This is a genomic window from Mesobacillus maritimus, from assembly GCF_023715205.1.
Lineage (GTDB): Bacteria > Bacillota > Bacilli > Bacillales > Cytobacillaceae > Mesobacillus_B > Mesobacillus_B maritimus_C.
Genome location: NZ_JAMBNR010000018.1, coordinates 1 through 57,671, shown reverse-complemented (window position 1 = coordinate 57,671; position 57,671 = coordinate 1). Strand labels below are relative to the sequence as shown.

Here is a 57,671-nt window from a genome sequence, read left to right as displayed (position 1 = left end):
TCCGTCCAAATTTCAGTTGCCAGTCACGAGTGCATTTTTAATGAAGCTTGAAGATGTGAAAGAGCTTTACGAAGTTCGTAAAATTTTAGAAATCGGCACGGCGGCTCAAGCCGCTTGTGTCAGGGAAGAAGAAGATTTGCTTGCGCTTGAAAAAGCACTGATTGTGATGGAGCATGCAGATGGAAATGAAGAGCTGGCGTCAACAGCGGACCTCGATTTTCACCTGGCCATTGCCAATGCGACACATAATAAGTTGCTGATGAATTTGATGAGCAGTGTGTCAGCACTAATTTCCGAGACGATTCAAGAAACGCGGAAAGTGCTGTTGTATTCGGAGCACCAAGTCGAAGATTTAAAAATCGAGCATAGACGAATTTTTGAAGCGATTAAAAAGAAACAGCCGGACGAAGCCCGGCAAGCGATGTTGAATCATTTGCAAAATGTTCAAGACCGACTTTTTAAATATGTCGAGTAAGGCTGTTTTCGGAAAGGTTGTTGTTAAAATCCCAAAGCCGATTTTAACACAATAGTACCCATTTCGTATGTTTAATAAAGTTTGCACGCTCTTTTCTCATAAATGAAGCAATTTACCGCTCTTTCAGTCGATTTTTTGTGTTCAAAAGCAACAAAGCTTGAGAAAAGAGCCATTTTTAAAAAGAGGTGAACAAACATGAAAGTTTCCTTATTTAGTACCTGTTTGAGCGATATTCTGTTTGCCGATGTGGCGAAAAATACGCTGGAAATTTTAGAACGAGTTGGTTGTGAAGTCGATTATCCGATGGAACAAACTTGTTGTGGACAACCTGCTTATAACAGTGGATATTTGCAAGAAGCGAAACAATCGATGAAGCAAATGATGAAGGCTTTTAAGCACTCTGAATATGTCGTTGGTCCATCTGGGTCTTGCGTTGGGATGTTGAAAGAATATCCGAAGATTTTTGCTGATGACCCTGAGTGGGCAGAAGAAGCAAAGCGTTTTGCAGCGAAATGTTACGAGATTACCGAGTTCCTTGTTGATGTGATGGGGGTTACCGATGTGGGCTCGACTTTTAAAGGAAAAGTGACGTTCCATTCCTCTTGTCATATGAAACGAATTCTTGGCGTAAAAGAACAGCCTAAGATGTTGTTGCGCAATGTGAAAGGTGTAGAGTTGGTTGACTTGCCAATGGAAGAAGACTGCTGTGGTTTCGGTGGGACGTTCTCGGTGAAAAACCCCGTGATTTCGCAGGAGATGGTGAGTGAAAAGTCGCGCCATGTGGCAGAAACAGAGGCCGAATATTTAGTCGGCGCAGATATGGGCTGTTTGATGAATATCGGTGGCAGAATGCGTCGTGAAGGAAAAAACGTAAAGGTTGTTCATATTACAGAAATTTTGAACACTCACTAAGACTGGAGGGGAAGAAATGAGTATCAAACTTGGTGAAGTGCCATATAAAGACCGGGTACAAACCGGAATTGAAGATGATTTTATGCGGCAAGCTGTTTCGTCCGCGCAAGGAAGATTCCGCAATGGCCGCTTAACGCAGGCAGCAGAGCTTGGAAACTGGGAAGATTGGCGCGAATTAGGGTCTGAGATTCGTACACATACACTACAAAACTTGGATTATTATTTGCAGCAGTTGAGTGACAATGTCGCTCGCCGTGGCGGTCACGTGTTCTTTGCAGAAACAGCAGAAGAAGCGAACCAGTATGTGAAAAACATCATTAAAAAGAAGCAAGCGAAGAAAGTTGTAAAAGCGAAATCGATGGTGACCGAGGAAATCGGTTTAAACAAAGCGCTTGAAGAAGTCGGTGCGGAAGTTGTCGAATCTGACCTTGGGGAATGGATTTTGCAATTGGACGAAGACCCACCATCCCATATTGTTACACCTGCTTTGCATAAAAACAGACAACAAATCCGCGAAACGTTTGCGAAGAAAAAAGGCTATACCGGTTCGGACACGCCAGAAGAAATGGCCGCTTTTGCGCGGGAGCAATTGCGCCAAGACTTTTTAGCAGCCGATGTTGGGGTTACCGGCTGTAACTTTGCGATTGCCGAGTCTGGTGCGGTGACATTGGTTACGAATGAAGGAAATGCTGAAATGGTAACGAGTCTTCCGGATACCGTCATTTCTGTAATGGGAATGGAGCGGATTGTTCCGACTTGGGAAGAGATGGAAGTTCTCGTCGGATTGTTAACGCGTGCTGCGGTAGGCCAGAAGCTAACAAGTTATATTACGGCGATTACGGGCGCTCGTTTGGAAGGGGAAATCGACGGACCGGAAGAATTCCACCTTGTTGTGGTTGATAATGGTCGCTCGAAGATTCTCGGAACTGAGTTTCAATCTGCGCTCCATTGTATTCGGTGTGCAGCCTGTATTAACGCTTGTCCAGTATATCGCCATATTGGTGGCCATGCGTATAACTCAATTTATCCTGGTCCAATTGGTGCAGTCATCACGCCATTGTTGGAAGGATACGATGATCATAAAGAGCTTCCGTATGCATCGACATTGTGTGCTGCCTGTACCGAAGCTTGCCCAGTTAAAATTCCATTGCATGAACATTTGATTCGTCATCGTCAAATTATTGTCGAGCAAGAGAAGAAAGCTCCAACGGCTGAAAAATTGATGATGAAAGGTTTTGCCAAGTGGTCCTCTAGTCCTGGCATCTATAATCTTAGCGCGAAAATGGCCAAGCCTGCGCTTGGACCATGGACAAAAGACGGCATGATTGAAAATGGTCCTGGACCATTAAAAGATTGGACGGATGCACGTGATTTTTATGCGCCTCAAGGTCAATCGTTCCGCGCTTGGTTTAAGCAAAGACAGAAAGATGGTGAAACTTCATGACAATCGAAAATCGTGAAGAGTTTTTAAATAAGTTGGCGTCTCGTCTTGGACGGGAACGCCGAACCGAAGGAGTAGAACGTCCGCAGTGGAGTGTCACTCCGCAAGAAGAAGTTTTTAAAGGCATGAATCAGGACGAGTTGGCGGAAGTGCTGGAAAAACATTGTCAAGTGATTCATACCACTTTTAAACGAACTGACCGTGCGGGGTTAACCAAAGTGTTACAAGAAACGATTGAAGGCTACGAAGGCAAGTTAATCGTTACGTCGAATGACCCGCGTCATCAGGAGTTTGGCGTAGCGGAGTTTTTTGAGGAAGCTCGTGAGCAGTTGGATGTTCATGTGTGGGATCCTGCGGCTGGCAAGGAAAATCAACGAATTGCTGAACAGGCGGATGTTGGGCTTGTGTACAGTGACATTACGTTGGCGGAGTCTGGGACGGTAACATTGTTTAATAATAAAAACAATGGCCGCTCCATCAGCTTGCTGCCGAAAACATTTATTGCGGTCATTCCAAAAAGCACACTCGTGCCACGAATGACCCAAGCCGCCCAACAAATACACCGAGCCCAAGCCCAAGGCGAAGACTGCGCATCCTACGTCAGCTTCATCTCCGGCCCAAGCAACAGCGCCGACATCGAAATGAACCTCATCGTCGGCGTCCACGGCCCAATCAAAGCCACTTATATCTTGGTTGATTAAAGGGGACGTGTCCTGGGGGTGTCGAAAAAGTCCCTGTGACACCCCGAGTTTTGTCGAAAAGGTCCCTGTGACGCCCCGAGATATGTCGAAAGAGTCACAGGGACGCCCCGAGATATGTCGAAAGACCACGGCAATAGCCGTGGTCTTTTTGATGAAATAAAATAGGAGCTGCCATGCGTGTACTAGCTTGTTCGATAAGCAGTGCGCTCGTGTCCATTATGAATTTATTTCGTCGACATCTTTGCTCAAAATGCTCTCGAGCGCTTGTTTCACGTTTCCGTAGTGGCTAGTACCAGTTAGGTTAATGCCGTTATGAACGGCAACCTTCGCTAAATCTGGACGAATGCCAGTGGACAGGATGTTGATTCCCATAAGACAGATCATCTCTTCGATTTGGTGGAGATAGTGTACAACTTCGACATCAAGCGACAGTAATCCAGAAAAGTCCATAATGACGTAATCGACTTTTAACTCGGCAATTCTCGGTATCACTTTTTCCTTGATATACGTTGCACGATATGGATTGAGCACACCGATTAATGGCAATACAACAATCCCATCTTTTACGGGAACGATTGGAGCAGACAATTCCGCCAATTCTTTGTCTGTTTCTTCTTGCTGTTGGTCAGATAGGCGCTCAAATGCGAGAATCGTTTCATTCAGACTGATATCAAGCATAGTATTAATGACTTTAATCATGAACGCATTTTCTTCAAGCGTCAGTTCAAACTTTACACTCAGATCGGTTAAAAGGTCAGTCAGAATTTCTCGCGTCGGAGGATACCGAACGAGGATTCGTGAAATCTTTCCCTCCACCGATAATGCCCGCTCAGAGTTCTGTTTGCTCCACTCAATCAACGAATCCGGCACATCCTGAACATCCCGATTCAAGAGCATTTCCCCAAACGACTTCAGAAAATCCACATACATCTGAGCAGTCTGCTCCTTCTCTGAATCTGGGAGAACCAACTCCATTCTCGCAATCACCAAATCTACAATTTTCTGCGCAAGAACCTCAGCATTCTCCATACAATAATTCGAAACCTTAATCATCGATGCCATAAAGCCCACCTCTTTTGTAGTTCATAGCTAAATTATAGCCCAAGAGTTACCGAAAAGTCACAATGACACTGGGTTTTGTCGAAAAAGTCACAGGGACGCCCCGGAATTTGTCGAGACATATAGGACAATAGCCAGGGGAGAAGGGGAATCTTGTTGGTTGATGTCTAGTAAATAGTCTTATATTCACATAGTTGAGTTGTGGGGGCTTGTGATAATATTCATTTGTTAATAGAGTTACAAAAATGAATAAAGGAGGAGGTTTTATGAGGAAGAAAAGGTTCGTCCTCTTTGTTGTGGCTGTTTTGATGTTTGTCGTTGGACTCAATCCCGCGATGAAAGATTCACCAGTGGAAGCTCAGAGCGCTGGAAAGTCTGGTCATTGGGTTGGAGCTTGGTCTGCTAGTCTGCTAGCAGCACATGAAGGTGGCTTATCACAAGAAGGTTTTGAAAATCAAACCGTCAGAATGATTGTTCATCCCAATGCAACTGGTTCAATGGTTCGAATCCGCTTTTCCAATGTTTTTGGTACCCAGCCGCTGACATTTGAGAAAGTGACCGTAGCAGACACCAAAACGGAAGCAGAAGTCATTCCCGGTACTGTTCAAAACGTAACATTCTCCGGAAACGAGGAGGTTACGATTCCTGCTGGGGAGGAACTTTTCAGCGATCCCGTTGAATTTGAGGTAAAAGACGGGAAGGATTTAACGGTTAGTGTATATCTAGCCAATGAAAGTGGCCCAGCGACATGGCACCCGATCTCTAGTCAAACAACCTATATTTCTGAACAAGGTGATTTTACGGATAACACTAATGGAAGCGCATTCAACCAAACGGTTGATTCATGGTTCTGGCTTTCAGGAGTCGATGTTTTGACAGATTCCAATAAAAAGTCACGTGTCATTGTGGCGCTGGGAGACTCGATTACCGATGGATATTTATCAACACCGAATGAAAATCGCCGCTGGACGGATGTTTTAAACAGTCGTCTTGATTCTGAGATAAAAAACCAACAGTTTTCGGTTCTTAATGCAGCGATAACAGGAAATCGAATTCTTTCCGACTCGCCAATTTTCGGTGTGAAGGCACTTGACCGTCTTGAACGAGATGTATTTTCGCAAACAGGAGTTACGGATTTAATTCTTTTAGAAGGTATAAATGATATCGGACATATGCCGCATGTCTTTGACGCAGACAAAATCATTGCCGGAATCCAAGAGATTGCCGAGAAAGCTCATGAACGTGGGATCCGCATCTATGTTGGAACACTGACGCCATTTAATGCTTACGACCCTGGCGTTTATTTTACAGAAGAAGGCGAGCAGACTCGTCAGGAAGTGAATGAGTGGATCCGGAATAACACGATTGTGGATGGCGTCATTGACTTTGATCAAATTCTAGCGGACCCGAATCAGCTGGATAAAATTTTACCGGAATATGATAGTGGGGATCATTTGCATCCGAATGATGCAGGCTTAAAAGCAATGGCCGACCATCTCGACTTGTCCATTTTCCAAAAGCCATTGAGCAGGGGAGCAAAGGTTAATCCGTAATGAACACTAGTTTAGGTACACTTTGTTCGTCTGCTAATCAAACAAAGTGTACCATGTCTAGCAAACTTACCATTTTAAAAATAAAAAGGGGATGTACTAATGAAAAAAATCATTGGCTTGGTGTTGGTTTTCGCATTAGCAGTAGCTGCTAGTTTCGGTCAAACTGCTCCAGCAGAAGCGAAAAAACCAGCAAATATTGAAATTCCTGTGTTGTTGTACCATGTTGTCAAACCAAATCCAGATCCCTATAACCCGTATCAGTTCAGTCTTGCTGAATTTGAAAAGCATATGAGTTATTTAAAAGAAAATGGCTATCGAACGTTAACCATCAAGCAGTATTTCAACATTTTAGATAAAAAAGCAGCGATGCCGAAGAAACCGATTTTGTTAACTTTTGATGATAACTCGGATGATTTTGATGATTATGTGATGCCGGTTCTTGAAAAGCACGGTATGAAAGCTACACAGTTTACCGTTTCTGACTGGGTAGATGGCAGCTGGAATATGACATCAGAAGAGATTCTTTCGATTATGGAACGAGGAATCGATATTCAAAATCATTCTGTCACTCATCCTGCGTTAGCGGATTTAAGCAAGGATGCGCAATACGCAGAAATCAATGACGCAACAAGTGCACTAAAAGAATTAACAGGCAAAACAACAAACGTGTTTGCTTATCCATACGGAAGTTACAACGTTGACACCATCGCAGTCCTAGAACAATTAGGCTTCAAAGGCGCCTTCAAAGTCGGCGGCGGCCTCAGCACAGACAAAAGCAACCGCTACGAACTCCCACGCATCATGATCCTTCAAAACCACACATTAAACGATTTTGTAAGAATGATCGAAACAGGGGAGTAAGCAAAAGTCACAGGGACGCCCCGGGTTTTGTCGAAAAAGTCACAGGGACGCCCCGGGTTTTGTCGAAAAAGTCACAGGGACGCCCCGTATTTTGTCGAAACAAACAAAAAAACCTTCCACCGACGATCTCAGTCAGTGGAGGGTTTTTAAATTCTTACAGTAGGGGAAAGGTACTATTCTGTCTTACTTTGCAACTGGTTCTTCTACACGTGCTCGAGCCTCTACAGCTTTTGGCTCTTGTTTTTTCATATCAAGTACCATGCGACCTTGGATGGTGCCTTGTTCCATTTCTTCGAAGATGTCGTTGATTTCATGCAAGCATCTTGTTTGGACGATTGGAACGACTTTGCCTTCGGCTCCAAATTGGAACGCTTCTTCCAAGTCTTTGCGTGTGCCAACAAGAGAACCGACGATTTGGATCCCATCCAATACCGTTTTCACAATCTCCAAATCCATTGTTTCAGGTGGGAGACCAACCGCAACAACTTTCGATGCTGCGCGTACAGAGTTGACCGCTTGGTTAAAGGCCACTTTCGAAACTGCTGTTACCACTGCTGCATGTGCGCCGCCAACTTGAGCTTGAATCCACTCGCCAGCATCGCCATCCGTTAGTGGGTTACAAACTAAATCCGCGCCCACTTCTTTTGCCAATTGCAATTTATCATCATTAATATCAACCGCAATGACTTTCGCATTAAATACATTTTTCGCATATTGGATCGCCAAGTTGCCTAAGCCGCCGCAGCCATAGATTGCAATCCACTGCCCAGGTTTAATATCTGAAACTTTAATCGCTTTATAACAAGTCACACCGGCACATGTAATGCTGCTTGCTTGCGCAGGATCAAGACCTTCCGGAACTTTCACCGCGTAGTCCGCAACGACGATACATTGCTCGGCCATCGCACCATCAACGGTGAACCCAGCATTTTTCACATTGCGGCAGAACGTTTCTCTTCCGGTTAAACAATATTCACATGTTCCGCATCCTTGGTAAAACCACGCAATACTCACGCGATCGCCCACTTTTAAGCTTGTCACATCATCGGCAATTTCACGGACAATTCCAATGCCTTCATGCCCTGGAATGATCCCAGGAACAGGACCGAAATCCCCTTTGGCAACATGCAAATCGGTGTGACACACGCCACAATATTCAACATCTACCAAAGCCTGTCCAGATGCTAATTTCGGAAGTTCCTTTTCAATAATCTCAACTTTCCCTGGGTTTGTAGCACTTACAACTGCAGCTTTCATCGCAAAAGACCTCCAATATGTTGATTGACTAAATGAACTACAGTGTAAATTTTAGTCTTTTTTAACTTTTGTTCAATCCTTCACAAATACAATTCATAAATGTGTAAAAACTTTAAGGCTAATTTATGAACAAAATAGTACGGATAAGTAATTTTCAAAAATTTTTAAAAACACTTAGTTTATAGAATAGACAAACAATATAGGCGGTGGTACACTCTTGATGTAGGTAGAATTTCATATCAAAAGGGGGCTTTACTCATATGAAAAGAAGTAAAAGTTTACTAGCTTTGCTGATTGTGTTCTTCGTTATGATGTTAGCAGCTTGTGGTCAAGACGCTGGAAATGGAAGCGCTGACAAAACATCAGGAACAGAAAATGAAGGCGGCAGTGAGGATACACTTCGCATTGGGTTGTCTGTATCTGATTTAACATTAGAGCGTTGGCAGCATGACCGTGACTTTTTCGTTTCAAAAGCAGAAGAACTAGGAGCAGAAGTTTTAGTTCAATCTGCCAATGGCGATGAAGCAAAGCAATTATCACAAATTCAAAACATGTTATCCCAAGACATTGATGCACTTGTCATCATTGCAATCAACTCCGATGCGTTATCAACCGTTGTTGACCAAGCAAAAGCGGAAGGAATTCCTGTATTAGCGTATGACCGTTTGATTAACGGGACAGATATCGATGCCTACGTCTCTTTTGACAATGTACGTGTCGGCGAAATGCAAGCAGAATACTTAGTTGAGCAAGTTCCTTCAGGGAAGTACTTCTTAATGGGTGGGTCCCCAACAGATAATAACGCAAAAATGTTTAGAGAAGGGCAAATGAACATCATTCAACCACTTGTGGATAGTGGAGATATTGAAATCGTCGGCGACCAGTGGGCAAAAGGCTGGGATGCGAACGAAGCGTTAAAAATTATGGAAAACGCGTTAACAGCGAATAAAAATGATATTGATGCGGTTGTCGCTTCAAACGACAGCACAGCAGGTGGAGCGATCCAAGCTTTAGAAGCGCAAAGTTTAGCAGGCAAAGTGGTTATTTCTGGTCAAGATGCCGACTTAGCAGGCGTACAGCGGATTGCGGAAGGTCTACAAACGATGACGGTTTACAAGCCAATCAAACTGATTGCAGAAAAAAGTGCTGAAGTTGCCGTTCAGTTGGCAAAAGGTGAAACACCAACAGCGGATGCTACTGTAAACAATGGAAAAATCGATGTACCATTCATCAAATTGGATCCAATCAGCGTTGGCAAAGAAAACATCATCGACACCGTGATTGCGGATGGATTCCATTCGTATGACGATGTTTATAAAAATGTACCTGAAAGCGAGCGCCCTGCTCGTCCATAAAATCACGAATGTAAGGAAAGGTGGGAGCAGACAATATGTTGCTCCCTCTAACAATCTAGAAAGCTAATAATAAAACGGATCACAACAAAAGAACCTTTTTAGGTGGTGACGAGCTAGTATGGAGGAGTATGCGCTACAAATGAGGGGAATCACAAAAGAATTCCCTGGAGTGAAAGCTCTGGATAATGTGACTTTTTCGGTGCGAAAAGGGGAAATTCATGCACTTTGTGGCGAAAATGGCGCGGGCAAATCAACGTTAATGAAAGTGTTAAGTGGTGTTTATCCTTCCGGGACATATGAAGGAGAAATTCTCATTAACGGTCAAAAAGTAGAGTTTAAGTCAATCAAAGAGTCACAAGATGCAGGTGTAGGCATCATTTATCAAGAGCTCGCGTTAGTCGAAGAAATGTCGGTTGCCGAGAACCTGTTTTTAAGTCATGACCTGATGCGCGCGAAAGTGATCAATTGGAATAAAATTTATGCCGAAGCTCAAAAATCACTTGACCATATTGGATTAAAAATTGACCCGCAAACAAAAGTGGGCGACTTAACGGTCGGGAAACAACAGTTAGTCGAGATTGCGAAAGCATTGACGAAAAAAACAGATATTCTCATTTTAGATGAACCAACAGCGGCTTTAACAGAAAGTGATGTCGAAGTGTTGATGGGGCTATTAAATGAACTCCGTGATAAGGGAGTTACGTGCATTTATATTTCTCATAAACTAGGCGAAGTCATGGCGCTTGCCGATTCTGTCACGATTTTACGTGATGGTCAAACAATTGGTACAGATTTCATTCATGACCTAACTGAGCAAAAAATCATCGCGAAAATGGTTGGCCGGGAACTCACTGAGCTATTCCCTTACGAACCACGCCCAATAAATGAAGAAAACATAATGGAAGTTCAAAATTACTCCGTTATTGACGATAAAGGAAAGCAAGTGATCAACGATGTGTCGTTTACATTAAAAAAAGGCGAAATCCTTGGAATCTCCGGATTGATGGGGGCCGGGCGCTCTGAATTGTTTATCAGTTTGTTCGGCGGCTTAAAAGGAAAAATCTCTGGTTATGTAAAAATTGCCGGCAAAGAAACCTATATTAAAACGCCAGCGGATGCGATTAAAGAAGGTCTTGCTTATGTGTCAGAAGACCGGAAACGTTACGGGCTCGTGCTTGGAATGGATATTACGAAAAATACGACGTTGGCTGCCTTAAATAAAGTCATGAAATTAAAAGTCATCGACAATGCGCTCGAAGTCAAACATGCCGCTGAACTGACAGGGAAGATGAAGTTAAAAGCACCGAACCTTGAAGCAAAGGTTGGCCAGTTAAGTGGAGGCAACCAGCAAAAAGTGGTGCTTAGCAAATGGCTGATGACCAATCCGAAAGTGTTGATTCTAGATGAGCCAACAAGAGGAATTGATGTTGGAGCGAAATATGAAATTTATAAAATTATAAACGAGCTTGTCAAAGAAGGAGTTGGCATCGTCATCATCTCCTCGGAACTTCCTGAGGTGTTAGGAATGTCAGACCGCGTTCTGGTCATGGCCGAAGGAACCATTACCGGTGAGTTTTTACGAGCAGAAGCAACACAAGAGAAAATCATGATGTGTGCTACGGGAGGGAATAAACATGAGTAAGCCGCTACCAACAGCAGATGGAGTCACCACTCAAGCGAAACGAGGAGTCAGTTTTAAATTTGACCTTCAATCGTTCACGTTGATCATTGCACTTGTTTTAATTGCCGTCATTTTCACCGCGTTTACCGGCGGCGAGTTTTTGTCATCAAGAAATATCTCCAACTTGTTTACACAAATGTCCATCATCGCAGTACTGGCGATCGGGATGACCCTTATTATCGTTGCTGGTCATATTGATTTATCGGTCGGTTCACTTGTTGGGTTAACTGGAGGAATCGCGGCGATTTTACAAGTATGGCATGGTTGGAGCACATTCTCGGTGATTATTGCCGCGATTGCCATCGGGATGTTGTTTGGATTATGGCAAGGTTGGTGGGTGGCTTACCGTGCCGTGCCAGCTTTCATCGTCACCCTTGGTGGAATGCTCGTTTTCCGCGGAATTTTAATTGGTTTAAGCAAAGGGCAAACCGTTTCGCCGATGAACGACGGCTTTAAGCAAATTGGAAACAGCTATTTTCCTTATATTCCTGGTTATATTTTAGCGGTTGTGAGTATCGGGATTCTAGTGTTTTGGACCCTGAATAATCGCAAGAAACGGAAGCAAATGGGATTGATCATTCCAACTGCAACAATGGATTATGGCAAAATTGGTCTTTATTCCTTTTTTATTCTATTAATCACTTATATGTTGAACCGTTATTTAGGAATTCCGGTCCCGATTTTAATTGTTGTCTTTTTAGCTGGGATCTTCATTTTTGTCTCCAATAAAACCGCATTCGGACGCTCGATTTATGCACTTGGTGGCAATCCAGAGGCGGCCGCGTTATCGGGAATCAACATTAAGCGCAATACGCTCTGGGTGTTTATTTTAATGGGCGGTCTTGCCGGTGTTGCTGGCGTGCTATTAACGAGTCGCTTGAATGCTGCGACCGTGAGTGCGGGTACCAACTATGAACTTGATGCGATTGCAGCCTGCGTGATTGGAGGAACAAGCTTAGTTGGTGGCCGCGGGAAGATCATCGGTGCCTTAATCGGTGCGTTGATTATGGCGAGCATTGATAACGGAATGAGTATGATGAACATCGAAGCCTTCTGGCAGTACATTGTCAAAGGAATGATCTTAATTTTCGCCGTTTGGATTGATATTGCTAGTAAAAAATAGGCTGTTGTTAATATCTTAAAGCCGATTTTAACGCAATCATGTTTAAATACTTAACAAACTCTTTTCGCGTAAAGAGCTGCTGTTTTTAGTACAGCCAAGCATATTCAGTCGTATTTTTTATTCTGAGCAACAAAGTTTTAGAAAAAATCCAAAAAATAAAAAGGATTTTATTACCATCTACATGTAAAAATCATATATAGTAGAAATGACAAATAGGGGCGTCTTAATCCGTCCCTTTTCTTTTATTAAAAATCTGAATGATTGTAGGGAGGAACAACCATTGGCAACAGTTAAATGGGGTATTTTAAGTACAGCAAATATTGGAAGAACGCAGCTGATTCCCGCGATTAAGCGAGCGGATTTGGCTGAAGTTGTCGCGATCGCGAGTCGCGGAAGTCAAGTTCATGAAGTAGCGGCTGAGCTGCAAGTTCCGAGAGCATATGAAAGTTATGATGCTTTATTGGAAGATCAGGAAATCGATGCCGTCTATATTCCGCTTCCGAACCATTTACATAAAGAATGGGTCCTAAAGGCTGCTGAAAAAGGGAAGCATGTGCTCTGTGAAAAACCGCTAGCGTTAACCGCTCAAGAGGCAGAAGAAATTGTTGCTGCTTGTGAGAAACATGGCGTGAAGTATATGGAGGCGTTTATGTACCAGTTTCATCCGCAGCATCAGCGCGTGCGTGACATTATCGCTTCAGGGGAAATTGGCGAAGTGAAATTGTTTAAATCTAGTCATTCTTTCTTTTTAAATGATCGCGAAGGAGACATTCGCATTAAAAAAGAAATGGGTGGCGGTGCGATTTACGATATTGGCTGCTATTCGATTCATGTTTTACGCACTGTGCTTCAAGCAGAACCGGTATTAGCAAAAGGGATTGCTAAGCAAGATGCAAACAATGACGTGGATTTGTCTTCCTTCATTTATCTCGAAATGGAAAATGGCATTCCAGCGGCTATCGATTGTAGCTTTGACATGACTGGTCGCAATGAGTATGAAGTGGTTGGGACTAAAGGAACCATCCGAGTTCCGTTCGCGTTCCGGCCAGACCTAAATGGCGGCGTCGGCTTAGTCATCACACAGGTGAATGGAATGGTTCGTGAAGAAAAAGTCAATGGCGATATTTATCGTTTGGAAGTTGAGCATTTCTCCCAAGCGATCTTAAACGACAGCCAACCCTTGCAAACGGGCGCTTCTTCGATTCAAAACATGCGCGTGATTGAAGCATGCTACGAGGCTGTTGAGACAGGCAAGATGGTTAAAATTTAATTATACTGATTGTAAAAATAGACATGGGTTTCATGTCTATTTTTTTATAACCTCTTAAAATTAGTTTCTAGTGCATTTATCAAATGGGAAGTCTCCGTAATGAATCACCATTTAATCGGTTTTCACCAGAGTAATAGGCCTCTTAAAAAAAATTAGCTATGTTGTGAAAAAAAGTGTCTTTTTACATAGTTTATCTATTAGACAAACTAAGATTGGTATGCTAAAATATCTTTTAAAGACAGGAAAACGTTTTCTTTATAAAATGTAAACGGAAACAATAGTATGTGAGTTTCAAAGGTATCATAAAGGCTCAGAGGATCCTATTACGCAGATTTCTAGTGTAGGGGATGTACGCTGAACAATTACTCTCTAATGGGAACAAGACTATCATATAAAGGAGGAAAAGACACTTCGCATGGTGGAGTTAATAAGAAAGCGCTTTAGGTAAAATGGAACCGCTTCACTTGTGAACGTCTTAAAAAGCTATGAAACAACAACGAAATGCATTGTATATTTTCTCGCTTACTCTTGTCGCTGCGATTGGCGGTTTGCTTTTTGGTTATGATACTGCGGTTATTTCTGGTGCTGAAAAATCGATCCAAGTTTACTTGATTGATAGCTTAGGATTGGGATCCTTCGCTCACGGAGCAACAACTTCGAGTGCACTTATTGGATGTATTATCGGGGGACTCATCTCCGGTTATTTTGCTTCAAAGTTTGGCCGGAAAAAGTCTTTAATCGTGGCTGCGGTGTTGTTTTTCGTATCCGCACTAGGATCTGCTTTTCCAGAGTTTTTGTTTTTTACAGCAGGAGAGCCAACACTTGCTTTACTATTAACATTTAACCTGTACCGAATTATCGGTGGAATTGGCGTCGGGTTGGCTTCAGCGATTACGCCAATGTATATTGGGGAAATTGCACCAGCTGATATTCGCGGAAAAATGGTTTCGTTTAACCAGTTTATGATTATTTTCGGAATGCTTGTCGTTTACTTTGTTAACTGGGGCATTGCAAAAGGGCAACCAATTGAGTGGATTGATGAAATTGGTTGGAGATACATGTTTGCTTCTGAGGCCATTCCAGCCTTGTTATTCGGATTATTATTATTGTTTGTACCTGAAACGCCACGTTATTTAGCGATGCAAAAGCAAGATGACAAGGCACTAGCGGTGCTCACGAAAATCAATGGAGCGCAGCAAGCGAAGTTGGTTTTAGGGGAAATCAAACAAACTGTCCAATCTGCTAAAAATGTAAAAACGGAAAAAATCTTTGCTTACGGTAAATTAGTGATTGTTGTCGGAATCTTATTGTCTGTGTTCCAGCAATTCGTTGGAATTAACGTTGCCTTGTACTACGCGCCACGTATTTTTGAAAGCATGGGTGCGGCGAAAGATGCTTCAATGTTGCAGACAATTGTTATGGGCCTTGTTAACGTCGTTTTCACAGTGGTTGCGATTTATACTGTCGACCGTTGGGGACGTAAGCCATTGTTAATCACTGGTTCGATTGGGATGGCAATTGGAATGTTTGGTGTAGCAGGCTTAGCGTTTGCTAACATTATCAGCATGAGTACATTGGTGTTTATTATCATCTATACGGCATCATTCATGATGTCTTGGGGACCAATTTGTTGGGTACTAATCTCCGAGATTTTCCCGAACAAAATTCGTGGCCAAGCCGTTGCCATCGCCGTAGCTGCACAATGGGCTGCCAACTATTTCATCTCTTCGACATACCCAATGATGATGGAATACAGCGGCGGCATGACCTACGGCTTCTACGGACTAATGAGCGTCCTATCCGCCATCTTCGTTTGGAAATGGGTACCTGAAACAAAAGGCAAAACCCTCGAACAAATGGAAGACCTATGGAAAAAAGCCGGCAAAGCCCAACGAAAAGCATCATAAAAACAAGAGCAAACCGGGGCGCCTTTGTGAGGGTGCCCCGGTTTTTTGTCGAAACAACCCGAAAACGTCACAGGGACGCCCCGGGATTTGTCGGACAAAACTAGTTGCCTTTTTTAAATACAGTCGGATCAAATGTTATCTCCGTTACGATTGGTAAATGGTCGGACGCAATGGTTGAGATGACTTCCGAATGAGCTGTTTGCATTTCATTCGAGGTGAAAATATAGTCAATTCTTCTATTCGGATTCTCAACTGGAATGGTATAAGCTTCGTTTTGATCGGCGAATGAATCCTTATATTGTGCGAGTAATGGCTGCATTTCCGTGCTGTCAGGCTTGGCATTCAGATCGCCCATGATCACTTTAGGACCTTCTGTTTTACCGGCGATTTCAATGATTTCTTGGATTTGGATTTCACGCTCAGCAGACGTTAATGCCAAATGAGTGTTATAAAATTTTAGATGATGTCCTTTTACATTCATGATCGTTTCAGATAAACCGCGCTGTTCGGTGTTCCCAATTTTCGTTAACGGGTAATTCTCTGCTTGGATAATCGGATATTTACTTAAAACGGCTGTTCCATATTGGCGGCGATGTTCCCCTGGATTTGTAGGTTCACGGTCAAGGTTTGCGGCATAAGTATAATGCATACCCAAACGATCAGCTAACCACTTAGCTTGATCTTCAAACTCACTTCTTTCAGACCAATGGTTGTCCACTTCCTGAAGACCAATGATTTCAGCCCCTGAATCTTCAATGACCTTTGCGATGCGCTCTAAACTCAAAACACCATCAATCCCTGCAGCATGATGGATATTATAAGACATTACTTTTAATGAAATAGCTTTGTCGGATGTCTCCAGCGGTTCACTTGCAAAAGCGGAGCCTAGTGGAACAATGAACAACAGTAGGGCAGTTAATAAGATTACGAGTTTCTTCATTTCGATTACTCCTTCTATTATTAAAATGGGATCCTTATCATTTTGTGGGAAGGGCCTCTGTTCATGAACAGAGGGTCATTTCCAACTTTACTGAATTTTTAATACACGATCTGATTCACGGCCAAAACCATCGATTTCTAAATGATCCTTAAACACACGGACAATGGAGTAGGAAGTGGTATCAGCGGTTTCGACCATGCCTTCAAGGTTTACGTAGTGAATACCATTTTTTAAATCGTAGTTGCCAGCATGATTATGACCGTTAAAATAAGCAACGACGTTTCCGTGTGCTTCTAATTCTTTCACGACAGCCTCATCGTTCCAGACATTGTGATTGTTTTCAGGCGCGACAGGCATATGCGAGAACACAACAACTTTTTCCTGTCTTTGTGCGGCTTTATCAAGGACCCCGCGAAGCCATGATAGCTGTTCCTCGCTGATCCCGCCATTCCAAGTTTGTGCGTTGATATCATTGTTGGCTTTTAACGATTCGTACATGTTTTGAGCTTCTTTGTATTTTTCAGAATCTACCGGATTGGCATAAAGACTAAGGTCATTCGTATCAAGGACAATAAAGCGCCAGTTCTTGTATTTAAAATCATAGTATTGATTTGGCATTTCAAGAATGTCGACCACCTCGTTTGTAGGTACAGGAAAGTCATGATTGCCAAGAACATGGTATTTCGGACTTTCGATCGTGTTGAAGACTGGCAGAATGGTTGAGAAGCTTGAAAGATTGCGATCAATCAAATCACCTGTTTGAACCGTGAACGCCACATCTTCCTGATTCAGTGTTTGTGCAGCCTCTTTCAGCTTGTCCACTGATACACGGTAGTGACGCGTACCATTAATCTCGCAGTCGCAATACTGTATATCTGGGATAATTCCGAATTCAAATTTCGGCTTTTCTTCCGCTTTCGCGAGGGCCGATGAAGCTGGACTTCCGACTGTAAAAGCCAACCCAAGAGCCGCCATAGCAGTTAAACATTTTAATTTGATCTGTGTTCTTTTTTGTTGGTGAAGCATATCCATTCCCCTTCCTATTTTGCATCTCCTATGCAGTTTAGTGGATATTCATAAAAAATGGATAACTTTAACGTAAGGATTTCATTTAGACTGTTTAGGAGATGTAAAGAATATGAACGGACACGTGTAAAGTGAAGAAAAAACAATTAGTAGGTCTTAGGTGAAAAGAAGGGGAAACAGACTATTGATAAGGAAAACGTTTCTTGACACGAAAAAAGAAAGCAAATCCATTCCTTCAAACAGTTCAATAGAATCAGGTTTTAGAAATTCCTAGATTAACAAATTTTATAAAGCCTTTACAAAGATTTACAAAACCTTTAAAGAGGATAGGCTGTTTGTCGAAAAAGTCACAGGGACGCCCCGGATTTTGTCGAACAAAATGGCAAGGTTCCTCCAAAAAACTCAATCTCCTTTTTGGTTAATCATTTGGTATATAATTAAAAAATACATCATGCCAAAATAGAATGTTTAGATAACTAGGGGTTGAGATCATGCGAATTCGTGAAATTGAAGAAAAAGACAATAAAGCAATGGAGCAGATTATTAAACGGTCATTGGAGTCTTTTGGCTTAGACATACCAGGAACAGCCTACTTTGACCCGCAACTAAGCAGTTTATACCAATTCTATAAGCAAGAAACGAATGCAAAGTATTGGGTTATCGTCAATGAAAAAGATGAAGTGGTCGGCGGTGTAGGGATTGCACCGTTTGGAGAAAAAGAGGGGATTTGCGAGTTGCAAAAGCTCTACATCACACCTGAAGCTCAAGGGCTGGGCCTTTCGAGGGAACTGATGAATGTGGCACTGAACTTCGCCAAGAACCACTATACACACTGTTATTTAGAAACATTAACGAAACTCCAAGTCGCGAATCTCCTATACAGCAAATTAGGTTTCCGCGCCCTTGAAAAGCCATTAGCTGGTTCAGAGCATGGTGCGATGGATGCTTGGTATATCAAAGAATTATCATAAAAATTCATTTATCTTTTTTAAAAAACACCCCGAAATGGGAGGCAAACCATGCCCTCGATTTCGGGGTGTTTTCTGTTTGTACAAGTCGTTTTCACTCGCCATACCTAAATTGGAGTGCTCCAGACGGGTGGTAAGCGACCGGGGCACAGCCGCTTCCTTTAGTTCAGTGCAAGTTCCTGTTCCTGCTTTTGTTTTTTACGATACACAATTTTAGATAACATCACGCTGCATTCGTACAAAAACAGCAGCGGAATGACGACCAAAATATCGGAAACAATGTCCGGTGGGGTAATCAAAACAGCGGTGACAATTAAGCCGAAGTACGAATACTTTCTCATTTTCGCAAGACGATACGGGTTTAGCACGCCGATGCTAGTTAGGAACATAATAATGACCGGTAGCTCGAACAAACAGCCGAACGGAAGAACGATGTTCATCATAAACCGGAAGTATTTTTCAGCGGTAAAAAAGCTCATGAACAAATCCCCGGCCAAACTAAGCAAGAAGTCAAAAACAATCGGGAAAATGATAAAGTAACCAAAACTGATTCCACCGATAAATAAGATAAATAATGCCGGAATATAAGCTAATGTTACTTTTCGTTCACTCACTGACAAGGCGGGCTTGACGAACAGCCAGATCTGATGCGCAGCAATCGGGATGATGCCGGCGAGTGTGACAACTCCTGCAAGCATAAAATAAACCCAAATGATGTCACTAGGCCCGAGAATGGCGAGCTGAATTTCAGAATCCTGCAAAAGCCAGTGGTAAATTTCTTCAACATAGATAAACGCAACAATAAATAGCAAAATAAAGCTTCCCAAGACAACGAACAAACGCTTTCGCAGTTCACCTAAATGGTCGACGATATTCATTTCGTGATTTTCCATCATTCCACCTCTTTTCATAAGGCTACTTTTCATAAAGATTGTCGTCGTTAAAATGTTAAAATCGATTTTAACGGGTGATAAGTAACTTTTTACGTCATTTGCAAGCCATTTCCGCTTTTAGCAGGAAAAGATACCTTATCAATTATTCTCAGCTTAAATACGCAACAAAGTTGAAGAAGTTACTTTTCATAAAAAAAGATGCAAGTATAAGAACACTACCTACATCTCCTATCTCTTCTAGTTTTCCACAGTTGAGCATTAGCTCTCCACAAGGTCCTTTATCAGAAAATTTCCCTGTTACACCGCTTCAGACTTTTTCGCTTTCTTTTCCTTCGCGTCTGTTGCATCTTTACCTGTAGAGTTCTCATCATCCTCTCCAACTAACTCACGAGTGGACTTTTTAAACTCTTTCAAAGTGCTTCCAAAGGCCCGGCCAATTTCCGGAAGTTTTTTCGGCCCGAAAATCACGAGCGCAATGACAAGGATGAGAATCAACCCCGGGATTCCGATATTTTGTAGCATCACATTTCCTCCTTTTAAATCGCTTGTTTGTGTCTTCGCTGGCGTTCGAAGTTGTATAATTTGTAGTCAGCGTTTTGCGAGCAGACTTGGCATTTCACGTCGCCAGTCAATTTCTCCTCATTATGAATTGGCTGAATATGGGGGAGGAAGATCATTTTCAATCCCTGATTGACATGTTGTTTGCACACGGTAATCATGACAAGACTCCTCTCTTATAAGGAAGGTGTAAACCTTGTTTTGTTTACACCTTCTTTTACCAAATGTCTTGGTTTTTATTATCTAAAATTTCCACCTTGAATCGCGACTAAGCAAGAGCGACCGAACTTTTGACCTGGGTGTTGGTTCCATGTGCTTGGATGCTGAACATCCACAAACAACGTACGCTCATCTGGTGTTAGCCATGGTCCGGTGACTTCACACCCTTGAGGGCCTGAAGCGAATTGGAATGGTTTGCCGTAGTTCTTGCCATCTGTTGGCACCATAAACACGCCACAGTTTTTATATTGAGCATACTGGTTATCTTCCGTTGCACTATAGTCTTCAACTACCCAAAGGTTTCCTTTGCTATCAAAATGAAGATTATCTGGGCAAGTAATTCCGCTTTGTTGACCACCAGCAATAAAGACTTCAAACGTAAACTTGTCGCTACCATGGTCACTGTTTGCTGGAACAAAACGATAGATTTGGCCATGGAAGTTTCCGTGTTTGGAGTTGTTGGTTAACGATAAGAAAACACTTCCGTCAATTGGGTGAATTTCTACGTCTTCTGGACGATCGAGCTTGGTTCCGCCAACAGCAGCTGCTGCTTCACGTGCATACGTTAACACGTCTGCTTGGCTTGTAAAAAACTTCTTGCCGTCTTTTTCATAGTTTTGCAGATCTTCATTTGTTTCGTAGTCTAACGCAATCCATTTTTGTGCACTAAGGTCAGCAACGTATAGCGTTCCTTCTTCTAAAAGATCGAAGTTTGCCTTGCGGTTGTTTGGATTGTATTTCTTTTTACTGACAAACTTGTAAAAGCATTCGCCGCGGGAGTCATCGCCCATGTATACGACAACACGGCCATCTTTTGTTTGACCCATTGCTGCGTTTTCGTGTGCGAAACGACCAAGCGCCGTGTGTTTACGAACTGGTGCTTTCGCGTCGAATGGGTCAACTTCCATTACCCAGCCGTAATGCTCGTCCGTAAAGTTTGGCCACCCATAATCATCGCCATACTCTGTATTTTCCTCACAAGAGAGAGCCGTGTTCCAAAGCGTAAGTCCGCCGCTACAGTTTCCTAGTGAACCTTCAACGGTCTTTGCACCTTTTACCGCAGAACTTCCTGCAGCCGGACCAGTTAATTGAATTGGAGTAGTTCCATCCACACGACGGTTATACTTGTCGTCTTGAACCAAGGTCCATTTGCCTTTTTCTTTTTTAACATGAATGACGGAACCGCCAACCGCTTCTTTTTGCATTTTCAAAAACTCAGGGTATTTCGCAAGATCTTTTTTATTGTATGTATCTGGATTGATGCCAAGGATTTGCATGTAATTGTCTGGCTCAGGGAATTCATGGTTCACCCAGATCAGACCTTCTTCAGAGTTGGTTCCGCCTTCTAAACTATCGATTGGAAAGTAAACCGTTAAGTCAGCGGCATCTCCAAACTTTTCACCTTTTGAATTGATGACATCGCCATATGATGCAACGATATTGTAGCTATAGCCTTTCGGGAGAAGAAGATCATTTTCCCATGAACGGTTGATTTCTTTAAATGGGACAGTAAGAGGTTTTCCTTTCCCGCCCTTTGGTTGTCCATCCATTAAATGGTTTGCTGTTGCCGCACTAGCCTTTGGAACAAATGCCTCCAATCCTGAAGTTGCCGCCACAATAGCAGCAGTACCGGTTCCCATATACGTTAAAAAACTACGACGATCCATGTATTAATCGCTCCCTTTTTTATAATCATTTGCATGTTTTTGTTGAAATTTGTAAAAACAACCTTACATTTGGAATTCTATAGAAAGAACATTAACACGGTGTTAATAGAGTTCGAGAATTTTGTAAATTAGCAAAAATAGGGCGGAGGACTCAAAAAAATCACAGGGACGTCCCGGAAAATGTCGAAAAAGTCACAGGGACGCCCCGGTTTTTGTCGAAAAAACAACAGGATTCTATCAAACGAGCAGGGAAGAGGGTTATGTTCTGGGAGAATTTTCATAGGAAGAGGCGAGAGTGTGTTAATAGAAGATTAATAGTAATTTACATTTTATTCATATTGTAGAAGAGGGGAAGTTAAAAGCGGCTAAAATAACAGGAAGGCCCCAGCTTATGCAATGCTGAGGCCTCCCAATTTAATCAATTTTAATTCTATATCAAAAAATAAAGAATGGTGATTCGATGAAAACATAGATTCGTCGTCTTATTTTATATTTATAAGACCTTAGCTGAAAACTTCTAACTCCCCTTACATTCAAACGTATAACCCAGGTTTAGCACAGCAAGCTCGACAACTGGACTGCCGCCGTCTTCAAAACATCTGTCAGTGGCAAGACTAACCTCTTTGCTATTAAAGTATGCTTCGGAAGCAATTAAAAACGCAATGGTGACAACCCCTAGGGAACCAAGAACGGAAGCAATAAACATTTTAGATTTAACCTTCATACAAGTAAACTCCTTATTTAAAAAACTATCCTAATTTTACCATAAACATACAGTACTACCAGTAAGACCAAGGGACCGATTCGCTTGAACTGTAATATTTCGAAATGGGTTTCACTAAAACCTTTAAACCTAGCGAAATAGAGCTATCCTCATTAGAATCATCGCTTGAACGAAAGTCTATTCTATCCTGCTCAGTTGAGGAATAGAGCCTTTGGTAATAAATACCCATATACTTAATTTAGAATATTCAGAAAAATAGTTAGAACGTATCTTGTTGCCAACATTCCCCTTGAATTAAGCTATGTAGGGTATTAACAAGTTTACTAGATAAATGGGGATCGAACAGAAGCCCCACGAAATCAGTAAACAGTATGAAAAGGGGGATTAGGATGGCGATGAGGAAAAAAGGGTTAAAAGTAGCGGCTTCACTTTTAGCGGTATCAATGGCTTTTGGTACCGTTGGTGTGGCTGCAACGGCAAACACAACTGGACCTACTAGTGGCAAATCATCTTACTCGCAGGACCAAAAGATTGTTGCAAGAGTCGATGCGGAACGAGCGATTGAGCATGTTCGGTATTTATCTGAAGAAATCGGCGCGCGTCCTGGTGGGCTAGCGGCAGAGAAAGAATCCGCAGAGTATATTTATAATACGTTAAAAAGCTATGGATACGACGTCGAATATCAATACTTCCCAGTGGCGGACCAGTACATAGCTGAGGTTGCGTTTGCTGATGGCTCGTCTTGGCAAATGGCGGCTGCACCGAATGGAAAGGTTAGTGATGACGCTGTAAAAGGGGAAGTAATTTTCGTTGATGGAGGATCATCACTAAACGATTTCCCAGCAGATACGGCAGGTAAAATTGTCGTCATGCCAAGAGCGGCCACAACAGCTGGTTACCGTACTCAAGTCAACAATGCCGTTGAAGCTGGAGCAGCAGGTGTAATCCTGCAAAGTCTTGTCGGCAGCCGCGGAAACTACGGCCAAACCTTCAACCCAAGCTTAGATAAAAAAGTCGATATTCCCGTCTTCGGAGCGGCATTTATTCAAGGCGAATGGTTAAAAGAACAGCTCGCTGAAGGTCCTGTTGAACTGAGCCTAACGGCTGAGCAATTCTCGAATCTACAATCTGTCAATGTGATCGCAACGAAAGCTCCGAAAGGGAAAAGTAAAGATACAAAAGAAGTGATTTTAGGAGCGCATCATGATAGTGTCGTTGGTGCTCCGGGCGCGAATGATAACGCATCTGGCGTCGGCTTAATGCTAGAACTAGCTCGTGTGTACAAAGGATATAACACCGACAAAGAACTGAAGTTTATCGCTTTTGGTTCTGAAGAACGCGGTCTGCTAGGAGCTAGACATTACGTCAATCAACTAAGCCAAGAACAAAAAGATAAGATTGAAGCGGTCTTTGTTCCGGATATGGTTGCAACAAGTTACGAGCCAGCTAAAAATCTTTACGCGATGACACCAGATGGCAGCAGAAACATTGTCACTGATTCCACGACTGCTGCAGGAGCGCGTCTCGGAAACTCTGATATTCTTCCAGGCACATTTGGTTCTAGTGACCATGTTCCTTTCCATCAAGCAGGCATCCCGGCTGCGCTATTTATCTGGATGGGAGTCGATAGCTGGAGTCCACTTGTCTATCATATTGAAAAAGTTTATCACACACCACAAGACACGATTGAAGACAATATTTCACCAGAAAGAATGCAATCAGCCCTTGATGTCATCGGTTCTGGATTGTTTGATGTTGTTCGGAAAGATGTCCCGGCATTAAATAAATAGGATTAATGATGAGGAAACGCCGTGTAAGTTGCGGCGTTTTTTTATTTTTGGTTAAAAGAAGTATGTCCAATCTTCAGATGTGAAGACAGAGCTGATGTCGTAAACACTGTTCGTAACGGAAATCCCTATTGTTACAAGCGATCACTGTTCTAAAATTAAAACCCTGTTCTAATCGTTACCTCTGCTCGTAACGAAGAAAATCTCCATGTTGTCCGGGTACACTGCTCGTAACGGAAATCCCCATTGACGTCGGTACACTGCTCGGTACATAAAGCCCCGTTGTCACTTCAAATACTTCTCTAAAAGCAAAGTCCATTGTCAGGGTAAACACTTCTTTAAAAAATGAAAAACCATGTTTTTATCGCACCACTGCCCGTTGACGTCGCAAATACGGCTCTAAAATTAAAGCCCTTTTATCTCGATGAACTCTCCTTTTACGATGCAAAACCTAGTTCTCCTTACCAACTCACCAGTAGAAATAGTAGGATTAACTGCATAGCCAAACCTAGCAGATAGCCAACTAGAGACATTCATCTACTATTTTAATAGGTGATTTGCTCTTTTTCTCTATGATTGTACTCTTTCACTATTTCCACTAGTAAAAAGAGGCATAAAATATCTTGTACAAAAAATTTTATGAAAGGAAGATGGACATGTTTGGTTATTCGCTGATTCAACTGGTTCGCCGAAATGGACATAAACTAGATCGCAGTGTACGTCAAGAACTACTTAAAGTCTATCAGCCATTCCGCAATGTTCCGTGTTTTTTGCACCGGCCTCTTGAATTTTTTAGTAAGAAAGGGAAGAAGTTGCCGCTCGTAATTGAGTTTAATGAGGGGTGTTTTGAGCTAGGTGTAAATGATGTGAAGAAGGAAACTTCACGTACTTTGCATCAGCATCCAACAGTTTCGTGTTGTTCCACGACTTTAAGTGTTGAGAAATTGGAGCATTTACTCGATAACTGTAGCCATATTAAGAAAGTGTATTATGACCGAAAAGTGACTGCTCTCCTCGATACGGCTACACCCGCCATCCGAGCCAATCAATTGCAAGAAAATGGATTAACCGGGAAAGATGTAACAATCGCAATCATTGATACTGGGATCTATCCACACCCAGATTTACAGGGGAGAATCAAGGGATTTAAAGATTTTATCAATGATCGGACCGACCCTTATGATGACAATGGTCATGGCACTCACTGTGCAGGTGATGCTGCTGGAAACGGGACTGCATCCGGTGGGCTCTTTAGAGGACCAGCTTATGAAGCAACTTTAGTCGGCGTCAAGGTTCTTGATAAAAAAGGATCAGGTTCGCTGTCTACCGTGATTTCCGGCGTCGATTGGTGCATTCAAAATCAAGAGTCCATAGGCATTCAGGTTCTAAGCTTATCACTTGGAAGCGACGCTGTTCAATCGGCAGCAGATGATCCGGTTGTGATGGCAGTGGAGAGAGCGTGGGATCGTGGAATGGTCGTGTGTGTGGCGGCTGGGAACTCAGGTCCGCGTGCGTCAAGTATTGCTAGTCCTGGAATCAGTCCCAAAGTCATTACCGTAGGTGCTGCCAATGACAATGATTCGATCACCCGAAGTGATGACACTGTTGCTGACTTTTCAAGCCGTGGTCCAACCATTGATGGCCTCATAAAACCGGATCTCATCACCCCAGGCGTCAATATTATTTCGTTACGAGCACCAAACTCCTTCTTAGATAAAATCAACAGTTCAGCGCGTGTTGATTCCAACTATTTCTCCTTATCCGGAACCTCAATGGCCACCCCAATCTGCGCAGGCGTCGTCGCCCAAATGCTCCAAAACAACCCAAACCAAACCCCCGACCAAATCAAACAACAACTCATCCGCGCCTGCCAAGACCTAGGACAACCAGCCAACGACCAAGGCAACGGCTACCTAGACGCCGGAAGACTGTACACTTAGAGAAAAGTCGCAAGAACATTCCCGGGTTTGTCGAAACTACACGAAAAAGTCACAGGGACGCCCCGGGATTTGTCGAAAAACCTCGCCAAAGCTTCTCATCAGTAAGATGAGGTTTTTTTTGTTTGGTTTTACCTCCTTTTTTTACTAATAAGGAAGGATGAATAGTTAGGTGGTGCAACAAGACTAAGCTGCTTTGGATAACTCAGAATTTTTGAGAGTTCTGCTAATAAGAATGATAAGTGCTAAACCTTATCTAGATATGAACTGGAAGGTCTAGTTTATGGAGGAATAGATGTTTAAGAACAAAAATATGACCCCTGAAAGGTATCTAAGTTGATTTCGTTCTTTTATTTACTAAAATACTCAGGATAAATTTTAGTAAAAAATATTGACTGACTTACTTGTATATACTATTATATGGTTGAAGGCGCTTTCAAGTGTTCTGAAAGAAGGAAGATAAATAAAAGGGGGAACCACAGCATGAAGACGATATCAAAGTGGCTCGCGCTAGTTGTAACAGTATTTTTAGTTTTAGCTGGTTGTTCTGGAGGCGGCGATTCCGCTGATTCAGGAAAAGGCGAAAATGGGAAAGTTCAAATTTCCTTCATCAATGGTTTTACTGGTGGGGACGGAGCTTATATGAAAAAGATTACCGACGCCTTTAATGCTTCACAAGATAAGTACGAAGTAGTTGAACTACAAGAGAAAGATCATTATACAAAGTTTAAATCTGGTGAATATGATCTTGTTGTTATCCATGGCAATAACCTTGAGACATATAAACAAGATGGGCTAATTCAAGACATGTCTTCAGTGCTTGAAAAGGCTGGTATTGCTGAAACTGATTTCCATCAAGCTGGTATCGATACGGTCAAACTAGACGATACCATGTATGCGGTTCCGCTAGATATCCATCCACTAACTATGTTCTACAACAAAGAATTTGTCCAAGAAGCACCAAAAACATATGAAGATTTAGTAAAAATTAACGATGAGCTTCAAGCTCAAAGCAAAGATCTGTATGCTTTAGGCGTACCTTCAAGTGGCTTGGTTGAATTTTATATGCTAATGATTGCCGCACAAAATGGGATTGACTTAGAAAAAGATGGTTACTTGAATTTTGCTCAACCGGAGTATGCAGAAGCGTTAATGCAATTCCATGATATGGTTTGGAAAGATAAAGTTTCACCAGCAGGTCTTGGCTTAGATGGTGAGTTCCAAACATTTATGAAAGAAGCACAAGAAGGAAAAGCGTATCAAACAGCAGTAGCTCTTACAGGACCTTGGTTCTACGGTGGTGCGAAAGAAAAGTATGGCGATAACCTTGGTGTAGCACCGATTCCACAAATTGGATCACAGCTTGCTGCCTATGGTAACTCTCACACAATTGCTCTTCCTGCAAATGTGAAAGATGAAGAAAAATTAGCGGGTATTGCAGAATACTTAAAGTTTATGTATACACCTGAAAACTTAATCAACTGGGCAGATGGTGGACAAGCTCCAGTCCATTTACCGACATTAGAAAAAGTCACTGCAGAACAAGAGAAGTATCAAATTGCGTACCAAAACTCTCAACAGTTTGACGATTATGTAAGTGCTCCACAAGTTTACCAATTTGGAGAGCAAATCCGTTATATGAATGAATCTGTATTTAGTAAAGTGGTTACAACTGAAAAGTTAACGACAGATGCATTAATGAAAGAATTAGAGAAAGCTACAGAAATGGCGAAGCAAATCGCTGCTACTGCTCCACAGCAGTAAGAGTAAACAGGAAAGAATGGCTCTGTGAAAATGGGCCATTCCTTCCTTATAAATTTGAAGACTATGAAAGAGTGGTGTCTACAACAGAGAGATCCACTCTTTATTTCTAATAGAGATATATAAACAATTGAAACAAACGGGAAAGGACGAAGCGTTCTTTCGAATGGAGGACAAACGATGTATAAAGGAGCTTCCTATAAAATTTGGTCGGTACTCATGGTTTCCCCATTTATCATTTTCTTCTTGTTATTTTGGGCTCTACCGCTAGTTTTAGGAATATGGATTAGTTTCCACAATTGGAACGTGTCTGCGGGGAATTTAGGTTTTGTTGGCCTTGATAACTATAAAATGATTCTCACGTCCGGTACGATTTACAATGATTTATTTATGACGGGTTTAAAAAATACGCTGTACTTTGTTGTGATTAGTGTTCCACCCTTGGTCCTGATTGCATTAGGATTAGCGTTAATTATTGACAATCTTCCTGATAAATTCAAAACGATTTATCGAACGATTTTCTTTATTTCTTATTCCATTTCCGTAACAGCTGTTTCAGCCATTTTTCTATGGCTCTTTAACAATAATGGTGGCTTTATCAATAATGTATTGATGTCACTTGGAATGAAGGAAGCGGTAAACTGGCTTGGTGAGCAACCATATGCCTGGTTAACGATTTTGATTGCGACTGTATGGTGGACGATTGGTTTTAACATGATGCTGTTTATTAACGCATTAAATGAAGTGGACAGCTCCCTTTATGAAGCAGCTGATTTAGATGGAGCTGGTGCATGGGGGAAATTCTGGTATGTTACCTTCCCTCAGATAAAAAATGTTGGCTTCTTCATCGTGATTATGACCGTGATTGCTTCCTTTAACCTTTATGGACAGACCCGATTGATTACCAATGGTGGTCCGGAACAATCCACGAACTCTTTGATCATGAATATTCAAACATCCGTATTTGGAATGAATCAGCTTGGTATTGGTTCTGCTATGGCCCTGTTAATGGGGATCATCATGACCGTCATTCTTGGTCTTCAATACTGGTTGTCCTATCGAAAGACAGACTAAAAGGAAGTGAATGAAGATGAAAAGATCAACGCGTAAAGCAATTCCGCTCTTAATTTTAGCTACAATCATTGCGATATTATTTCTCTTACCGCTTATCTGGATGGTGTTCACCTCTTTTAAAACTTTGAGTGAGTCCATGGCAAGTTCAAGCATTTTACCACAAGTTTGGACGTTAGAAAATTATACCGGCATTTTCACATCTGTATCCGAAGCGCCGATTTTCCGCTGGTTATTTAATACAACCGTCATTACAGCCGTTGGGACAATTATCGTTGTTGTCGTCGACATTCTAGCGGCCTACTCATTAGCGCGCTTAAATGTTCCAGGTAAAAAAGTGATTTTAGGAATGATTTTTGCAGCTTTGGCGATTCCGGGAATTGTTACTTTGTTCCCAGCGTTTTATATGTTTAAAGAAGTAGGGCTTTTAGACAGCTATATTCCACTGATTATGCCTTATACAGCAAGTACAATGGGTGTTTTCTTGGTTTATAATTTCTTGCTGGCATTTCCAAAGGATTTGGAGGAGGCGGCATATCTTGACGGTGCATCCCAGTGGCAAATTCTTTATCATGTTATTTTCCCAGCAATTAAACCTGTTGCCATGACATTAGCTGTTATTACATTCCTTGCGATTTATAATGACTATCTCTGGCCATCACTTGTTACCAACTCAAATGAGATGAAGACGATTACGCTTGGGATTGCGACTTTGATTCAAGGTTCAAACTTCGTCAACCCGGCGAAAATGATGGCTTCCACTGTGATTGCGACGATTCCAGCAATCGTCATCTTCTTATTAGCAAACAAACATATTGTGAAAAGCGTAACCAATACAGGAATCAAATAGAAATTGGACGGAAGCATTAACTAGCGAATAAAATAGAAGGTGAGTAAGGTGAAAACAGGGTTCAGAGCGGTTAAAAAGGTAAAAAGAGAACAAATTCATATGAGAGATCCCTTTATCTTCACGTCTCATGAAGAACAGAAGTACTATTTATTTGGCACAACCTTCGCGGATGGATGTGGCGACAAAGACCCAATTTTTGAGGTTTATATAGGAAAGAATCTTGAAGATTGGGAAGGTCCGTATGTTGCATTTGATCCTCCGAAAGGGTTTTGGGGTGTGAGGCATTACTGGGCGCCAGAAGTGTTTGAAATCGATGAGCGCTTTTATATGTTCGCATCTTTCAAAGGTGGAATTGGTGAACATCGCGGAACGGGGATCCTAGTCGCCGACCATCCGGCGGGTCCATATATTCCGCATAGTGAGGGGAGCATCACCCCAGATGGATGGGAATGCTTAGATGGGACTTATTATGAAGACGAAAATGGCGAACGCTGGATGGTCTTTTGCCATGAATGGACTCAACTGTTCGAAGGTCGCATTAAAGCAATCCGCTTGTCGAAAGACCTGAAAACGGCTGTTGGCGAACCTATTGAAATCCTAAATGCGGCTAACATGCCTTGGATTCGGAAATTTGGTGACCCACGGATTGAAAAAACAGGCTATCTAACGGATGCACCGTTTTTGTACAAAGCTAAGAATGGTGAACTCATTCTTCTATGGTCCAGCTACTCTGTTCCAAACTACGGGGACGCAGGTCTTGGCGGTTATACAGTTGCAGTTGCAAGGTCGAAGAATGGAAACATCACTGGCGAGTGGGAGCATGATGAGAAGTTGCTTCTAGACCGAAATGCGGGACATTCTAGTCTATTTCGGGATTTAAATGGGCAGCTTTATATTTGTACGCATTATCCAGACACACCGCATGGCAGTGAACGCCCACTTTTTATAAAAGTAGAAGAAGTTGAGAACGGATTAAAAATAGCCGAAAAATAATAGTGTATTGTAACCTCTCTATATAGAGAGGTTTCGGAATTTCAATAAACAAGGAGAGTGCAATGGCGACGATTAAAGATATTGCTGAAAAAGTTGGCGTCTCAATTGCAACCGTTTCAAGGGTGCTTAATCATGATGCTACATTATCGGTAGGCGAAGATACGAAACAACGAATTTTTGAAGTGGCTGAACAATTAAACTATCGGAAAAAGGCAGGGCGAAAGCCCACTTCCTACAAGGTAGCGATCGTCACATGGTACACCGAAGAGGAAGAATTGGATGATATGTATTACCGCTCGATCCGACTAGGTGTGGAGAACCGCTGTGAGGCTTTAAACATTCAGACAACAAAACTAATGATGGAAAATTTAACAACGAACGAAGATATTCAAGGCATTATCGCCATCGGGAAATTCAGCCTGGAGCAGGCCTTAGAATTACAGCGCCGAGCGGAAAACATTGTGTTTGTCGATTGTTCTCCTGATGAAGACCAATTTGATTCTGTATTGAGTAATTTTTACCGAGCAACAGAAAACGTCCTGCGGCACTTTTTAGATCATGGTCATAAAAGAATCGGTTTTATCGGTGGAAGAGAAACCTATAAAAATCAGACAGCGGAGATTGAAGACCCGCGTAGAGTCAGTTTTGAGCGCTTTATGGTAAGGAAAGACCTTTATGATCCATCGCTTGTCTATATGGGAAGCTTTTCAGTCCAGGATGGCTATGAGTTGATGAAACGTGCAATTGAGGAACATAAAAATCAGTTGCCGTCAGCGTTTTTCTTAGGGAATGATTCAATCGCAATCGGTGCCCTGAAAGCGTTGCATGAAGCCCAAATTTCTGTTCCTGACCAAGTGAGCGTAATTGGTGTTAATGATATTAGTGTATCTAAATACCTTCATCCCCCATTAAGCACGGTAAAAATTTATACAGAAGACATGGGTGAAACAGCGGTTGATTTGCTTTTAGAAAGACTTGACGAGCGAAAAATTACAAAGCAAGTTGTTCTGTCAACCAAGCTGGAAGTACGGGAAAGTAGTAAATAGTAAAGAGGCTTCTCTCAATGCATGAGATTAGCCTCTTTTTTTCTGTGTAAGCCCCATTTTTAAGGGCAAGAAGGAAAGCCTAAGAAGAACTATGTAAGTCCAAAATAGAAGTGGTATAGGAGACAGTAAAAACTACAGATTTTTCGTTCCTTGCTCACCAGAGAAATGAAAATCAGAACGATGGAAATCTCTACAGGCCGCTAGAGCTAGTGAAAATAGATGTTTTTCTTCCTTTAAAGATTCTCTTAATTACGAGTAGCCACTTTAAAATATACACTCAAACTTTAAGACTTTGGAACGAACAAAATAGCCTAATGAATCAAACCACAAGCTTTTTAGTAAATTATTTAGTTGTAATTTTAGTAAAACCATTGACTGTTTTTTACCATTAGACTAAAATGAGTGTAAAGCGCTTTCAGTGAATGAAGAGTAAAAACTTACTTTGATATACAAAAGGAGAGGAAACAAATGACCTATCGTCAAGAGTATCCAAGACCACAAATGGTTCGGAAAGAGTGGCTAAATTTAAATGGAGTATGGGAGTTTGCCTTTGATGATGACAAGATTGGCACAGAGCAAAAATGGTTCAAAAACACGAGTAATGCGTTTGATAAAGAAATCCAAGTGCCATTTGCTTATCAAACCGAGTTAAGCGGCATCCATGATCCTAGTTTTCATGATGTTGTTTGGTATAAACGTGAAATCGACATTCCGGCAGATTGGCAAGGCAATCGTGTCATTCTTCATTTTGGTGCCGTTGATTACCGTGCTTGGGTATATGTGAATGAACAGTTTGTTGGCTTCCATGAGGGCGGAAATGTTGGTTTTAGCTTTGATATTACCAATGAGCTTGTTCATGGAAAGCAAACGGTCGTCGTGAAAGTAGAAGATCCCTCCACCGATGAAACGATTCCGCGCGGAAAGCAGTTTTGGATTGAGCAATCGGATAGTATTTGGTATACAAGAACAACTGGTATTTGGCAGACTGTTTGGCTGGAAGCTGTTCATCCAACACATCTTTCAAAACTTCGGTTTACACCAGATGTGGACAAGGGTGCTGTAGACGTTGAATTTGAGCTTAATGGTGATTTTGCCAATAAAGACGTACAGTTTGAGATTTCATTTAAAGGCGAGCTCGTAATCAATGACCGAATTACCACTCAATATAAAAATACGAAACGTTCGTTTGATCTTTATAATCATAAAATTTTCCGTACAAGCTTCCATCATGATGGCTGGAACTGGACTCCGGAAAATCCTAATTTATTTGATGTTAAAATTACTGTTCGTGACCAAGACACAGTATGCGATGTTGTGGAAACTTACTTTGGGATGAGAAAGGTTCATACCGAAAACGGCATGGTGTACTTAAACAACCGTCCATACTACCAAAAGCTTGTGCTTGACCAAGGATATTGGAAAGAAGGATTGTTAACGGCACCAACGGATGAGGACTTGAAAAAGGATATCGAGCTTGCGAAAGAAATGGGATTCAATGGCTGCCGAAAACACCAAAAAGTTGAAGACCCTCGCTTTTTATATTGGTCCGACAAGTTAGGATTCCTTGTGTGGGGTGAATGCGCAGCATCTCCTTCTTACAATGAGGATGCAGCCGCAAGACTAACCAAAGAATGGATTGAAATCATTGAACGCGATTATAATCATCCGAGCATTGTCGCATGGGTGCCGTTGAATGAAAGCTGGGGCATTCCCAATGTTCGTGACAACCGCCAACAGCAAAATCATTCGTTGGCGATGTACCATTTGATTCATTCACTTGATCCAACACGCCCTGTGATTTCCAATGATGGATGGGAACTAACGAAAACGGATATTTGCGCGATTCATAACTACAATCATGGCGGCGCAGACGAAAAAGCGAAGTACGCTCAATATCAAGAAGATTTAGCAACAAAAGATGCGATTCTTGCATCTAAACCAGCAGCAAGATCGATTTATGCAAATGGCTTCAAGCATGAAGGAGAACCGATCCTCTTAACAGAGTTTGGCGGCATTGGTTTTAAAGTGGGTGAAGATGCTGGTTGGGGATATACGTCGGTTGCAGATGCAAAAGAATTTCTTGAAGATTATCAGCGCATTATGGAAGCTGTTTATAGCTCAAAGATTTTATACGGCTATTGCTATACGCAGCTGACAGATGTGGAGCAAGAGATTAATGGACTGCTGACTTATGACCGCAAACCGAAATGTGATTTAGCTAAAATTAAGAAGATCAACGATATGTATCATCCAAGAACAATTTAAACGTTAAAAACGAATAGGAGCGGGTAGAGGTGTCCTGCTCCCTTTTGAAAGAACATCTAGTGGAGAGGGGATTTATGGTATGAATAAGGAATTTCTTACGTCGAAATTTCATGAGATATTCCCGAATGAAGACAAGGCGAACATCCGGCTATTTTTTTCACCAGGCAGAATCAACTTGATTGGGGAGCATACTGATTACAATGGCGGACATGTATTTCCGAGTGCGATTACGTTCGGAACTTATGGAGTCGCACGAAAACGTGAGGATCAACTGATTCGCTTGTACTCCCTAAACTTTCCTGAAGACGGAACGATTGAGTTTTCACTTAATGAACTAGATTACGAGAAAAGTCACGGCTGGGCAAACTATCCGAAAGGGATGGTCCGTTATATTCAGGAAGCAGGGGAGAAACTTTCGAGTGGGTTTGAAGTTCTTGTTTACGGGGATATCCCAAACGGAGCAGGTTTGTCTTCATCCGCTTCGCTTGAAATGCTGATTGGTGTCATTGTGAATGAAATGTTTGGTTTAGAGTTCCCTCGCTTAGAGCTCGTACGTCTTGGTAAGAAGGTAGAAAACGAATTTATCGGCGTTAATAGTGGGATTATGGATCAATTTGCGGTTGGCATGGGAAAGAAAGATTGTGGAATTCTACTCGATTGCCATACGTTGAATTATCAGTATGCACCACTAAATTTAACTGATTACCAAATCATTATTATGAATACGAACAAGCGGCGAGAGCTTGCTGATTCAAAATACAATGAGCGTCGCAGCGAATGTGAAGAAGCACTTGCTAGGCTTCAAACGAAGCTCCCTATCAAAGAGCTTGGTGATTTATCGGAACAAGAATTCGAAGATAACAGACATTTAATTAATGATGATGTGCTGGAGCGGAGAGCGAAGCATGCGGTTTATGAGAACCAACGTACGTTAAAAGCGCTAAAAGCCCTTCAAGCAGGGGAGCTTGAGAATTTTGGCGCCTTAATGAATGCTTCCCATCTTTCGTTACGTGACGATTATGAAGTCACAGGTCTTGAGTTAGATACATTGGCGGAGGCCTCGTGGAAACAACCAGGAACACTTGGTGCCCGCATGACGGGAGCTGGCTTTGGCGGCTGTGCAATCGCGATTGTAAAAACAGCACAAATAGATGAATTTATTGAGGAAGTAGCCAAGGAATATAAAGAGAAAGTCGGCTACGAAGCGACATTTTATGTGGCAAGTATTGGAGACGGAGCGAAGGAAATAACGACGGAGGTCTAGTGATGAGTATTTTAGTTTTAGGTGGGGCCGGATATATTGGTTCACATGCTGTCTATCAGTTGATTGATCAAGATCATGATGTGGTTGTCGTTGATAATTTACTTACAGGCCACGAGAAGGCTCTTCATCCGAAGGCGAAGTTTTACCAAGGAGACATTCGCGATAAAGCATTTTTACAAGATGTTTTCCAAAAAGAGAACATTGAGGGTGTGATTCATTTCGCGGCTAGTTCATTAGTGGGGGAATCGATGACAAACCCGATTAAGTACTATGATAATAATGTCTACGGTACTCAAGTTTTACTTGAGGTTATGAATGAATATGGCGTTAAAAACATTGTGTTTTCTTCTACGGCTGCGACTTATGGTGAGCAAGAAGTGATGCCGATTACTGAGGATATGCCAACCATTCCAACTAATGCATATGGTGAAACGAAGTTGACAATGGAAAAAATGATGAAATGGTGTGATCACGCCTATGGAATCAAATTTGTATCGTTGCGCTATTTTAATGTCGCTGGAGCAAGGTCAACAGGGGAAATTGGTGAGGACCATCATCCAGAAACGCATCTGATTCCAGTTGTGTTGCAGGTTGCGCTTGGTCAGCGTGAATCTATTTCCGTATTTGGCAATGACTATGATACACCGGACGGCACGTGTATCCGCGATTATATCCATGTGGAAGATTTAATTGATGCCCATCTTTTAGCGTTAACGTATTTGCAGAACGGTGGCGAAAGCAATGTGTTCAATCTCGGCTCAAACCAAGGCTTTTCGGTAAAAGAAATCATTGAAACTGCTCGTGAAGTAACAGGACACAGCATTCCAGCGATAGTCGCGGACAGGAGAGCAGGGGACCCAAGCAGCTTAATTGCTTCTTCAGCCAAAGCGAAGGAAGTTCTTGGTTGGGAGCCGAAACGCAACGATATTCAGCAAATTATTCGAGATGCTTGGAACTGGCATCAAGCAAATCCCAACGGCTACAACGATTAGGAGGGATCTTCAATGAGGATTTATTCAGCCTTACAAGAGCTGGTTCAGCAAGGAGTGAACGCTGGTTTGATCCAGCCTGAAGATAAAATTTATGCTCGAAACCAGGTCTTGTCGCACTTAGGACTAGATTCGTTTCCGGCTGAGGTAGAGGGAGAAAGCGAGAAGGAAATACCTGAACTGCTGGATGAGCTTGTTGAATATGCAGTTTCTGCAAAGGTCATTCCAGATTTATTCGATAAAAAAGAAATTCTCGCAAGCCAAATCATGAACGTCTTTCTAGCTCGGCCATCCGAAGTGAACCGTGAATTTTATCAGCGCTATGAGAATTCTCCTAAAGAAGCGACAGAATATTTTTATCAATTAAGCCAAAAAAGCAATTATATACAAATACAGCGAATTTCGAAAAACATCCACTACAAGGCCGATACAGCTTATGGGGAGCTGGACATTACGATTAACCTCTCTAAGCCGGAGAAAGATCCGAAGCAAATTGCGTTAGAAAAGGAACTGAAAAAAACGGCAGCTCATTATCCAGAGTGCCTTCTATGTGTGGAGAATGAAGGCTATGCTGGTCGGATTGGACATCCAGCCCGCTCAAACCACCGGATGATTCGAGTGGAGTTAGCAAATGAAGATTGGTATTTTCAATATTCACCATATGTATATTATAATGAGCATTGCATTTTATTATCTGGTGAGCATCGCGACATGAAAATTGATCGTGGAGGCTTTGTGCGCTTGCTAGAGTTTGTCGAACAGTTTCCGCATTATTTTATCGGCTCGAATGCAGATTTACCAATCGTCGGCGGTTCGATCTTGACACATGACCATTACCAAGGTGGAAACTATGAATTTGCCATGGCGAAGGCAGAAGAAGAGTATGGTTTTACTCTACAAGGTTTTCCGGAGGTTCATGGTGCGACTGTTAAATGGCCGATGTCCGTTATTCGTTTGCGCAGTAAAAACAAGACCGAGTTGGTAGAAGCGGCGGATTTTATCTTTGAAACATGGAAATCTTATCGTGATCCTGCGGTTGAGATTGAAGCGTATACAGGTGAGACACGCCATAATACGGTCACGCCAATTGCGCGCATGCGCGACGGGTACTTTGAGCTCGACCTTGTGCTTCGGAATAATCGCACCACTGAGGAGTTTCCACTTGGTATTTTTCACCCGCATGCCGATGTGCATCATATTAAAAAAGAAAACATCGGACTCATTGAGGTTATGGGACTCGCGGTCTTGCCGGCACGGTTGAAGACAGAGTTGATTGAAGTCGAAAGGTTTTTACTAGGTAAAGATCATGAAATCGCTGGTTACCATCTACCATGGGCGGAGGAAATGAAAGAGAACTATCGCTCCGAACTAACTGAAGCGAATATTACCGAAATTGTTCGTAAAGAAGTTGGTCAAAAGTTCATGCGTGTGCTAGAAGACGCCGGTGTTTTTAAACGGAATGAGGCTGGACAAGAGGCATTCCGGCGGTTTACTGATTTACTTGCGCGCACTTAAAGGATGGACCATTATTCCTTTTCTCTGTTTTACGGAGAGAAGGATTTATTTTTAATAGATAGGAGTTTCTTAAAATGAGAGTATACCAAGAAAGATTTGGCGTGTTGAATGGTCAAACCGTGACCGCTTATACGTTGGTGAATGATCATGGAATGGAGGTGACCAGTCTTGATTATGGTTGTATCATTTCAAGAATCATTGTTCCTGACCAGAAGGGAACAAAGGAAAATGTGATCCTAGGTTTTGATACCGTAGACGATTATGTGAACCATTCGCCGTATTTCGGTGCGGTAATTGGTAGGGTAGCTGGAAGAATCAGCGGGGCTGAATTTGAACTTGATAATCAGGTTTATCAGTTAGATCAAAACGATGGCAAGAACCATTTACATGGTGGAAAAATTGGCTTTGATAAGATCATTTGGAAGACGGAGGTAGTGGAAAAAGCTGATTCTGTTGCCCTTGTGTTTACATATCTAAGTAAGGATGGCGAAGAAGGCTATCCAGGGAATGTGAACATGAAAGTGACGTATACACTGACGAATGATAATGAGTTTCAGCTCGCCTACGAGGGAGTATCCGATCAGCGAACATTACTGAATGTCACGAACCATACCTATTTTAACTTATCTGGTGATTTGAAACGCGAGATTCTTGACCATGTATTAACGGTAAACAGCAACCAATTTGCCGAGCTTGACTCTGAATTGATTCCAACAGGGGAGCTACTTGCTGTGGAAGGAACGCCGTTTGATTTTACTGCTGGACGAAAGATCAAAGACGGAGTCGAATCTCAGCACCCGCAAAACGTATTGGCAGGGAAAGGGTATGATCACCCATTTGTATTGGGAGAAAATCAGCATGAACAAATTGTCTTAAAAGATGAGACGAGCGGTCGTACGCTTATTGTGGAAACCGATCAACCAGCTGTCGTCCTTTATACAGGCAACCAGTTAGAAGGGGACTTCGAAATCCGCGGCGTAAAAGCACGAAAATACTTAGGCTTATGCCTAGAAACCCAAGGCATGCCGGACGCCATCCACCAACCAAACTTCCCATCAGTCATCCTTAACAAAGGAGAAACCTACCAAGCAAAAACAAAGTGGCGTTTTACCGTATAAAGTCACAGCGCTGTCGAAAGTACCCGAAAAAGTCACAGGGACGCCCCGGGATTTGTCGAAAAACCTCAAAAAAGTCACAGGGACGCCCCGGAAAATGTCGAAAAAAAGCTCAGTTCACCACAAAAAAAGTGAACTGAGCTTTACTAATTTTAGCCTAAAGCCGTTAAGCTTTATTGATTACGCTGCATATGGACCATAAATTTATAACGGTCGGCGCGGTAGGTGGATTTGACGTATTCGGCTGGGGTGCCATCTTGAAGGAAAGCGATGCGTTCAATTCGCATCACAGGTGCACCTGAGTGTATTTGCAGATGCTCAGCTTCGACTGGCTCGGCGATCGAGGATTCAATCGTCTGCGTTGCTTGCTCAATCGTCAACTGGAGCTGCTCTTCCATATACGCATAAATCGAGTGATTGACAATCTTCTCCGTCAAGCCTTTCACCAAATTCGCCGAAAAGTAGTTGGTTTCAATCGCCATCGGCACAGCGTCCGCTAACCGAATGCGCGTGATTTCATAAACAGGAGCATATTCGTTGATTTGCAATGGTTTGGCGATCTGTTGCGGTGCGGGAATGATTTCAAAATGAAGCAGCTCACTGCTAGGTTTCAACCCGCGCGCCAACATATCCTCCGTAAAACTTGTGATCCCAATCAAAGGTTTCTCCATTTTCTTCTCCGCCACAAACGTACCTTTCCCTTGAACTCGGTAAAGGTAGCCATTGTTGACGAGTTGGTTTAACGCTTGCCTAGCCGTCATCCGGCTAATATTGTATTTTTCCGCATATTCACGTTCAGAAGGGAGGGATTCTCCCGGTTTTAACTCACCGTTGTCGATTTGTTTTTGAATGGATTCGGCCAATTGATAATAAATCGGAATTGGTAAATTCTTATTGATCATTTTTTACCCTTCTCACGTTAAAGAATCGGACTAGATAGCCAACTTTCCTAAAGCGGCTTCATCCGCAATAATTGTAACACATGGGTGTGTTTTTAAAATAGAGGCAGGGAAGTTTTCGTTAACTTCTCCTTCCATCAATTGCGCCAAAGCCTCACGCTTGCTTTCACCAGAAACAAGCAAGAGAATCTCTTTGCTGCGCATAATGCTTGCAATCCCCATCGTAATTGCGTGCGTAGGAACCTCATCCAAACTGTTGAAATAGCGTGCATTCGCTTCACGAGTGGATGCTGTTAACTCAATCACATGCGTTTCGGACTGAAACGAAGTACCAGGCTCATTAAACCCAATATGGCCATTTGAGCCAATGCCGAGAATTTGCAGGTCAACGCCTCCATGATTTTTCAATAAAGCCTCATAATCCGTACATTCCTGCCCTGGATTATTGGTATCCCCGCGAGGAATAAACGTGCTCTCACGTGGAAGATCCACATGGTTAAACAATTTTTCATTCATATAAGAACGGTAGCTGTTCGGATCGTCGCCGGAAAGACCAACGTATTCATCCAAGTTGAACGTTTTGACTTGTGTGTAACTCGTCCCGTTTTGTTGATGGTCTTGTACCAACTCACGATACAAACCAACCGGAGTTCCCCCAGTAGCCAATCCAAGGTTCATTTTCGGACTCTGACGGACTTTGTCTAGTAAAATTTCAGCTGCTTTCTGACTCATTTCTTCATAATTCTTTACTTTTATGATGTTCAACTTTCTTCTCCTCCTTGATGATAAGCAAGTTTTCCACGGCAAAATGTCATAAACACGTTCAAGTCATCGTCGAGAATCACAATATCCGCATCTTTTCCCACAGAGATGCTGCCTTTGTGATCGTAGACGTTCAATTGTTTTGCAGGATTGACGCTTGTCATTTGAATCACATCTTCCAATGCACATTCAGTGAAATCGACCATATTTTTCAATCCATCGCCAAGCCGCAAAATGCTGCCGGCAAGCGTTCCGTCTTGTAAAAGTGCTTTTCCATCTTTGACGGTTACGTCTTGACCACCTAGGTCATACACACCGTTTTTCAAACATTTGGCCCGCATGGAGTCGGTAATCAAAATCAAACGGTCTTTGCCTTTATTTTTATAAGCAAGCTTCACCATTTCCGGCCGTACATGGACGCCATCGGCAATGATTTCGGCGGTTAATTCATCATGTAAAAATGCTGCTCCGACCACGCCTGGCTCGCGGTGATGCAAGCCGCGCATTTGGTTAAAAAGGTGGGTAACATGACTCGCACCCGCTTCAATTGCTTCAACTACTTCTTCGTACGTAGCGTCCGAATGCCCGATCGAAGCGATGATGTTGTTTTCTTTTAGATGTTTAACAAACTCCAATCCACCTGGTTGTTCCGGTGCGAGCGTTACCACTCTAATCGTGTCACCGGTTAAAACATTCCATTTTTGAAACACTTCAAGGTTGGAATCAACAATATGTTGAACAGGTTGCGCTCCCGCTCGTTTCGCATTCACAAACGGACCTTCTAAGTGAGCTCCAAGAATTTCTGCCTGCCCCGATGGTTGGTTTTTCGCTAAAAATTCGCCCACATTTTTAAGTGCGTTTTCAATCGCATCGCTGCTTTGCGTCATCGTTGTCGCTAAGAAACTAGTTGTCCCTTCTTTCGGAAGGGCGGTTGACATGGTTTCAAGTGCTTCAGGAGTTGCATCCATCACATCGGCACCATTAACACCGTGAATATGAATGTCGATAAAACCAGGAACCGCTTTAAAAGAAGTAGGAACCTCAACCACTTCATCAAACTTAGCGGTTGAACTTAAGTTCTTAAGGGAACCATAATCAATGATTTTCTGATCCTTTATTAGTAAGTAGCTGTTTTCAATTTTTTCGTTTTCCGTATATAGTTGCATTCCTTTTAACAGAATGGTCTTATTCAGAGTCATCAATCTTCCTCCTTTGTGTTGACAAATTCATCATAGCATGGGGTTATCTAGTTGTCTATACCAGTTATGAAAGTTAACACCCTTGAATAATCCTTGTTATTTTATTTATTCCATAAAAATTGGTATAGACAATAGTATGTCGCTAACCATCACAGGGTCTCGGATTTTTATGTATGAAAACAAACGGCACTGTGACTGTAGGAAAGCAAAGTTTGAAAATCAAACGATAGAAAAAGAACAGTGAAAACATTTTCAGTAAAACCTTCAAATGAATGAAAAGGGTTGAAACCGGTACCAACTCCATTGAAAAGCTCACTCCTGGGTATTATGATTCAAATGTAAGCCATAACAAATGAAAATGTTTAAACAACAAGGGAGGTTCTCATCTATGAAAAAGGCTTTTGAAAAAGCCCAGCAATTTGGAAAATCGTTTATGCTTCCGATTGCGGTTTTACCGGCTGCTGGTTTGTTATTAGGAATTGGCGGTGCGCTGTCTAACCCGAATACGGTTTCAGCTTATCCGTTTTTAGATATAGCATGGCTGCAAGCGATTTTTACCATCATGAGTGCGGCAGGGAATATCGTGTTCGCCAACTTACCGATTATCTTCGCTGTCGGTGTTGCCGTTGGTTTAGCTCGTTCTGATAAAGGAACAGCTGGCTTAGCCGCAATGATTGGTTATTTTGTAATGAACAGTGCGATTGGTGCGCTGCTCGGCATTACGGGAAAACTGGCTGAAGAGAATTTAGCCGGAGCAGGGCAAGGAATGGCTGTTGGCATTCAGACCTTAGAAACCGGTGTGTTTGGCGGGATCATCATTGGGATTGTCGCCGCTTCTCTTCATAATAAGTACAATAAAATTCAGTTGCCTCAAGTGTTAGGATTCTTTGGAGGGTCCCGTTTTATTCCAATCGTGGTTTCCTTTGCTTCGATCTTTGTCGGAGCGGCACTTTTTGTAATCTGGCCTTATTTCCAACTTTTCATTAATCAATTAGGTGCTCTTGTTACAGGTACAGGTGAGATTGGTACACTATTGTATGGATTTATTTTACGGATGCTTGGACCGATGGGCTTGCACCATATTTTCTATCTACCATTCTGGCAAACAGCCCTTGGTGGTACGCTGGAAATCGGGGATAAACTTGTTAGTGGAACGCAAAATATCTTCTTTGCGCAGTTAGCAGATCCTTCAACAACTCAGTATTATGAAGGCGTTTCACGATTCATGTCTGGTCGCTTTATTACGATGATGTTCGGTTTGCCAGGTGCGGCATTGGCGATTTACCATTGTGCCAAGAAAGAAAACCGCAAAGTTGTAGCCGGAATTCTTTTATCGGCAGCGTTGACATCGTTCTTAACAGGGATTACCGAGCCATTAGAATTTAGTTTCTTATTTGTTGCGCCACTTTTATATCTTGTTCATGCGATTTTTGATGGAATGGCGTTTATGATGGCGGACATTTTCAATATTACGGTAGGGCAAACCTTCTCTGGTGGATTTATTGATTTTATTCTGTTTGGCGTTCTTCAAGGCGTGGATAAAACAAACTGGCCACTCGTCCTTCTTGTCGGGATTCCGTGGTTCTTCCTTTACTATTTCACCTTTAAGTTCTTGATTCGTAAAAAGAACTTCAAGGTATTAGGCCGTGAAGACAAGTCTGAAACAGTTGATGCCGTACAAGTTTCTGCAACAGATCGTGCGAAAACAATTGTTGCCGGTTTAGGTGGAAGTGACAATATCGAGATTGTCGACTGCTGTGCCACTCGTCTTCGTGTTACAATTAAGGACGAAAACTTGGTTCAAGACGATGTGCTGAAGCAAACCGGTTCAAAAGGGATTGTGAAAGCTGGGACAGGTGTGCAAATCATCTATGGACCTTCCGTAACGATTGTGAAAAATGAAGTCGAAGAGTATTTAGGACATTAATCAACAGGCTCTTTCCACATAATGATGGAATCTTAGTATGAGGAAAGAGCCACCAAATTGAATTTACATCCTTTCATATATTTCAATCAGCTCTATAGACATTCACCACAATTTTAAATCGTAAAATCAATAAAAGGACGTGTTTCCATTGCATCAAGTGTTAGAGCAGATTAAAAAGGGATTAATCGTTTCCTGCCAAGCTTTAGAAGGTGAGCCGTTGCATAGCTCATTCATTATGGGAAGAATGGCGGTTGCTGCAGAAGAAGGTGGTGCGGTTGGGATTCGGGCTAACTCTGTTGCGGATATTATAGAAATTAAGCAGCAAGTTGATTTACCTGTGATTGGCATTATTAAACAAGTGTACGATGACCATCCAGTGTTTATCACGCCTACGATGAAAGAAATTGATCTTTTGGCTGAAAGTGGGGCAGAAATCATTGCCACCGATGCGACCAATCGCCTTCGTCCGGACGGCAGTGATTTGGAGACATTTTATAAAGAAGTCCGTTCCAAATATCCTCATCTTTTATTAATGGCGGATGTTTCCACAGTAGAAGAAGCGAAAGTTGCTGATGAATTAGGATTCGATTTGATCGCGCCGACTTTGTATGGCTATACAGCTGAAACAAACGGTTTAAAAATTGACGATCACAATTATGCTGTCATTAGCGAAATCGTAAAAGCCGTAAAAAACGCAAAAGTGTTAGCGGAGGGCAATGTGTCAACACCGGAGATTGCCAAATCCGTTTTGGAGATTGGGGTTTATGCCGTCGTTGTTGGCGGAGCGATTACCAGGCCGCAATTAATTACGAAGAAATTTGCGGATGCTTTGAAAAAATAAAAAACTTGGCTTTGAACATAACTCTAGGCTTTCTGAAGCCTAGGGTTCTTTTTTTTGATCGAGGAGGATAAGTTTCAACTTGAGAAGGGAAGGGATCTCGCTTGAGGAATGCTGTTTGGTGAGTAGGCGTTTGTGCTTTTATTCTAAAAAGCAACACATGTTGTGATAGTTTTAAGCTGTTAAACGAAGAATAATGGTAGGGTGCTCCCAGTAAGAACAAAAGAGCACCGTTTTGACACGGATAAGAATAGACCAATTGATAACGAGGAGTACATATATGGAATATCTAGGTGAGAATCTGCTTCATGGGATTTTATGCAGTATGGAAAAGTTCACGAGTTCGGAAGCAGAGTTAGCGAATTACATCATTGAACATCCTGAAGAGGTTAGTCAATTTTCGATTAGTCAGATTGCGAAAAAGACCCATATTTCGCCGGCAACGATTACGCGTTTTTGTCAAAAGCTTGCGTTTTCCGGTTTTAATGAATTTAAGCATGAATTAAAACGGTATCTCGATTTGAAAAACAAGCCGGCGACATCATCCGACATTAAGGAAATTGATTATTTCTCGAAACTCTATCAAACCCATTTAGAGATTATTGAAGGGACGTTTCGGAATATCACTTATTCTGGCTTGCAAGACGCGGTTTCGCATTTAAATTCAGCAAAGAAAGTTCATGTTTATGGGATTGGCAATTCCGGCATCGCTGCACAAGAGTTTAAATGGAAGTTTTTTCGAATTGGGATCAATGTTGAAGCGATTACCGACCCACATCAAGCGGTCATGGAGGCCGCGTTGATGACAAAAGAAAGTCTAATGATTGGCATTTCGGTATCAGGAGAAACAGAGGAAGTAATCAATGCCGGGAAAATTGCAAAGAATCATGGTGCCACTGTTCTGGCCATCACAAGCGAAAAAACATCCCAATTAGCCCAATTAGCCGACCTAACCCTACTAATAACCAGCAAACACAATATGTACATGGGCCAAAACATCTCCCCAACCCTCCCATTCTTCCTCCTCTTCGACCTCCTCTACACCGAACTCGTAGCCAAAGACTACCTCAACCGCATTGTCATCCGCGACAAAACCCTTCGCGCCCTAGATAAGTAGTGGTGTCGAAAAGGTCACAGTGACGCCCCGCTTTTTGTCGGAAAAATAATTTCCCCATGCTATTCAGCAGGAACGGTGTCGTTTTTGTAGAATAGTATGGGGTAGGTTCTGTCCAGGTGTAGAATCCTTAATTCTTCATTTATTCTTCTATTCATGTCCTCTCATCTTTTTTTTGATTTCTTCCTAGGTAAATATAAAGTGTCTCAGTCTCTTTCATAAGCAAGAAAGCCTTTTTGGAGTCTAAATCACTAGCTGTTAACCAGTTTCCAAGGTTTTACTGAACTACGTTGTACTTTCATCAAACCCCATCCAATCCCATCCCATCCCCACAAGGAGGAAGTAACTATGCCCTATAAAAAACGAATCTGGCTACCTGAGTGTTATTATCATGTCACAAGCCGGGGGAACCGCAAAGAAGTCCTTTTTCAGTCGAAGTCTGATTATCAAGTGTTCCTGGAGATCCTCGCAAAAGTCTACGAGCAATATCCATTTGAAGTTGCTTCTTATTGTTTAATGTCAAACCACTATCACCTTCAAATTCGCTCTCCACATGTGCCGTTATCCAAAATTATGTCGCTGGTGAATAAGCGCTATGCCAACTATTACAATGCGAAATATTCGTTCACTGGCCATGTGTTTGAACAACGTTTCAATGCAAAAGTCATCTTCGGGCTAGGCGGAATGCTCATAGTGAGTTGGTATATTCACTTAAACCCAGTCGCCGCCCAAATCGTACCAACCCCAGCTCACTACCCATGGAGTAGCTACAGATTCTATCAACAGAACCACCCAGCCACCACACCACCAGACTACCTAAACATAAACACCATCCTCCAAAGATTCGACGGAACCACCGAACAAAAGAAAGCACAGTATTGTGTAAGTGTAGAACGGAGTCGTTTTCAGTCGAAAAGGTCACAGTGACGCCCCGCTTTTTGTCGAACCCAAAAAAATTCATTTTTTATACATGTGATTCTTTTGAAGGCTATTTTATGATGGAGGGGAGCGGATTTTAAGGGAAAGCGGGTTTTCTCGATGAGGAAAGAGATGAGAATAAAGCTGATTAAGGAATTGATTGCTAGTCATGAAATTAAGACTCAGAATGAGTTGGTTTCTCTGCTTGTGGAGAAAGGGTATGATGTGACGCAAGCGACGGTTTCACGTGATTTTAAAAACTTAAAGCTCATGAAAGTTCCTTGTAAAAACGGGGGATTCAAATATAGTACGGAAGCGGTGGATGAGTATTATTCGCTAGAAAAACTGCAGCGAAAAGTGCGCGATGCGATGATTTCGATTGAGGAGATTCATTATTTTGTGCTGATCAAAACCTTTCCAGGCCATGCCCAATCCTTTGGGGTGATTCTTGATGGAATGGAAATAGACGGGAAAGCCGGCACAATTTGTGGCAACGATACATGCTTGATTATTTGCCGGACTCCGGAACACGCAATGTCATTGAGAGCAATGCTGGAAAGCCTTCGTTAAAAATTAAGACCAAAACTCACACAAGGAGGGGTCAGCATGATTCGGCAAGAGAACGTGGATGAAATCAGGCAGTTTGAGGTTTTCGCAAAACTAAATGAGAAAACACTTGATAAATATCTTCCCCATCTTTACTACCGTTCTTATAAGAAAAATCAATATCTTTTTATGGAAGGCGATCCTCGTGACAAAATCTTCTTTCTATTAGAAGGCTACGTTATGCTTGAGCATGCGAATGAACAAGGCTCAATGCAGTATCTTGATTTTCTAAAAAGGAAGGAAATGTTTCCGTATAATGGCCTGTTTACCGACGATAGTTTTCAGTATACAGCCATTGCCGCCACAGATATTAAAGTCATTTTCATGCAAACGCCTATTCTTGAAACGCTTCTAAAATCAACCCCGAAGAGTTTGCTTCATGTGATTATTAAACAATCACAAATCATTCGCAACCAAGAAAGAAGAATGCAAACCACGCTTTTGCCGAATGCGCAAGAACGAGTGCTTCACTCGCTTCTCTATTTAATGGAAGGTCTTGGTGAAAAAGAGCCGCCAGAAATCATCATTCCTTGTCCATTTACTTCGGCTCAACTGGCCAAACTATCGGGGACCACTCGGGAAACGGTGAGTCATCTCTTAAATCAACTCAAGCGCGATCGAATCATTTCAGTAGAGTCAAAGAAAATTCGCGTTCATCAACCAGACTATTTCGAATGTACATAAAGCCGACACTGGACGAGCCTTTTTCGTTGAAACTCTTTTCTCAATTAATCTTTGTTGATTTTTAAAATATGTCTAAATTATTAGCTAGGTTATAAAAAAAATAGCTACATTTTATGAGAAAAGAGTCTGTATACTAATTTTAAATATACGAAATGGATGCTATATCGTTAAAATCGGCTTTAGGATTCTAACAACAAACTTTATAAAAACAGCCCTTTATTAAAAGAAAAAAACTATTTGTTTGCCCTGCATTAGGGGCCAAAAGATCCCTAAGATTGATCCAAATCTCTCAGCAAAAACATTTCCAAAAAAGTTCTTGTCCCCTAAAATTATTTTGAATATACTGATAATAATATTTTACTCAAAATATGGGGGATGGGTTTTTCATGACAAAAGTTCATTATCATACGCTTGGAGCGGCTGTCTACTTCATTGGAGTAGCAATCCTCATTTTCAGTCCATCGGAGGAACAGAGCACTCCATTTTTTGGACAACCTCCCGTCCTCTTAATGCTTGCAGGGGTGCTGCAAGCGGCGGGAAATCTCGTCTATCTAAAATGGCTAAAAGAAGAAAGAGAAACTCTTTTTACCGTCTATCAAAAATATTATCCTTTCATTCTTGCGTTTTTCCTAATTGGGGTTCCGATTTTAGGAGCAAACTTGCTTGAAACAACATCCAAAACGTTTGCCTATTCCAATCCAAATGGCAAGGGCACAGTGGAATATATCGAGGATAAAAGTACGTGCACAACAGCAGCCGACCAATGCGGGATGGTTCAATGTACATTAACATTAAAAAATTATGAGCATCAGTCTAAAACAATCAATGTCCATGTATCACTTGATCAGTGGACAACATCCGAAGAAATGACCGTTCGCTTGCTACAACGGCAAGAGAAACAGGTGAAAGTAGAGTTCCCAATCAACAACAGCGAAACTGTCCAAAACCTCAAAGCAGAAACAACGTTAACCCCTGAATTATCATTGAATAAAAGTTAGTCCCACAAATGTTTGTGGGCTTTTTTGTACTGAATAAAAGACCTAAATTAAACGTAAAAGCAATCGATGCAGAAAAAATCGATTGCTTTTATTTTTATCAACGGTACGACTTCTACCTTTATTTATAAAAATTTTCTAAATATAAAGACTTTATATGCAAAAAAATGAATATATACAAAGTTTATTCGGAAAATCAACTGAATCTTGTTTGTCATTGTCCAAATCGCTGATAAAAATACAACAGCGCTCATATCGAAGCGAGAAAAATGTGATGAATTTCACATTTGGATTGTAAGGGACCTTACAAAACAGAAATCAACTTCACTCTACAATAAAGATGTAAAGGAAATAAAGAGGGAGGCAGACATGATGAACACGGTAGGAATTGCAGAAACAACCGAAACCACCAATATAACCTTGCATCCTATTCACGTTACTTCTGAAATCGGCAAGTTAAAAACGGTATTGGTTAAACGACCGGGTGCAGAGGTGGAAAACCTCGTACCAGAATACCTCCAAAGACTTTTGTTTGATGATATCCCTTATTTACCTATTATTCAGCGTGAACATGATTATTTTACCGAAACGTTGCGTAATCGCGGAACCGAAGTGCTCTACCTCGAAAAGCTTATTGTTGAATCGTTAGGCAAAGAAGAAGTCCGCCAAGAGTTTGTGAGCCGGGTCTTAGCAGAGAGCCGTGCGAATGTAAACGGTGCCGGACAAGTGTTAAAAGAATATCTCCTTTCGCTTTCAACCAAAAACATGGTCGACAAAATTATGGGCGGTGTGCGGAAAAACGAAATTGAACCAAGTAAAAAACTTCATCTTTATGAATTAATGGAAGACCATTATCCGTTTTACTTGGACCCGATGCCGAATCTTTATTTTACCCGTGACCCTGCGGCGGCGATTGGCAATGGCTTATCAATTAATAGGATGAGAGAACCGGCGAGGCAGCGCGAATCGTTATTTATGGAATACATTATCCATCATCATCCACGGTTTGCTGGACATGATATTCCGGTTTGGTTGGACCGTGCTTATGAGTTCCCAATTGAAGGCGGCGATGAGCTTGTTTTAAGGGAGGATGTGATCGCAATCGGCGTGTCCGAGCGCTCTTCAGCCAAAGCAATTGAAAGATTAGCGTTAAACCTGTTTAAAAAGCAAAGTAAAATCACCAAAGTGGTCGCTGTGGAAATCCCGAAATGTCGGGCATTCATGCATCTAGATACCGTTTTTACGATGGTGGACCATGATAAATTTACGATCCACCCAGCCATCCTCGGGCCACAAGGCAATATGAACGTTTATATTCTTGAAAGAGGACCAGAAGAACATTACCCGAAAATTACTCACCGAACAAACCTTCAAGAAGCATTAAAAGAAGTGCTTGGGATCGGTGAGCTGGTGTTGATTCCATGTGGCGGCGGGGATGAGATTGCGTCTTCTCGTGAGCAGTGGAATGATGGCTCAAACACATTGGCGATTGCGCCAGGCGTCGTTGTCACCTATGACCGAAATTATATCTCGAATGAATTATTGCGTCAGTACGGCATCGAAGTAATTGAAATCGGTAGTTCCGAGTTATCACGTGGCCGCGGGGGTCCACGCTGCATGAGTATGCCAATTGTTCGTGAAAATTTACGTTAATTCAATAGATAAAAAAGGAGCGACCAACATATGTCAACGATCACAAAACCCATTTTAAAAGGAAGAAGTTTTTTAGCAGAGCGAGATTTTACAAAAGGAGAGTTTGTATATCTGATCGATTTGGCTGAAAAGTTAAAGCATGAAAAGCAACAACGAATTCCTCACCGCCACCTAGAGGGAAAAAACATTGCGCTTTTATTTGAAAAGCCATCGACCCGAACACGATGTGCGTTTACGGTCGCATGCATTGATTTAGGTGCGCACCCAGAGTATTTAGGAAAAGACGACATTCAACTAGGCAAGAAAGAGTCGATTGAAGATACCGCAAAAGTGCTTGGCCGGATGTTTGACGGCATTGAGTTTCGTGGCTTTGAACATAAAAAAGTCGAAATGCTTGCGGAACATTCAGGTGTACCGGTTTGGAACGGCCTAACCGAACAATGGCATCCAACCCAGACTTTAGCTGATTTTCTAACGGTAAAAGAAAACTTTGGCAGACTAGAAGGCATCAAATTTGTCTATGTTGGCGATGGTCGCAACAATGTCGCCAATAGCCTGTTAGTCGGCGGAGCACTTGTCGGCATGGACGTTCGGATTTGTGCGCCGAAAGAATTGTTCCCAGAACAAGAAGTCATCGAACTGGCTGAATCTCTCGCAAAAGAGTCAGGCGCGATTGTGACAGTGACGGATGAGATTGACAAAGCCGTTGCTGGTGCCGATGTCATTTATACCGATGTATGGGTGTCGATGGGCGAAGAAGATCAATTTGCGGAACGGATTGCGCTGTTAGCTCCTTATCAGGTCAACATGGAGATGATTGAAAAGACTGGTAATGACCAAATGATTTTCCTCCATTGCTTGCCTGCTTTCCATGATCTTGAAACTTCTTATGGAATGGAGATCTATAAAAACCATGGCTTAGCCGAAATGGAAGTGACCGATGCCGTTTTCCGCAGTTCACATTCAAAAGTGTTTGACCAAGCTGAAAATCGAATGCATACGATTAAAGCGGTGATGGCCGCGACTTTAGGCAACCTTCAATAAGGGAACACCGGCGGAGAGGAGGAACATTCCTCTTCTCCGTGTTTGCTTTCCAATCAATTAAAGGAGTGGAAACGAAATGGGTGAAGAGAAAAAACTTGGTCTGTTTTCATTAATTGCGATCGTGGTTGGTTCAATGATTGGTGGTGGGGCCTTCAACTTAGCGACCGATATGGCAGGCAGTGCTTCAGCAGGAGCCATGTTGATTGGCTGGGTAATTACGGGTCTTGGAATTATTGCACTGGCGCTTTCGTTTCAGAACCTGACAACCAAGCGTCCAGACCTGGATGGTGGAATTTTTAGTTATGCGACCGAAGGATTTGGTCGGTTTATGGGATTTAACAGTGCTTGGGGCTATTGGTTCTCAGCGTGGCTTGGCAATGTTGCTTATGCGACACTCGTGTTCTCTTCCATCGGGTATTTTATTCCAGCATTTGAAGGTGGGCAAAATATTGCCTCCATTATTGGCGCGAGTGTGATGTTGTGGCTCGTTCACACGCTCATTTTACGAGGAGTTCAATCCGCGGCGCTAGTCAACTTAATTACGACGATTGCCAAACTTGTGCCAATCTTTTTGTTTATCATCGTCGGCATTTTTGCTTTTCATTTTGATACGTTTACAGCAAACTTTTGGGGCGAGAGCGCGAGCATTACGTTCGGCGATATCACCGCTCAAGTAAAAAGCACGATGCTAGTGACGCTTTGGGTGTTCATTGGGGTAGAAGGTGCGGTTGTGCTTTCAAGCCGTGCGAAGGATAAAAAAGACGTTGGCCGAGCAACGATTATCGGGTTGATTGGGACATTGATTATTTACATTTTAATCAGCATTATGAGCATTGGCATCATGAGTCGTCCAGAGGTTGCGGCTCTAAACAATCCATCGATGGCTTATGTGTTTGAAAGCGTCGTTGGTCCTTGGGGAGCTGCGGTAATCAATCTTGGCTTGATTGTTTCCGTTTTAGGAGCGTGGCTTGGTTGGACATTGCTCGCTTCCGAAATACCTTATCTTGCAGGGAAGACCGGACTGTTCCCTAAATGGTTTGCGAAAGTAAATAAAAACGGTGCACCTGTTAACTCATTATGGATTTCGAACGGATTGATTCAAGTATTTTTGTTGAGTTTTCTTGTGACCGAACAAGCCTATAATTTTGCGTTTTCCTTGGCATCATCCGCTATTTTAATTCCATATGCGTTTTCTGCTTTTTATCAGTTGAAGCATTCGTTACAAACAACGGCAGCTGATCGGACGAAGAATATTGCGGTCGGGTTGATTGCAAGTGTTTACAGCGTCTGGATGGTATATGCCGCGGGAATGAGTTATCTGTTGTTAACAATGCTGTTGTACGCACCAGGCATTTCTGTGTTTAGAAGCATCCAAAAAGAATCCAATATGAAGCAAGTTTTTAATAAGCCGGAGTTGGCCACAGCGGTTGCGTTTGTGACCTTGGCGATTATTGCAATCTATCAACTAATCATGGGCAATATCTCAATCTAGCAGATCATGGAGGGTCATTCTATGTTACGTAAAAAAGTTGTGGTGGCACTAGGCGGTAACGCGATTCAATCAGGAGCAGCAACAGCAGCTGCTCAGCAACAAGCACTCGAAAAGACAGCTGAACAGCTTGTGACGTTTATTGAAAATGGCATTGATATCATTATTTCGCATGGAAACGGACCACAAGTAGGGAACATTCTTTTGCAGCAAAAAGCCGCTGATAGTAAAAAAAATCCCGCGATGCCACTCGATACATGTGGGGCGATGAGCCAAGGGATGATTGGTTACTGGATGCAAAATGCAATAGAAAGAGTGTTGCGAGAACGAGGCATCAAGAAAGACGTGGTGACGGTGATCACTCGCGTCGTCGTTTCAGAAAAAGACCCAGCGTTTGAAAATCCGACGAAACCCATTGGGCCGTTTTATAGTGAAACAGAAGCGAAAGAGTTTGCTGCCGCGCAACAAGGTGCGACGTTTAAGGAAGATGCCGGACGTGGCTGGCGGCGAATGGTACCGTCGCCTCAACCTGTGTATATTGTTGAGCATCCAGTGATTCGTTCACTTGTGGATGCAGGAAAGATCGTGATTTCTGTTGGCGGGGGCGGGATCCCGGTAGTTGAGAGGGAAACAGGTTATGAGGGAATTGAAGCGGTCATTGATAAGGACTTTGCATCGCAAAAACTAGCAGAACTGGTGGATGCGGATGCGCTCGTGATCTTAACCGCGGTGGACCATGTGTACATCGATTTTAATCAACCAACGCAGAAAAAATTAGCAGACGTTAGTGTAGCGGAGATGCAAACCTATATCGAATCCGGGCAGTTTGCAGCAGGAAGCATGCTACCAAAAGTCCAAGCTGCCATCCAATTCGCCCAAACCAACCCAGACCGAAAAACCATCATCACCTCACTCGACCAAGCAAGCAACGCCCTACACGGCACAGCCGGCACCACCATCAGCCTATACAGCGCCCCAACTCCAGTGTAAATCGAGGGGTAAGAGATGATGTATTTTGTCGAAAAGGTCACAGTGACGCCCCGCTTTTTGTCGAGGGAAGTAAAAACACAAAAAAGAGAGAGAACACCGCCATATGGCGAATTCTCTCTCTTTTCTTTTAAAAGAATAGTGGTAATCTACAACGCTATTACTCTGCTACGTTTGCCCACTTGTACTCGTAAGTTGCACCGAATGGATTCACGAATACGCCGTCTACTTTTTCAGAGACTAATTGTGCTCTAGAAGCTTGGTAAACTGGCGCGATAACTGCATCTTCAAAGAGAAGTTTTTCTGCTTCTAAGAAGTTGTTGTAACGAGCTACGTTGTCTGAAGCAAGCTTAGACGCTGTATCCCATACAAGTGTGTCGTACTTTTCGTTTGAATATCCAGTCCAGTTGTTTCCACTATCTGTTGTAAATAGGTTCATATAAGTGAATGGATCAAGGAAGTCAGGACCCCATCTAGTTAATTGCATTTCATATTCCATGCTATCATCTAGGTCAAGACGTTGTTTCTTAGGTACTTGCTTAATGTTCACTTTTAATCCTTCTAGGTTTGTAGATAGCTGGTTTGCTACATATTCAACTAGTGTTTTCGTCGTTTCATCGTCATCTGCTAAAAATTCGATTTCAACAGAATCTGTACCGATTTCTTCTAATCCTTTTGCCCAGAACTCTTTCGCTACTTCAAGGTCATATGTGACAAGGTCGCCACTGACAGCACGGAAGTCTTCACCTGATTCAGGCATTGGCGTGAAATCTTTAGGAACTAATCCGTTTGCTGCAATAGAACCATTGTTTAAAATTTCACCCACAAGCGCTTCTTTATCAAACGCGCGGCTAAGGGCAGCACGGATGTTTTTATTCGCTAATGCTTCAGAACTTTCTTGGTTAAACTTCAAGAAATAAACGAATGTATCAGCTGAAACAGTATAATCGTCATCTGTTACATATTGGTCAACAAGGTCAGAAGTTAAGTCAATACGGTCTACTGTGCCTTCTTCATATAAACGTAGTGCCGTTTGTGGATCTTTAATTACTTGGAATGATAGTTTATCCATGTTTACTGTTTCTGCATCCCAATAATCTTCATTTTTTACAAGTTCCCAAGAGTCACTTGTGCTATCCCAGTTTGTCATTTTGTAAGGTCCGTTTGCTAATAGTTTGTCAGCACCTAGTGCAAATTGGTCGCCTTGTTCTTCAACAAACTTTTGATTTAACGGTAAAAATGTTCCGAAAGTAGTCAATGTTTCAAAGTATGGTGTTGGGTTTTCTAACTCAACCACAAATGTGTAATCATCTTCTGCTTTTACACCAAGTTCTTCAGGTGCCTTTTCGCCAGAGCTTACTGCAGTCGCGTTTTTAATTACGCCATTCATCATGTATGGGCCGTATTCAGAACCTGTATCAGGATTTACGGCACGCTGCCAAGCAAACACAAAGTCATGCGCTGTTACAGGGTCACCATTTGACCAAACGGCATCTTCACGTAAAGTAAAGGTCCAAGTAAGACCGTCTTCACTTACTTTGTGGTCTGTGGCAATTCCGTCTGTTACTTGTGTGTCTTCATCAAGACGGTATAACCCTTCCGTTGTTGCTGCTAGATAGACGAAAGAAGATTCGTCTGTTGCGATGGCAGGATCCATAGATGGAATTGCTTCTAGATTTGTAAAATTCAGAACTTTTTCTCCAGAAGCCTCTTCTTTGGTCCCTTCACCTTTCTCATTTGAACCCGCAGGTTCGTCACCAGAGCAGGCTGCTAGTAAACCTAGAAGCAAGCCGAAGGTGATCGCTAATAACCAATTTTTCCTTTTCAACGTTTTTCCCCCTCTTAACTCTATGATTTTAGAAAATTCCCGGTTTATAGAATCTTTAGAACTATAAACTTGATTATACTCAGTAACTTGTTTAATTGTAAAGATATTCTTGTATAATTATTAAAAAAATATTTAATTTTCATTAATTCTTGAAAAAGGGATGATTCTGAGGTAGACGGTTTGTATGCTAATAGGGGAGGAAGATAGGGCGAAATCCCTTCCCACATGCAGGTTGCAACGGATATACAGCTCTTCCAATATGTATTCATTTTTTTTCCTTTTATGAATTGATTTCAACCAGTGTTTATTAAAAAGAATATAGACTTTGTTGCTTTACCGCGTTATAATGCTATTGTTTTAATAAACAGAATTTTGAGTGTATTCCGAACAAAACTAGACAAAAAGAACTACTAAACCAGCAAAGATTGGAGCGTTTGAACAATGAAACACATCAATGGAATCAGCACCTTGGCGAACAAGTATTTTAGTGTGATTGCGATTTTATTCGCTGTTGCCGCTTTTAGTTTTCCAGGTGAATTTATTTGGCTCGGCTCGTATATTAGCATTTTGCTAGCGATTGTCATGTTTGGAATGGGAATGACGATGAAGCCGGTTGATTTTAAACTCGTTTTGACTCAGCCTAAAGCAGTGATATTCGGTGTTTTGGCGCAGTTTACCATCATGCCACTTCTTGCTTTTGGGATTGCCAAGCTATTGAACCTGCCGCCTGAATTAGCGGCCGGAATTATTTTAGTTGGATGCGTCCCTGGAGGAACTTCTTCCAATGTAATGGTTTATCTGGCAAAAGGGAATGTCGCGTTATCGATTGCGATGACGTCGGTATCAACTATGTTAGCGCCAATTTTAACGCCAACTTTATTGTATTTGTTAGCTGGACAATGGATGCCTGTTGATCCATTTGCGATGTTTTTATCGATTATCCAAGTCATTATCGTCCCGATTATCTTAGGGATTATTATTCAAAAAATGCTCCCAAGTATGGTGGAGAAGGGAAAAGACGTTTTGCCATTGGTTTCCGTCATTGCTGTCTCTTGCGTTTGTGCGGCAGTTGTCTCGTTAAACCGTGACAATATTGCAGCAGCTGGAGCGATTATCTTTGTGACCGTCATTTTACATAATCTATTAGGCTTGTTCGTAGGTTATCTTGTAGGAGTAGTAATGAAGTTAGATGCGGATACAAGAAGGGCAATTTCCATCGAAGTCGGAATCCAAAATGCTGGTTTAGGCGTATCACTCGCCAACACCCATTTCGCAGCCGCACCACTAACCGCACTACCAGGAGCCGTCGCCGTCGTCATGCACGTCATCAACGGAAGCATCCTTGCCTCTATCTGGTCCCGCAAACCACTAGACAAAAAAGGGGCAAAGAGCAAGCAGGCAAAGAAAATTGCATAAAGAGTCACAGCGTATAATGGGAAATATGTCAAGAAAGAAATATGATTAAAAAAGACCGACCTTAAGTAAAACCCCTAAATACAATTTTTTTTAGTAGGTTCATCTATCACAGACTCTTATCATAGAGCT

50 protein-coding genes (1 of these 50 running past the window's edge) are annotated in these 57,671 nt (G+C 42.2%); 36 read left to right on the top strand and 14 right to left on the bottom strand.

Translation table 11 applies throughout. The annotated features are described in order from the left end of the window. The 4 genes from M3182_RS21420 to M3182_RS21405 form a co-directional block, all read left to right on the top strand. Nucleotides 1–475 carry the 3' portion of a FadR/GntR family transcriptional regulator gene (locus tag M3182_RS21420; RefSeq protein WP_251426522.1) on the top strand. The gene continues 233 nt to the left of window position 1, outside the view, so 475 of the gene's 708 nt are visible here — the last part of the coding sequence; the start codon falls outside the window, past its left edge; the stop codon is at nucleotides 473–475. Nucleotides 476–670: 195 nt separating this feature from the next. Continuing rightward, nucleotides 671–1,387 (top strand): (Fe-S)-binding protein, encoded by a 717-nt coding sequence (locus M3182_RS21415; RefSeq protein WP_251559988.1) that lies wholly within the window; start codon nucleotides 671–673, stop codon nucleotides 1,385–1,387. Nucleotides 1,388–1,403: 16 nt separating this feature from the next. Next, the gene (locus tag M3182_RS21410) at nucleotides 1,404–2,831 is read left to right on the top strand and encodes a LutB/LldF family L-lactate oxidation iron-sulfur protein (RefSeq protein ID WP_251559986.1); all 1,428 of its coding nucleotides are present in this window, start codon (nucleotides 1,404–1,406) and stop codon (nucleotides 2,829–2,831) included. Further along, on the top strand, nucleotides 2,828–3,529 hold the full coding sequence (locus M3182_RS21405; RefSeq protein WP_251559984.1) for a LutC/YkgG family protein: 702 nt from the start codon (nucleotides 2,828–2,830) through the stop codon (nucleotides 3,527–3,529). The genes M3182_RS21410 and M3182_RS21405 overlap by 4 nt, the downstream gene beginning before the upstream one ends. 216 nt (nucleotides 3,530–3,745) lie before the next feature. Here M3182_RS21405 and M3182_RS21400 read toward each other — a convergent pair whose 3' ends face one another. Next, the gene (locus M3182_RS21400; RefSeq protein ID WP_251559982.1) at nucleotides 3,746–4,591 is read right to left on the bottom strand and encodes an STAS domain-containing protein; all 846 of its coding nucleotides are present in this window, start codon (nucleotides 4,589–4,591) and stop codon (nucleotides 3,746–3,748) included. Between the two features lie 263 nt (nucleotides 4,592–4,854). On the opposite strand from M3182_RS21400, the gene M3182_RS21395 reads away from it, so the two are divergent. Together M3182_RS21395 and M3182_RS21390 are read left to right on the top strand one after the other, a co-directional pair. Continuing rightward, on the top strand, nucleotides 4,855–6,141 hold the full coding sequence (locus M3182_RS21395; RefSeq protein WP_251559980.1) for an SGNH/GDSL hydrolase family protein: 1,287 nt from the start codon (nucleotides 4,855–4,857) through the stop codon (nucleotides 6,139–6,141). A 99-nt stretch (nucleotides 6,142–6,240) separates the two neighbouring features. After that, nucleotides 6,241–7,002 (top strand): polysaccharide deacetylase family protein, encoded by a 762-nt coding sequence (locus M3182_RS21390; protein WP_251559978.1) that lies wholly within the window; start codon nucleotides 6,241–6,243, stop codon nucleotides 7,000–7,002. A gap of 183 nt (nucleotides 7,003–7,185) precedes the next feature. On the opposite strand, the gene adhP is transcribed toward M3182_RS21390, so the two are convergent. Beyond that, nucleotides 7,186–8,259, bottom strand: coding sequence for an alcohol dehydrogenase AdhP (gene adhP, locus M3182_RS21385; RefSeq protein ID WP_251426507.1), 1,074 nt, complete (start codon nucleotides 8,257–8,259; stop codon nucleotides 7,186–7,188). Between the two features lie 260 nt (nucleotides 8,260–8,519). Between adhP and xylF the strand changes: the two genes are divergently transcribed. The 5 genes from xylF to xylE all read left to right on the top strand — a co-directional run bounded on the left by xylF (nucleotide 8,520) and on the right by xylE (nucleotide 15,595). Further along, nucleotides 8,520–9,614 carry a D-xylose ABC transporter substrate-binding protein gene (xylF, locus tag M3182_RS21380; RefSeq protein ID WP_251559976.1) on the top strand — a complete coding sequence of 365 codons (1,095 nt, stop codon included), beginning with the start codon at nucleotides 8,520–8,522 and terminating at the stop codon, nucleotides 9,612–9,614. Between the two features lie 118 nt (nucleotides 9,615–9,732). After that, complete coding sequence (locus tag M3182_RS21375; RefSeq protein ID WP_251559974.1) at nucleotides 9,733–11,256, top strand: xylose ABC transporter ATP-binding protein; 1,524 nt, start codon at nucleotides 9,733–9,735, stop codon at nucleotides 11,254–11,256. After that, nucleotides 11,249–12,418 (top strand): sugar ABC transporter permease, encoded by a 1,170-nt coding sequence (locus M3182_RS21370; protein WP_251559972.1) that lies wholly within the window; start codon nucleotides 11,249–11,251, stop codon nucleotides 12,416–12,418. The genes M3182_RS21375 and M3182_RS21370 overlap by 8 nt, the downstream gene beginning before the upstream one ends. Before the next feature lie 280 nt (nucleotides 12,419–12,698). Further along, nucleotides 12,699–13,688, top strand: coding sequence for a Gfo/Idh/MocA family protein (locus M3182_RS21365; protein WP_251559970.1), 990 nt, complete (start codon nucleotides 12,699–12,701; stop codon nucleotides 13,686–13,688). 485 nt (nucleotides 13,689–14,173) lie between these two features. Continuing rightward, entirely contained in the window at nucleotides 14,174–15,595 is a 1,422-nt protein-coding gene (gene xylE, locus M3182_RS21360) for a D-xylose transporter XylE (protein ID WP_251426502.1), read from the top strand. A 100-nt stretch (nucleotides 15,596–15,695) separates the two neighbouring features. Here the strand turns inward: xylE and M3182_RS21355 are convergent, their stop codons facing one another. Further along, a complete protein-coding gene (locus M3182_RS21355; RefSeq protein ID WP_251559968.1) occupies nucleotides 15,696–16,535 on the bottom strand; it encodes an endonuclease/exonuclease/phosphatase family protein in 840 nt (279 codons plus the stop codon). An 87-nt stretch (nucleotides 16,536–16,622) separates the two neighbouring features. After that, nucleotides 16,623–17,561 (bottom strand): metallophosphoesterase, encoded by a 939-nt coding sequence (locus M3182_RS21350; protein WP_251559966.1) that lies wholly within the window; start codon nucleotides 17,559–17,561, stop codon nucleotides 16,623–16,625. Nucleotides 17,562–18,052: 491 nt separating this feature from the next. On the opposite strand from M3182_RS21350, the gene M3182_RS21345 reads away from it, so the two are divergent. Then, entirely contained in the window at nucleotides 18,053–18,532 is a 480-nt protein-coding gene (locus M3182_RS21345; protein WP_251559964.1) for a GNAT family N-acetyltransferase, read from the top strand. A gap of 158 nt (nucleotides 18,533–18,690) precedes the next feature. Here M3182_RS21345 and tatC read toward each other — a convergent pair whose 3' ends face one another. From tatC to M3182_RS21320, 5 genes are all read right to left on the bottom strand, one after another. After that, complete coding sequence (gene tatC, locus M3182_RS21340) at nucleotides 18,691–19,422, bottom strand: twin-arginine translocase subunit TatC (RefSeq protein WP_251426582.1); 732 nt, start codon at nucleotides 19,420–19,422, stop codon at nucleotides 18,691–18,693. 297 nt (nucleotides 19,423–19,719) lie between these two features. After that, entirely contained in the window at nucleotides 19,720–19,944 is a 225-nt protein-coding gene (locus M3182_RS21335; protein WP_251559962.1) for a twin-arginine translocase TatA/TatE family subunit, read from the bottom strand. A 14-nt stretch (nucleotides 19,945–19,958) separates the two neighbouring features. Beyond that, nucleotides 19,959–20,141 carry a hypothetical protein gene (locus M3182_RS21330; RefSeq protein WP_251426493.1) on the bottom strand — a complete coding sequence of 61 codons (183 nt, stop codon included), beginning with the start codon at nucleotides 20,139–20,141 and terminating at the stop codon, nucleotides 19,959–19,961. A gap of 78 nt (nucleotides 20,142–20,219) precedes the next feature. Then, nucleotides 20,220–21,866, bottom strand: coding sequence for a PhoX family protein (locus M3182_RS21325; protein WP_251559960.1), 1,647 nt, complete (start codon nucleotides 21,864–21,866; stop codon nucleotides 20,220–20,222). Between the two features lie 517 nt (nucleotides 21,867–22,383). Then, nucleotides 22,384–22,590, bottom strand: coding sequence for a hypothetical protein (locus M3182_RS21320; RefSeq protein ID WP_251559959.1), 207 nt, complete (start codon nucleotides 22,588–22,590; stop codon nucleotides 22,384–22,386). A gap of 395 nt (nucleotides 22,591–22,985) precedes the next feature. Between M3182_RS21320 and M3182_RS21315 the strand changes: the two genes are divergently transcribed. Continuing rightward, on the top strand, nucleotides 22,986–24,380 hold the full coding sequence (locus M3182_RS21315) for a M28 family metallopeptidase (RefSeq protein ID WP_251560042.1): 1,395 nt from the start codon (nucleotides 22,986–22,988) through the stop codon (nucleotides 24,378–24,380). Between the two features lie 175 nt (nucleotides 24,381–24,555). Here the strand turns inward: M3182_RS21315 and M3182_RS21310 are convergent, their stop codons facing one another. Next, nucleotides 24,556–24,696 carry a hypothetical protein gene (locus M3182_RS21310; protein WP_251559957.1) on the bottom strand — a complete coding sequence of 47 codons (141 nt, stop codon included), beginning with the start codon at nucleotides 24,694–24,696 and terminating at the stop codon, nucleotides 24,556–24,558. A gap of 337 nt (nucleotides 24,697–25,033) precedes the next feature. On the opposite strand from M3182_RS21310, the gene M3182_RS21305 reads away from it, so the two are divergent. From M3182_RS21305 to M3182_RS21255, 11 genes are all read left to right on the top strand, one after another. After that, nucleotides 25,034–26,317 carry a S8 family peptidase gene (locus tag M3182_RS21305; RefSeq protein WP_251559956.1) on the top strand — a complete coding sequence of 428 codons (1,284 nt, stop codon included), beginning with the start codon at nucleotides 25,034–25,036 and terminating at the stop codon, nucleotides 26,315–26,317. Between the two features lie 480 nt (nucleotides 26,318–26,797). Next, the gene (locus tag M3182_RS21300; RefSeq protein WP_251559954.1) at nucleotides 26,798–28,078 is read left to right on the top strand and encodes an ABC transporter substrate-binding protein; all 1,281 of its coding nucleotides are present in this window, start codon (nucleotides 26,798–26,800) and stop codon (nucleotides 28,076–28,078) included. A 177-nt stretch (nucleotides 28,079–28,255) separates the two neighbouring features. Continuing rightward, a complete protein-coding gene (locus tag M3182_RS21295) occupies nucleotides 28,256–29,149 on the top strand; it encodes a carbohydrate ABC transporter permease (RefSeq protein ID WP_251559952.1) in 894 nt (297 codons plus the stop codon). Between the two features lie 16 nt (nucleotides 29,150–29,165). Continuing rightward, nucleotides 29,166–29,996, top strand: a complete 831-nt coding sequence (locus M3182_RS21290) for a carbohydrate ABC transporter permease (protein WP_251559950.1) — start codon at nucleotides 29,166–29,168, stop codon at nucleotides 29,994–29,996. 48 nt (nucleotides 29,997–30,044) lie between these two features. Further along, nucleotides 30,045–30,989 (top strand): glycoside hydrolase family 43 protein, encoded by a 945-nt coding sequence (locus M3182_RS21285; RefSeq protein WP_251559949.1) that lies wholly within the window; start codon nucleotides 30,045–30,047, stop codon nucleotides 30,987–30,989. Between the two features lie 62 nt (nucleotides 30,990–31,051). Beyond that, entirely contained in the window at nucleotides 31,052–32,035 is a 984-nt protein-coding gene (locus M3182_RS21280) for a LacI family DNA-binding transcriptional regulator (RefSeq protein ID WP_251559947.1), read from the top strand. Between the two features lie 468 nt (nucleotides 32,036–32,503). Further along, nucleotides 32,504–34,300, top strand: coding sequence for a glycoside hydrolase family 2 protein (locus M3182_RS21275; protein ID WP_251559946.1), 1,797 nt, complete (start codon nucleotides 32,504–32,506; stop codon nucleotides 34,298–34,300). 79 nt (nucleotides 34,301–34,379) lie between these two features. Beyond that, nucleotides 34,380–35,564 carry a galactokinase gene (locus M3182_RS21270; protein ID WP_251559944.1) on the top strand — a complete coding sequence of 395 codons (1,185 nt, stop codon included), beginning with the start codon at nucleotides 34,380–34,382 and terminating at the stop codon, nucleotides 35,562–35,564. Between the two features lie 2 nt (nucleotides 35,565–35,566). Then, on the top strand, nucleotides 35,567–36,556 hold the full coding sequence (galE, locus tag M3182_RS21265; RefSeq protein ID WP_251559942.1) for a UDP-glucose 4-epimerase GalE: 990 nt from the start codon (nucleotides 35,567–35,569) through the stop codon (nucleotides 36,554–36,556). A gap of 12 nt (nucleotides 36,557–36,568) precedes the next feature. Next, nucleotides 36,569–38,068 (top strand): UDP-glucose--hexose-1-phosphate uridylyltransferase, encoded by a 1,500-nt coding sequence (galT, locus tag M3182_RS21260; protein WP_251559940.1) that lies wholly within the window; start codon nucleotides 36,569–36,571, stop codon nucleotides 38,066–38,068. 74 nt (nucleotides 38,069–38,142) lie between these two features. Further along, nucleotides 38,143–39,186 carry an aldose epimerase family protein gene (locus M3182_RS21255; protein ID WP_251559938.1) on the top strand — a complete coding sequence of 348 codons (1,044 nt, stop codon included), beginning with the start codon at nucleotides 38,143–38,145 and terminating at the stop codon, nucleotides 39,184–39,186. Between the two features lie 170 nt (nucleotides 39,187–39,356). On the opposite strand, the gene M3182_RS21250 is transcribed toward M3182_RS21255, so the two are convergent. The 3 genes from M3182_RS21250 to nagA are packed head-to-tail and all read right to left on the bottom strand — an operon-like array spanning nucleotide 39,357 to nucleotide 42,043. Then, nucleotides 39,357–40,085 (bottom strand): GntR family transcriptional regulator, encoded by a 729-nt coding sequence (locus M3182_RS21250; RefSeq protein WP_251559936.1) that lies wholly within the window; start codon nucleotides 40,083–40,085, stop codon nucleotides 39,357–39,359. Between the two features lie 30 nt (nucleotides 40,086–40,115). Then, nucleotides 40,116–40,847: a glucosamine-6-phosphate deaminase gene (nagB, locus tag M3182_RS21245; RefSeq protein ID WP_251559934.1), complete on the bottom strand. Its 732-nt coding sequence runs from the start codon at nucleotides 40,845–40,847 to the stop codon at nucleotides 40,116–40,118. Beyond that, nucleotides 40,844–42,043, bottom strand: coding sequence for an N-acetylglucosamine-6-phosphate deacetylase (gene nagA, locus M3182_RS21240; protein WP_251559932.1), 1,200 nt, complete (start codon nucleotides 42,041–42,043; stop codon nucleotides 40,844–40,846). The genes nagB and nagA overlap by 4 nt, the downstream gene beginning before the upstream one ends. 388 nt (nucleotides 42,044–42,431) lie before the next feature. Here nagA and M3182_RS21235 point away from each other — a divergent pair, with 388 nt between their 5' ends. The 11 genes from M3182_RS21235 to arcC all read left to right on the top strand — a co-directional run bounded on the left by M3182_RS21235 (nucleotide 42,432) and on the right by arcC (nucleotide 54,301). Beyond that, nucleotides 42,432–43,970: a maltose/glucose-specific PTS transporter subunit IIC gene (locus M3182_RS21235; protein ID WP_251559930.1), complete on the top strand. Its 1,539-nt coding sequence runs from the start codon at nucleotides 42,432–42,434 to the stop codon at nucleotides 43,968–43,970. A gap of 148 nt (nucleotides 43,971–44,118) precedes the next feature. After that, nucleotides 44,119–44,811 carry an N-acetylmannosamine-6-phosphate 2-epimerase gene (locus M3182_RS21230; protein ID WP_251559928.1) on the top strand — a complete coding sequence of 231 codons (693 nt, stop codon included), beginning with the start codon at nucleotides 44,119–44,121 and terminating at the stop codon, nucleotides 44,809–44,811. A 277-nt stretch (nucleotides 44,812–45,088) separates the two neighbouring features. Further along, nucleotides 45,089–45,925 carry a MurR/RpiR family transcriptional regulator gene (locus tag M3182_RS21225; RefSeq protein WP_251559926.1) on the top strand — a complete coding sequence of 279 codons (837 nt, stop codon included), beginning with the start codon at nucleotides 45,089–45,091 and terminating at the stop codon, nucleotides 45,923–45,925. Nucleotides 45,926–46,270: 345 nt separating this feature from the next. Continuing rightward, entirely contained in the window at nucleotides 46,271–46,849 is a 579-nt protein-coding gene (locus M3182_RS21220) for a transposase (RefSeq protein WP_251559924.1), read from the top strand. Nucleotides 46,850–46,960: 111 nt separating this feature from the next. Continuing rightward, entirely contained in the window at nucleotides 46,961–47,410 is a 450-nt protein-coding gene (locus M3182_RS21215) for an arginine repressor (RefSeq protein ID WP_251559922.1), read from the top strand. Between the two features lie 36 nt (nucleotides 47,411–47,446). Further along, nucleotides 47,447–48,130 carry a Crp/Fnr family transcriptional regulator gene (locus M3182_RS21210; protein ID WP_251559920.1) on the top strand — a complete coding sequence of 228 codons (684 nt, stop codon included), beginning with the start codon at nucleotides 47,447–47,449 and terminating at the stop codon, nucleotides 48,128–48,130. Nucleotides 48,131–48,516: 386 nt separating this feature from the next. After that, entirely contained in the window at nucleotides 48,517–49,128 is a 612-nt protein-coding gene (locus tag M3182_RS21205) for a hypothetical protein (protein WP_251559918.1), read from the top strand. Nucleotides 49,129–49,497: 369 nt separating this feature from the next. Next, nucleotides 49,498–50,778, top strand: a complete 1,281-nt coding sequence (arcA, locus tag M3182_RS21200) for an arginine deiminase (RefSeq protein WP_251560040.1) — start codon at nucleotides 49,498–49,500, stop codon at nucleotides 50,776–50,778. 30 nt (nucleotides 50,779–50,808) lie between these two features. Further along, a complete protein-coding gene (argF, locus tag M3182_RS21195; RefSeq protein ID WP_251559916.1) occupies nucleotides 50,809–51,822 on the top strand; it encodes an ornithine carbamoyltransferase in 1,014 nt (337 codons plus the stop codon). A 76-nt stretch (nucleotides 51,823–51,898) separates the two neighbouring features. After that, complete coding sequence (arcD, locus tag M3182_RS21190; protein WP_251559914.1) at nucleotides 51,899–53,314, top strand: arginine-ornithine antiporter; 1,416 nt, start codon at nucleotides 51,899–51,901, stop codon at nucleotides 53,312–53,314. Between the two features lie 21 nt (nucleotides 53,315–53,335). Further along, complete coding sequence (arcC, locus tag M3182_RS21185; protein WP_251559912.1) at nucleotides 53,336–54,301, top strand: carbamate kinase; 966 nt, start codon at nucleotides 53,336–53,338, stop codon at nucleotides 54,299–54,301. Nucleotides 54,302–54,458: 157 nt separating this feature from the next. Here arcC and M3182_RS21180 read toward each other — a convergent pair whose 3' ends face one another. Beyond that, nucleotides 54,459–56,126, bottom strand: coding sequence for a peptide ABC transporter substrate-binding protein (locus M3182_RS21180; protein ID WP_251559911.1), 1,668 nt, complete (start codon nucleotides 56,124–56,126; stop codon nucleotides 54,459–54,461). Nucleotides 56,127–56,567: 441 nt separating this feature from the next. Between M3182_RS21180 and M3182_RS21175 the strand changes: the two genes are divergently transcribed. Then, nucleotides 56,568–57,542 (top strand): bile acid:sodium symporter family protein, encoded by a 975-nt coding sequence (locus M3182_RS21175; protein ID WP_251559909.1) that lies wholly within the window; start codon nucleotides 56,568–56,570, stop codon nucleotides 57,540–57,542. Nucleotides 57,543–57,671: the final 129 nt, after the last annotated feature.

What these genes read in the sequence shown, in the direction of transcription:
- M3182_RS21410 (WP_251559986.1), top strand. Translation starts at nt 1,404, where the DNA reads ATGAGTATCAAACTTGGTGAAGTGCCATATAAAGACCGGGTACAAACC.
- M3182_RS21395 (WP_251559980.1), top strand. Translation starts at nt 4,855, where the DNA reads ATGAGGAAGAAAAGGTTCGTCCTCTTTGTTGTGGCTGTTTTGATGTTT.
- M3182_RS21345 (WP_251559964.1), top strand. Translation starts at nt 18,053, where the DNA reads ATGCGAATTCGTGAAATTGAAGAAAAAGACAATAAAGCAATGGAGCAG.
- M3182_RS21235 (WP_251559930.1), top strand. Translation starts at nt 42,432, where the DNA reads ATGAAAAAGGCTTTTGAAAAAGCCCAGCAATTTGGAAAATCGTTTATG.
- xylE (WP_251426502.1), top strand. Translation starts at nt 14,174, where the DNA reads ATGAAACAACAACGAAATGCATTGTATATTTTCTCGCTTACTCTTGTC.
- M3182_RS21375 (WP_251559974.1), top strand. Translation starts at nt 9,733, where the DNA reads ATGGAGGAGTATGCGCTACAAATGAGGGGAATCACAAAAGAATTCCCT.
- M3182_RS21255 (WP_251559938.1), top strand. Translation starts at nt 38,143, where the DNA reads ATGAGAGTATACCAAGAAAGATTTGGCGTGTTGAATGGTCAAACCGTG.
- adhP (WP_251426507.1), bottom strand. Translation starts at nt 8,259, where the DNA reads ATGAAAGCTGCAGTTGTAAGTGCTACAAACCCAGGGAAAGTTGAGATT.
- tatC (WP_251426582.1), bottom strand. Translation starts at nt 19,422, where the DNA reads ATGGAAAATCACGAAATGAATATCGTCGACCATTTAGGTGAACTGCGA.
- M3182_RS21215 (WP_251559922.1), top strand. Translation starts at nt 46,961, where the DNA reads ATGAGGAAAGAGATGAGAATAAAGCTGATTAAGGAATTGATTGCTAGT.
- M3182_RS21330 (WP_251426493.1), bottom strand. Translation starts at nt 20,141, where the DNA reads ATGATTACCGTGTGCAAACAACATGTCAATCAGGGATTGAAAATGATC.
- M3182_RS21295 (WP_251559952.1), top strand. Translation starts at nt 28,256, where the DNA reads ATGTATAAAGGAGCTTCCTATAAAATTTGGTCGGTACTCATGGTTTCC.
- argF (WP_251559916.1), top strand. Translation starts at nt 50,809, where the DNA reads ATGTCAACGATCACAAAACCCATTTTAAAAGGAAGAAGTTTTTTAGCA.
- M3182_RS21275 (WP_251559946.1), top strand. Translation starts at nt 32,504, where the DNA reads ATGACCTATCGTCAAGAGTATCCAAGACCACAAATGGTTCGGAAAGAG.
- M3182_RS21220 (WP_251559924.1), top strand. Translation starts at nt 46,271, where the DNA reads ATGCCCTATAAAAAACGAATCTGGCTACCTGAGTGTTATTATCATGTC.
- galT (WP_251559940.1), top strand. Translation starts at nt 36,569, where the DNA reads ATGAGGATTTATTCAGCCTTACAAGAGCTGGTTCAGCAAGGAGTGAAC.
- M3182_RS21335 (WP_251559962.1), bottom strand. Translation starts at nt 19,944, where the DNA reads ATGCTACAAAATATCGGAATCCCGGGGTTGATTCTCATCCTTGTCATT.
- M3182_RS21280 (WP_251559947.1), top strand. Translation starts at nt 31,052, where the DNA reads ATGGCGACGATTAAAGATATTGCTGAAAAAGTTGGCGTCTCAATTGCA.
- arcC (WP_251559912.1), top strand. Translation starts at nt 53,336, where the DNA reads ATGTTACGTAAAAAAGTTGTGGTGGCACTAGGCGGTAACGCGATTCAA.
- nagA (WP_251559932.1), bottom strand. Translation starts at nt 42,043, where the DNA reads ATGACTCTGAATAAGACCATTCTGTTAAAAGGAATGCAACTATATACG.
- M3182_RS21400 (WP_251559982.1), bottom strand. Translation starts at nt 4,591, where the DNA reads ATGGCATCGATGATTAAGGTTTCGAATTATTGTATGGAGAATGCTGAG.
- M3182_RS21390 (WP_251559978.1), top strand. Translation starts at nt 6,241, where the DNA reads ATGAAAAAAATCATTGGCTTGGTGTTGGTTTTCGCATTAGCAGTAGCT.
- M3182_RS21315 (WP_251560042.1), top strand. Translation starts at nt 22,986, where the DNA reads ATGAGGAAAAAAGGGTTAAAAGTAGCGGCTTCACTTTTAGCGGTATCA.
- M3182_RS21210 (WP_251559920.1), top strand. Translation starts at nt 47,447, where the DNA reads ATGATTCGGCAAGAGAACGTGGATGAAATCAGGCAGTTTGAGGTTTTC.
- M3182_RS21350 (WP_251559966.1), bottom strand. Translation starts at nt 17,561, where the DNA reads ATGCTTCACCAACAAAAAAGAACACAGATCAAATTAAAATGTTTAACT.
- M3182_RS21415 (WP_251559988.1), top strand. Translation starts at nt 671, where the DNA reads ATGAAAGTTTCCTTATTTAGTACCTGTTTGAGCGATATTCTGTTTGCC.
- M3182_RS21270 (WP_251559944.1), top strand. Translation starts at nt 34,380, where the DNA reads ATGAATAAGGAATTTCTTACGTCGAAATTTCATGAGATATTCCCGAAT.
- M3182_RS21175 (WP_251559909.1), top strand. Translation starts at nt 56,568, where the DNA reads ATGAAACACATCAATGGAATCAGCACCTTGGCGAACAAGTATTTTAGT.
- M3182_RS21405 (WP_251559984.1), top strand. Translation starts at nt 2,828, where the DNA reads ATGACAATCGAAAATCGTGAAGAGTTTTTAAATAAGTTGGCGTCTCGT.
- M3182_RS21355 (WP_251559968.1), bottom strand. Translation starts at nt 16,535, where the DNA reads ATGAAGAAACTCGTAATCTTATTAACTGCCCTACTGTTGTTCATTGTT.
- M3182_RS21370 (WP_251559972.1), top strand. Translation starts at nt 11,249, where the DNA reads ATGAGTAAGCCGCTACCAACAGCAGATGGAGTCACCACTCAAGCGAAA.
- M3182_RS21205 (WP_251559918.1), top strand. Translation starts at nt 48,517, where the DNA reads ATGACAAAAGTTCATTATCATACGCTTGGAGCGGCTGTCTACTTCATT.
- M3182_RS21225 (WP_251559926.1), top strand. Translation starts at nt 45,089, where the DNA reads ATGGAATATCTAGGTGAGAATCTGCTTCATGGGATTTTATGCAGTATG.
- M3182_RS21300 (WP_251559954.1), top strand. Translation starts at nt 26,798, where the DNA reads ATGAAGACGATATCAAAGTGGCTCGCGCTAGTTGTAACAGTATTTTTA.
- galE (WP_251559942.1), top strand. Translation starts at nt 35,567, where the DNA reads ATGAGTATTTTAGTTTTAGGTGGGGCCGGATATATTGGTTCACATGCT.
- M3182_RS21290 (WP_251559950.1), top strand. Translation starts at nt 29,166, where the DNA reads ATGAAAAGATCAACGCGTAAAGCAATTCCGCTCTTAATTTTAGCTACA.
- M3182_RS21325 (WP_251559960.1), bottom strand. Translation starts at nt 21,866, where the DNA reads ATGGATCGTCGTAGTTTTTTAACGTATATGGGAACCGGTACTGCTGCT.
- xylF (WP_251559976.1), top strand. Translation starts at nt 8,520, where the DNA reads ATGAAAAGAAGTAAAAGTTTACTAGCTTTGCTGATTGTGTTCTTCGTT.
- M3182_RS21250 (WP_251559936.1), bottom strand. Translation starts at nt 40,085, where the DNA reads ATGATCAATAAGAATTTACCAATTCCGATTTATTATCAATTGGCCGAA.
- arcA (WP_251560040.1), top strand. Translation starts at nt 49,498, where the DNA reads ATGAACACGGTAGGAATTGCAGAAACAACCGAAACCACCAATATAACC.
- M3182_RS21305 (WP_251559956.1), top strand. Translation starts at nt 25,034, where the DNA reads ATGTTTGGTTATTCGCTGATTCAACTGGTTCGCCGAAATGGACATAAA.
- M3182_RS21310 (WP_251559957.1), bottom strand. Translation starts at nt 24,696, where the DNA reads ATGGACTTTGCTTTTAGAGAAGTATTTGAAGTGACAACGGGGCTTTAT.
- arcD (WP_251559914.1), top strand. Translation starts at nt 51,899, where the DNA reads ATGGGTGAAGAGAAAAAACTTGGTCTGTTTTCATTAATTGCGATCGTG.
- M3182_RS21320 (WP_251559959.1), bottom strand. Translation starts at nt 22,590, where the DNA reads ATGAAGGTTAAATCTAAAATGTTTATTGCTTCCGTTCTTGGTTCCCTA.